59 protein-coding genes, 1 tRNA gene and 1 other annotated feature (2 of these 61 running past the window's edge) are annotated in these 57,671 nt (G+C 47.5%); of the genes, 1 reads left to right on the forward strand and 59 read right to left on the reverse strand.

What is annotated here, in order from left to right; all coding sequences use genetic code 11:
• The 59 genes from BLQ16_RS01225 to zapA all read right to left on the reverse strand — a co-directional run.
• Nucleotides 1-3,118: the 5' portion of a PD-(D/E)XK nuclease family protein gene (locus BLQ16_RS01225; RefSeq protein WP_091790928.1), read on the reverse strand. The gene continues 242 nt to the left of window position 1, outside the view; only the first 3,118 of its 3,360 coding nucleotides appear in the window; the start codon lies at nt 3,116-3,118; its stop codon lies beyond the left edge, outside the window.
• 59 nt (nt 3,119-3,177) lie between these two features.
• Complete coding sequence (gltA, locus tag BLQ16_RS01230; protein WP_091790929.1) at nt 3,178-4,572, reverse strand: NADPH-dependent glutamate synthase; 1,395 nt, start codon at nt 4,570-4,572, stop codon at nt 3,178-3,180.
• Between the two features lie 2 nt (nt 4,573-4,574).
• The gene (locus BLQ16_RS01235) at nt 4,575-5,444 is read right to left on the reverse strand and encodes a sulfide/dihydroorotate dehydrogenase-like FAD/NAD-binding protein (RefSeq protein WP_091790930.1); all 870 of its coding nucleotides are present in this window, start codon (nt 5,442-5,444) and stop codon (nt 4,575-4,577) included.
• Nucleotides 5,445-5,622: 178 nt separating this feature from the next.
• Nucleotides 5,623-6,843 carry a dicarboxylate/amino acid:cation symporter gene (locus tag BLQ16_RS01240; RefSeq protein ID WP_091790931.1) on the reverse strand — a complete coding sequence of 407 codons (1,221 nt, stop codon included), beginning with the start codon at nt 6,841-6,843 and terminating at the stop codon, nt 5,623-5,625.
• Between the two features lie 232 nt (nt 6,844-7,075).
• Nucleotides 7,076-9,052 (reverse strand): ATP-dependent zinc metalloprotease FtsH, encoded by a 1,977-nt coding sequence (gene ftsH / locus BLQ16_RS01245; RefSeq protein ID WP_091790932.1) that lies wholly within the window; start codon nt 9,050-9,052, stop codon nt 7,076-7,078.
• Nucleotides 9,053-9,074: 22 nt separating this feature from the next.
• Nucleotides 9,075-10,466, reverse strand: a complete 1,392-nt coding sequence (tilS, locus tag BLQ16_RS01250; RefSeq protein ID WP_091790933.1) for a tRNA lysidine(34) synthetase TilS — start codon at nt 10,464-10,466, stop codon at nt 9,075-9,077.
• Nucleotides 10,466-11,356, reverse strand: a complete 891-nt coding sequence (locus tag BLQ16_RS01255) for a Ppx/GppA phosphatase family protein (RefSeq protein ID WP_091790934.1) — start codon at nt 11,354-11,356, stop codon at nt 10,466-10,468. The genes tilS and BLQ16_RS01255 overlap by 1 nt, the downstream gene beginning before the upstream one ends.
• 54 nt (nt 11,357-11,410) lie before the next feature.
• Nucleotides 11,411-11,776 (reverse strand): S1 RNA-binding domain-containing protein, encoded by a 366-nt coding sequence (locus tag BLQ16_RS01260; RefSeq protein ID WP_091790935.1) that lies wholly within the window; start codon nt 11,774-11,776, stop codon nt 11,411-11,413.
• A 77-nt stretch (nt 11,777-11,853) separates the two neighbouring features.
• Entirely contained in the window at nt 11,854-12,246 is a 393-nt protein-coding gene (locus tag BLQ16_RS01265) for a septum formation initiator family protein (protein ID WP_091790936.1), read from the reverse strand.
• 15 nt (nt 12,247-12,261) lie between these two features.
• Nucleotides 12,262-12,510, reverse strand: a complete 249-nt coding sequence (locus tag BLQ16_RS01270) for an RNA-binding S4 domain-containing protein (RefSeq protein WP_091790937.1) — start codon at nt 12,508-12,510, stop codon at nt 12,262-12,264.
• A gap of 74 nt (nt 12,511-12,584) precedes the next feature.
• Nucleotides 12,585-12,863, reverse strand: a complete 279-nt coding sequence (locus tag BLQ16_RS01275; protein WP_091790938.1) for an HU family DNA-binding protein — start codon at nt 12,861-12,863, stop codon at nt 12,585-12,587.
• A 151-nt stretch (nt 12,864-13,014) separates the two neighbouring features.
• Nucleotides 13,015-14,604, reverse strand: coding sequence for a putative polysaccharide biosynthesis protein (locus BLQ16_RS01280; protein WP_091790939.1), 1,590 nt, complete (start codon nt 14,602-14,604; stop codon nt 13,015-13,017).
• Between the two features lie 15 nt (nt 14,605-14,619).
• Nucleotides 14,620-15,903, reverse strand: a complete 1,284-nt coding sequence (locus tag BLQ16_RS01285) for an adenylosuccinate synthase (protein ID WP_091790940.1) — start codon at nt 15,901-15,903, stop codon at nt 14,620-14,622.
• A gap of 108 nt (nt 15,904-16,011) precedes the next feature.
• Nucleotides 16,012-16,308, reverse strand: a complete 297-nt coding sequence (locus BLQ16_RS01290; protein ID WP_091790941.1) for a barstar family protein — start codon at nt 16,306-16,308, stop codon at nt 16,012-16,014.
• A complete protein-coding gene (locus BLQ16_RS01295) occupies nt 16,305-16,787 on the reverse strand; it encodes a ribonuclease domain-containing protein (protein WP_091790942.1) in 483 nt (160 codons plus the stop codon). The genes BLQ16_RS01290 and BLQ16_RS01295 overlap by 4 nt, the downstream gene beginning before the upstream one ends.
• A complete protein-coding gene (locus BLQ16_RS01300; RefSeq protein WP_159427930.1) occupies nt 16,784-17,719 on the reverse strand; it encodes an ATP-binding protein in 936 nt (311 codons plus the stop codon). Before BLQ16_RS01300 ends, BLQ16_RS01295 begins: the two co-directional genes overlap by 4 nt.
• Nucleotide 17,720: 1 nt before the next feature.
• Nucleotides 17,721-18,608 (reverse strand): DnaD domain-containing protein, encoded by an 888-nt coding sequence (locus BLQ16_RS01305; RefSeq protein ID WP_144019640.1) that lies wholly within the window; start codon nt 18,606-18,608, stop codon nt 17,721-17,723.
• A gap of 24 nt (nt 18,609-18,632) precedes the next feature.
• The gene (locus BLQ16_RS01310) at nt 18,633-19,442 is read right to left on the reverse strand and encodes an Asp23/Gls24 family envelope stress response protein (protein ID WP_091790945.1); all 810 of its coding nucleotides are present in this window, start codon (nt 19,440-19,442) and stop codon (nt 18,633-18,635) included.
• Entirely contained in the window at nt 19,443-20,144 is a 702-nt protein-coding gene (gene sfsA / locus BLQ16_RS01315) for a DNA/RNA nuclease SfsA (protein ID WP_091790946.1), read from the reverse strand. It lies immediately after the preceding gene.
• A gap of 92 nt (nt 20,145-20,236) precedes the next feature.
• A complete protein-coding gene (locus tag BLQ16_RS09865; protein WP_091790947.1) occupies nt 20,237-21,034 on the reverse strand; it encodes a septal ring lytic transglycosylase RlpA family protein in 798 nt (265 codons plus the stop codon).
• Between the two features lie 337 nt (nt 21,035-21,371).
• Complete coding sequence (locus tag BLQ16_RS01325) at nt 21,372-21,755, reverse strand: type II toxin-antitoxin system PemK/MazF family toxin (RefSeq protein WP_278308558.1); 384 nt, start codon at nt 21,753-21,755, stop codon at nt 21,372-21,374.
• Nucleotides 21,745-23,274 (reverse strand): NAD(P)H-hydrate dehydratase, encoded by a 1,530-nt coding sequence (locus BLQ16_RS01330; RefSeq protein ID WP_091790948.1) that lies wholly within the window; start codon nt 23,272-23,274, stop codon nt 21,745-21,747. The genes BLQ16_RS01325 and BLQ16_RS01330 overlap by 11 nt, the downstream gene beginning before the upstream one ends.
• Nucleotides 23,262-23,642: a holo-ACP synthase gene (locus BLQ16_RS01335; RefSeq protein WP_091790949.1), complete on the reverse strand. Its 381-nt coding sequence runs from the start codon at nt 23,640-23,642 to the stop codon at nt 23,262-23,264. Before BLQ16_RS01335 ends, BLQ16_RS01330 begins: the two co-directional genes overlap by 13 nt.
• Nucleotides 23,642-24,988, reverse strand: a complete 1,347-nt coding sequence (gene glmM / locus BLQ16_RS01340; protein ID WP_091790950.1) for a phosphoglucosamine mutase — start codon at nt 24,986-24,988, stop codon at nt 23,642-23,644. Before glmM ends, BLQ16_RS01335 begins: the two co-directional genes overlap by 1 nt.
• 14 nt (nt 24,989-25,002) lie before the next feature.
• Nucleotides 25,003-26,178, reverse strand: a complete 1,176-nt coding sequence (locus BLQ16_RS01345) for a CdaR family protein (RefSeq protein WP_091790951.1) — start codon at nt 26,176-26,178, stop codon at nt 25,003-25,005.
• Nucleotides 26,175-26,996: a diadenylate cyclase CdaA gene (cdaA, locus tag BLQ16_RS01350; RefSeq protein ID WP_091790952.1), complete on the reverse strand. Its 822-nt coding sequence runs from the start codon at nt 26,994-26,996 to the stop codon at nt 26,175-26,177. Before cdaA ends, BLQ16_RS01345 begins: the two co-directional genes overlap by 4 nt.
• Nucleotides 26,997-27,190: 194 nt before the next feature.
• On the reverse strand, nt 27,191-28,108 hold the full coding sequence (locus BLQ16_RS01355) for a LysR family transcriptional regulator (protein ID WP_159427931.1): 918 nt from the start codon (nt 28,106-28,108) through the stop codon (nt 27,191-27,193).
• 22 nt (nt 28,109-28,130) lie between these two features.
• Nucleotides 28,131-28,676 carry an ECF transporter S component gene (locus BLQ16_RS01360; RefSeq protein ID WP_091790954.1) on the reverse strand — a complete coding sequence of 182 codons (546 nt, stop codon included), beginning with the start codon at nt 28,674-28,676 and terminating at the stop codon, nt 28,131-28,133.
• Nucleotides 28,673-29,968, reverse strand: coding sequence for a nickel pincer cofactor-dependent isomerase, group 22 (locus BLQ16_RS01365; RefSeq protein ID WP_091790955.1), 1,296 nt, complete (start codon nt 29,966-29,968; stop codon nt 28,673-28,675). The genes BLQ16_RS01360 and BLQ16_RS01365 overlap by 4 nt, the downstream gene beginning before the upstream one ends.
• Before the next feature lie 61 nt (nt 29,969-30,029).
• On the reverse strand, nt 30,030-31,184 hold the full coding sequence (locus BLQ16_RS01370; RefSeq protein WP_091790956.1) for a UxaA family hydrolase: 1,155 nt from the start codon (nt 31,182-31,184) through the stop codon (nt 30,030-30,032).
• Nucleotides 31,174-31,470, reverse strand: coding sequence for a UxaA family hydrolase (locus BLQ16_RS01375; protein WP_091790957.1), 297 nt, complete (start codon nt 31,468-31,470; stop codon nt 31,174-31,176). Before BLQ16_RS01375 ends, BLQ16_RS01370 begins: the two co-directional genes overlap by 11 nt.
• Nucleotides 31,471-31,501: 31 nt before the next feature.
• Entirely contained in the window at nt 31,502-31,954 is a 453-nt protein-coding gene (locus BLQ16_RS01380) for a tripartite tricarboxylate transporter TctB family protein (protein ID WP_091790958.1), read from the reverse strand.
• A complete protein-coding gene (locus BLQ16_RS01385) occupies nt 31,955-33,454 on the reverse strand; it encodes a tripartite tricarboxylate transporter permease (RefSeq protein ID WP_091790959.1) in 1,500 nt (499 codons plus the stop codon).
• A 32-nt stretch (nt 33,455-33,486) separates the two neighbouring features.
• Nucleotides 33,487-34,452 (reverse strand): tripartite tricarboxylate transporter substrate binding protein, encoded by a 966-nt coding sequence (locus BLQ16_RS01390; RefSeq protein ID WP_091790960.1) that lies wholly within the window; start codon nt 34,450-34,452, stop codon nt 33,487-33,489.
• 144 nt (nt 34,453-34,596) lie between these two features.
• Nucleotides 34,597-35,157, reverse strand: a complete 561-nt coding sequence (locus tag BLQ16_RS01395; protein ID WP_091790961.1) for a hypothetical protein — start codon at nt 35,155-35,157, stop codon at nt 34,597-34,599.
• 114 nt (nt 35,158-35,271) lie between these two features.
• Nucleotides 35,272-36,477, reverse strand: coding sequence for an LUD domain-containing protein (locus tag BLQ16_RS01400; protein WP_091790962.1), 1,206 nt, complete (start codon nt 36,475-36,477; stop codon nt 35,272-35,274).
• Entirely contained in the window at nt 36,470-37,453 is a 984-nt protein-coding gene (locus tag BLQ16_RS01405; RefSeq protein ID WP_091790963.1) for a heterodisulfide reductase-related iron-sulfur binding cluster, read from the reverse strand. Before BLQ16_RS01405 ends, BLQ16_RS01400 begins: the two co-directional genes overlap by 8 nt.
• A gap of 99 nt (nt 37,454-37,552) precedes the next feature.
• Nucleotides 37,553-37,624 (reverse strand) — tRNA-Asn (locus tag BLQ16_RS01410).
• 112 nt (nt 37,625-37,736) lie between these two features.
• The gene (locus BLQ16_RS01415; protein ID WP_091790964.1) at nt 37,737-38,549 is read right to left on the reverse strand and encodes a 4Fe-4S binding protein; all 813 of its coding nucleotides are present in this window, start codon (nt 38,547-38,549) and stop codon (nt 37,737-37,739) included.
• A gap of 110 nt (nt 38,550-38,659) precedes the next feature.
• Nucleotides 38,660-39,532: a DMT family transporter gene (locus BLQ16_RS01420; RefSeq protein WP_091790965.1), complete on the reverse strand. Its 873-nt coding sequence runs from the start codon at nt 39,530-39,532 to the stop codon at nt 38,660-38,662.
• Between the two features lie 182 nt (nt 39,533-39,714).
• On the reverse strand, nt 39,715-42,519 hold the full coding sequence (ileS, locus tag BLQ16_RS01425; protein ID WP_091790966.1) for an isoleucine--tRNA ligase: 2,805 nt from the start codon (nt 42,517-42,519) through the stop codon (nt 39,715-39,717).
• 37 nt (nt 42,520-42,556) lie between these two features.
• Nucleotides 42,557-42,767 (reverse strand) — a binding site (T-box leader).
• Nucleotides 42,768-42,801: 34 nt separating this feature from the next.
• Entirely contained in the window at nt 42,802-43,545 is a 744-nt protein-coding gene (locus BLQ16_RS01430; protein ID WP_091790967.1) for a YlmH family RNA-binding protein, read from the reverse strand.
• Nucleotides 43,542-43,838: a YggT family protein gene (locus tag BLQ16_RS01435; protein ID WP_091790968.1), complete on the reverse strand. Its 297-nt coding sequence runs from the start codon at nt 43,836-43,838 to the stop codon at nt 43,542-43,544. The genes BLQ16_RS01430 and BLQ16_RS01435 overlap by 4 nt, the downstream gene beginning before the upstream one ends.
• A gap of 15 nt (nt 43,839-43,853) precedes the next feature.
• Nucleotides 43,854-44,642, reverse strand: coding sequence for a pyrroline-5-carboxylate reductase (gene proC, locus BLQ16_RS01440; protein ID WP_091790969.1), 789 nt, complete (start codon nt 44,640-44,642; stop codon nt 43,854-43,856).
• Nucleotides 44,643-44,645: 3 nt separating this feature from the next.
• Nucleotides 44,646-45,176 carry a cell division protein SepF gene (locus BLQ16_RS01445; protein ID WP_091790970.1) on the reverse strand — a complete coding sequence of 177 codons (531 nt, stop codon included), beginning with the start codon at nt 45,174-45,176 and terminating at the stop codon, nt 44,646-44,648.
• A gap of 15 nt (nt 45,177-45,191) precedes the next feature.
• Complete coding sequence (locus tag BLQ16_RS01450; RefSeq protein ID WP_091790971.1) at nt 45,192-45,878, reverse strand: YggS family pyridoxal phosphate-dependent enzyme; 687 nt, start codon at nt 45,876-45,878, stop codon at nt 45,192-45,194.
• A gap of 9 nt (nt 45,879-45,887) precedes the next feature.
• A complete protein-coding gene (locus BLQ16_RS01455) occupies nt 45,888-46,859 on the reverse strand; it encodes an HlyD family efflux transporter periplasmic adaptor subunit (protein WP_091790972.1) in 972 nt (323 codons plus the stop codon).
• A 145-nt stretch (nt 46,860-47,004) separates the two neighbouring features.
• Nucleotides 47,005-47,658, reverse strand: coding sequence for a hypothetical protein (locus BLQ16_RS01460; RefSeq protein WP_091790973.1), 654 nt, complete (start codon nt 47,656-47,658; stop codon nt 47,005-47,007).
• On the reverse strand, nt 47,658-48,644 hold the full coding sequence (gene floA, locus BLQ16_RS01465) for a flotillin-like protein FloA (protein ID WP_091790974.1): 987 nt from the start codon (nt 48,642-48,644) through the stop codon (nt 47,658-47,660). Before floA ends, BLQ16_RS01460 begins: the two co-directional genes overlap by 1 nt.
• A gap of 10 nt (nt 48,645-48,654) precedes the next feature.
• On the reverse strand, nt 48,655-49,143 hold the full coding sequence (locus tag BLQ16_RS01470; RefSeq protein ID WP_091790975.1) for an NfeD family protein: 489 nt from the start codon (nt 49,141-49,143) through the stop codon (nt 48,655-48,657).
• Nucleotides 49,144-49,164: 21 nt separating this feature from the next.
• Nucleotides 49,165-50,991: a glutamine--fructose-6-phosphate transaminase (isomerizing) gene (gene glmS, locus BLQ16_RS01475; protein WP_091790976.1), complete on the reverse strand. Its 1,827-nt coding sequence runs from the start codon at nt 50,989-50,991 to the stop codon at nt 49,165-49,167.
• Between the two features lie 3 nt (nt 50,992-50,994).
• Nucleotides 50,995-51,540 (reverse strand): SMC-Scp complex subunit ScpB, encoded by a 546-nt coding sequence (scpB, locus tag BLQ16_RS01480; protein ID WP_091790977.1) that lies wholly within the window; start codon nt 51,538-51,540, stop codon nt 50,995-50,997.
• Nucleotides 51,530-52,273 (reverse strand): segregation and condensation protein A, encoded by a 744-nt coding sequence (locus BLQ16_RS01485; protein WP_091790978.1) that lies wholly within the window; start codon nt 52,271-52,273, stop codon nt 51,530-51,532. The genes scpB and BLQ16_RS01485 overlap by 11 nt, the downstream gene beginning before the upstream one ends.
• Nucleotides 52,273-52,554 (reverse strand): YkvA family protein, encoded by a 282-nt coding sequence (locus BLQ16_RS01490; protein WP_159427932.1) that lies wholly within the window; start codon nt 52,552-52,554, stop codon nt 52,273-52,275. The genes BLQ16_RS01485 and BLQ16_RS01490 overlap by 1 nt, the downstream gene beginning before the upstream one ends.
• Before the next feature lie 184 nt (nt 52,555-52,738).
• Nucleotides 52,739-53,749, reverse strand: coding sequence for an NAD(P)H-dependent glycerol-3-phosphate dehydrogenase (locus BLQ16_RS01495; protein WP_091790980.1), 1,011 nt, complete (start codon nt 53,747-53,749; stop codon nt 52,739-52,741).
• Between the two features lie 4 nt (nt 53,750-53,753).
• A complete protein-coding gene (gene plsY / locus BLQ16_RS01500; RefSeq protein ID WP_091790981.1) occupies nt 53,754-54,359 on the reverse strand; it encodes a glycerol-3-phosphate 1-O-acyltransferase PlsY in 606 nt (201 codons plus the stop codon).
• 1 nt (nt 54,360) lies between these two features.
• On the reverse strand, nt 54,361-55,677 hold the full coding sequence (gene der, locus BLQ16_RS01505; RefSeq protein ID WP_091790982.1) for a ribosome biogenesis GTPase Der: 1,317 nt from the start codon (nt 55,675-55,677) through the stop codon (nt 54,361-54,363).
• Between the two features lie 20 nt (nt 55,678-55,697).
• A complete protein-coding gene (locus tag BLQ16_RS01510; protein WP_207645059.1) occupies nt 55,698-56,939 on the reverse strand; it encodes a glutamate-cysteine ligase family protein in 1,242 nt (413 codons plus the stop codon).
• 8 nt (nt 56,940-56,947) lie between these two features.
• Nucleotides 56,948-57,217 carry a cell division protein ZapA gene (gene zapA / locus BLQ16_RS01515; RefSeq protein ID WP_159427934.1) on the reverse strand — a complete coding sequence of 90 codons (270 nt, stop codon included), beginning with the start codon at nt 57,215-57,217 and terminating at the stop codon, nt 56,948-56,950.
• A gap of 134 nt (nt 57,218-57,351) precedes the next feature.
• Here zapA and BLQ16_RS01520 point away from each other — a divergent pair, with 134 nt between their 5' ends.
• Nucleotides 57,352-57,671, forward strand: the beginning of a protein-coding gene (locus BLQ16_RS01520; RefSeq protein WP_159427935.1) for an Rqc2 family fibronectin-binding protein. The gene runs 1,459 nt beyond the window's last position; the window shows 320 of its 1,779 coding nt (coding positions 1-320); its start codon is at nt 57,352-57,354; the stop codon falls past the right edge of the window.

Below are 57,671 nucleotides of genomic sequence, written 5' to 3' on the forward strand. Positions count from 1 at the left end.
TAGCCTTGCTGCGTCCGCGCAAGCGCAACACCGTCCCGGCCGACTCGGTGACGCCCGGGTCCATTTTCTCCAAGATGGCCGGGTCATCAATCACCAGGCCATCCAGCATCAGAGCCTGTACAATCGCATTGGCAATATCGCTCGGATCGTCATTTTCATTTGGAATCAGCAGGTCTTTGACGCGCAAATAAAAAATACCGCCGGCTTTATCCCAAGCTCCGGAGGCCAAGGCCGCCCGCAAATACAGCAAGAGCTGCAACTGCAAGCCACCGGCAACCGCATCCGGATCAAAGCTTTTACTACCGGTCTTATAGTCAATAACCCGCACCGCATCATCAGCAGCATCAATCCGGTCAATAATGCCCTCCAAGCGAATGGTCTCAACGCCTGTATCTAAAATAATTTCCGGAAGCGCTTGATTTTTACCAAAGCGCACTTCTTGACCAATCGGCTTAAAATCACCTGCTTCCAATTGTCGAAAAATCTGCAGGGCAGACCGCTCCATATGGCCTTTCAAGCGTTTAGCGAATACTTGGTTGCGTCCGTTCTGCGCACGATTTTTGCCGATTACCTGGTCGGTTTCTCGAGCCACTGCCGCCCGGATCAGCGGAATAACCTCCGCCTCATTTAAGGGGCTATCCGTTTTTAATTTGCTGCTATAGACCTGGGTTAACTCTTTCAAGGCGGCATGAATCAAGGTACCGATCTCACGGTATTGCATTTCCAGGCGATCTTCTTCATGAGGCCGAATCCCATAGCGGATAAAATGCTGGTAGGGGCAGGCGCACATGGATTCCAGCTCAGAAACACTTGCACGCCCACGCGTCAAGGCCGGATAGAGACGTTCGCCTAAGTGGCCTGCCAGGGGTGGCCGACGATTGGTATAGCCCATCCCCGTCTGCAAAAAATAACGACGCGGCCCATTTTCTTGCATGAAATACCGGTAATACGTCCCTAATGTCCGCTTTTCGCTGTCGCTCACCGCGGTACCGTCTGACAGCTTTTGCAGGTTTTTCAAGGTCCAGCGCAGGGCAATCGGTTCACTGTAACTTTTCAACCGCTCCAAGAGGGCGTAGGCCCCAATCACCTGTCCATCCTCCACCGCTTCTTCCACCCGTCGAATAAGCCGTGACCGGTTCATTGTTTGTCCGCCCGCATCCGATCCCGGCCAAGATAAGACCAAGCGTTCAGTGGGGCGGGTAAAGGCCTGGAAGAGCGCCATGGCTTCTTCACCGGCGGTTTCTTCTGCCGTCCGGCCAAGGGCAAGGCCCACCTCCTTCAAAGCAGCTTGATCAAGGGCATCAAAGATCCCCGTTTCAGGTGATTGCGCCGGATACCAGGCATCCGATAAACCCAGAATCAGCTGAACCGGCGCGCGACTGGTCCGTGTGCGCCCTAAGGCCCCAACCAGGACCTGGTCCTGAGCCGGTGGGATAATCCCAATTGAAATTTTTTCAAGCCCCTCTCTCAAGAGACGGGCATATTCTTTAAATGGCATGGTCCGGTCACCCAGCGCCGTCACCAGCTGCTCCAAAAGACCGATTATCGCCTCTACAATTTGTTCGTTTTCCTGTACCAAGGCTTCATCCGGCCAGGCACCAATCTCCGCTTGCAAGTGGTGCCAGCCTTCCGTCCACTCCGGTCGGGTGATGAAGTGGTAAAATGCCGTTGAAAAATGACGCACCGTTTCTACTTTCCGGCAGGAAAGGTAAAAATCTTCCAGTTCGGCCTTCAGAACCCGCGCCCCTTCTTGGGCCAGACGCGCATCTTCACAGGCCATGGCCAGCCCTTCTGCCGAATGAAAACGGGCCTCATCGACCACGTAACTGCTTTCCTTAAAGAATAAATTACCGCGCAATTTTCTGGCCGTAGCATGCCGCTCAAGGCTTTGTAAGGCCTCGCCGTCAATGGCGGATAGACCGCCTTTCAAATAGGCAAAAACATCTTCCGGACGAAACTGGTGCTCCACCATGGCAATGGCGGCAAAAACGGATTGCAGCAAGGGATTTTCAGTAATGTATCGTTTTTGGTCAATAAAGACCGGAATGCCATGGGCTGCAAAAATCCGTCGAATCAAGGGAAAGTAGGCTTCCGGTCGGGTCACGGATACCGTAATATCCCGCCAGCGCAGTCCATCGTCAACAACCCGCTTCCGTAAAAGCGCAGCCACCGCTTCCACTTCAATTTCTGTGCTGGGCGACTGCATGAGCCGCAAGTGCGGGGCAGACGGCAGCGGGGGCGTTTTGACCTGGTTAAAAACCCCTTGCGCCACAGCGGCCAAGTCCGGTAAAACCGCCTCAGCTGCATGTACTTCCCTGATGCGCAAAGAGGCGCCGGCAATTTTTCTAAGTGCGGTTAAAAAAGCCCAACTCCCGGCATAGGCCTCGTGTTCACCAACGGCTGCCGGCATTTCCGTCGCATAAGCGGCCCCATAAGGCAGGGTCACAACCACATGCACGGCAACCCCCAATTGGTTTAAGGCCTCAACTATCGCCAATTCCAATGGCGACATGCTTTGAAAGGCATCAAAATAAAGATGCACCTTGCGCAGATAGGTCGCCTTTGGCACCACTTCTAATAGCGTTTGTAAGCGCGCTTCCACATCCTGGTAGCGATCGCCCAGGAGGGTCTCGTAGCGCTGCTGTATTCGTCCCAGTTCAACACATTTGCGCCGTAATTCAGAGGGCAGGTCTTCCCGATCAGCCAAGGCCGATAGCCCCTCAGCACTAATTCCGGCCGCGTGCAAGGTCGCTACCGAATCGCTAATGGCGGTCAAGACGCCGCTTTGCAAATGCGCATTTTTGTAAATCGCTAAATTCTCATTTTCTTCGGCAATCGCCTGGTAAAAAACAAGTTCTCGGGCAGCACGCCCAACAAAAGTCCGGCTGGCTCCCTCAATCCGTCCCAGCACTTCTCTGGCCAATGACGCAAAGCTTTTGACCTTAATGTCCATCACCGCATTGACCTCCAGGGCTTCCAACAGGTGAATATCGCTTTGCAGGGTAAACTGCTCCGGCACCAGCAAATAAGCCTGTTCCCGGCGTTCATGATGCCCTCGCAAGGCTTCCATCACCGCATCGTGGGCCATTTGTTCATGAGGGGCGACGAATAGCTCCATGGCTTCCTCCTGTCTACAAAAAATGCGGACGCCCTGAGTGCGTCCGCATATCCTGAGGCTTACTCAGCCTTGTTTTTCAAGTACTTATCAATAGCAAATGCTGCCTCTTTCCCGGCACCCATCGCTTTAATAACCGTAGCGGCCCCTGTGACCACATCGCCGCCGGCATAGACATCATCAAGTGAGGTTTGCGCCGTGTCATCGGTAACAATCAAACCCCGTTTGGTCAATTCCAAAGCCGGCGTGTTATCGGTCAAAATCGGATTGGGCCCTTGACCGATGGCCACCACCACCGTATCAATCGGCATTTCGGTGACATCGCCCTCAATCGGCACCGGACGGCGGCGTCCGCTTTCATCCGGTTCGCCCAACTCGTATTTCTGCAGCTTCATGCCCGTTACAACGTCATCTTCATTGCCAAGGTATTCAATAGGCGATGAAAGGAGCACTAGTTCAACGCCTTCTTCCAAGGCGTGTTCCAGTTCTTCCTTGCGCGCCGGCAACTCTTCTTTACTGCGCCGGTAGACAATATAACTCTTTTCCGCCCCCAGACGCAAGGCTGTACGAGCCGCATCCATGGCCACATTCCCGCCACCGATAACGGCCACACGGCGGCCGATTTTAATCGGCGTAGCATGGTTCGGGTAATCGTAAGCCTTCATCAAATTGGACCGGGTTAAAAATTCATTGGCGGCAAAAATACCGTTATAATTTTCGCCTGGCAGATGCATAAAGTGCGGCAAGCCGGCGCCGGTACCGATGAAAAAGGCTTCAAAGCCCATATTATCGCGCAATTCATCAATGCTGTACAACTTGCCGACAATGCTGTTTACTTCAAACTGGACGCCCAGTGAGCGGATATAATCCACTTCCCGCTGTACCACTGCTTTTGGCAGGCGGAACTCGGGAATCCCATACATCAATACCCCGCCAGGCGTATGCAGGGCTTCAAAAACGGTCACTTCATAGCCCATTTTCGCCAAATCACCGGCGCAGGCCAAACCGGCCGGCCCCGCCCCAATAATTGCCACCTTGTGTCCGTTCGTTTGGATGGGCTCAGGTGCCGGCGTCCCTTGGTCCGCCTCCCAATCTGCCACATAGCGTTCCAAACGCCCGATGGCAACCGGGTCACCTTTAATGCCCAGCACACAGACCCCTTCGCACTGATTTTCCTGGGGACAAACACGGCCGCAAACAGCCGGCAAGCTGGTTTTCTTTTTCAACCGCTCAGCCGCCAGTGACAAGTCGTCCTGGGCGACCGCTTCAATAAATCCGGGAATATCCACTGCAACAGGACAACCGGTGACGCAGCGCGGGTTTTTGCAATTTAAGCAACGTTGGGCTTCAGCAACCGCCGTTTCGTGGTCATAGCCCAAGGCCACTTCATTAAAGTTCCGAATGCGAGCCGCCGCATCTTGGGTCGGCATTGCATGTCTTGCTGCTTTAGACGCCACGACTATACCTCCTTCGCTGCTCGGTCATCGTGCTCTAAACCGAGGGTACAGGTATGGTCATGGTAATACTCCCGGCCCTTGGCTTCCATATCTTTCAAGTAAGCAGACCGTTTCATGGCCAAGTCAAAATCGACCAGGTGGCCGTCAAATTCAGGTCCGTCGACACAGGCAAACTTGGTCTCATCACCAACTTGAATGCGGCAACCGCCACACATGCCCGTTCCGTCAATCATCACCGGGTTCATGCTGACAAAGGTTTTAATACCGTAAGGCTTGGTAACCCGGACACAGTTTTTCATCATAATCATCGGTCCCACGGCCCATACGGCAGCAATCTCTTCTTTTTGGCAAATGTCGTCAAGGATGTCTGTGACAAAGCCTTTATGCCCACAGGATCCGTCATCGGTTGCAATGTGGAGTTCATTGGAAACGGCCGCCATCCGGTCTTCCCAAAAGAGCAGGTCTTTATTTTTAGCGCCGATAATGGAAATCACATGGTTCCCGGCTGCCTTAAGGGCTTTGGCAATCGGATAGATGGGCGCAATCCCAACCCCACCACCAACGATAATCACTTTGCCATATTTTTCAATTTCGCTGGCGCGTCCCAGGGGACCGACCACATCAGAAAGGGTATCGCCAACTTTATAGGTCGCCAATTCTTCCGTTGATCGACCGATGGCTTGAAAGACAATAGTAATGGTTCCCTTGTCAGGGTCTGCATCGGCAATGGTCAGCGGAATGCGCTCCCCCTCATCATTCATGCGAATGATTAAAAATTGACCGGCTTGCGCCTTTCTGGCCAATTGTTTTGCCTCAATACTCATTTCATGCGTTAATCCACCTAAATGCTTATAATCAACGATGGTGTACATGTTATTCCTCCTTAAATCCCCCCGCAATTTGCCTTTATTCAGCTGCAAAGACAAAAATCCTCCATTATCAAATTGTACTTATAATTGGATAAAGTGTCAACTCAAGCCCTCTTCCTTAGCAGGCCCACTGGCCAGCAAAAAACCGCCCCTGCTGCTGCAAAGGCGGTCATGCAACCGGTTAAAGCGTTTCCATATTTGATTCCGAATCAGCCGGTGGATTATTGCCACGGCCTGGCACTTTTTTAAAGATACCGGTCACCATCAAGCTGATGGCACCATCACCGGTAACATTGCAGGCCGTCCCGAAACTATCCTGCAAGGCAAATATAGACAGCAAAAGGGCCGTTCCGTTATCGTCAAAGCCCAGTACAGAGATGACCAGCCCTAGGGAGGCCATCACTGTCCCACCGGGCACCCCGGGGGCCGCAATGGCAAAAATACCCAACAGGAAAACAAAAATCAACATGGTTGATGTGGACGGCAATTGCCCATAGAGGATCTGCGAAACCGTCATCACAAAGAAGACTTCCGTTAAGACGGAACCGCACAAATGTGTGTTGGCACAAAGTGGCACCACAAAGTCGCGAATCTGCGGATCCAAAGTTTTAGACTTGCGGGCACAGCGCAATGCCACCGGCAAGGTGGCGGCAGAGCTCATGGTCCCGACAGCAGTCATATAGGCCGGCGGATAATGCCGAAAGACCTCTTTTGGGTTTGTTTTCGAAAGCATCCCGCCGAGGCCATACAAAAGCGTCAACCAAATGAAGTGCCCTATAATGACAATGAAAATCACCTTGATAAATACAGGCAATTCATAAATAATGGCGCCTTCATAAGCCAATCCGGCAAATGTGGCTGCGATATAAATCGGCAAAATATTGATAATTACTTTTTCCACAATCGCCAGAACTATTTGATGGAATTCATCTAGCAAATTTTCCCAGGTTTTAGAGCCGGTCCATAAGACAGCCAGACCGATGAGCACTGCGGTAATCAAGGCGGTCATCACCGGCATAATCGGATCAATGGACAGCTGAAATAAGGATTCAGGAATTTTCCGCGCAGCCGTCGTATCATTGGCGATATTCAAATGAGGAATAATCGCCAGCCCGGCAAGAAAGCTCATGAGTGCAGCCCCTACAGAAGAGGCATAGCAAATGGACAAGGTCACGGTCAAAATCCGCCCCGCACTTTGCTTTAAAGAGACGATTGCCGGTGTAATAAAGCCTAAAACAATCAACGGAACCATATAACCAATCAGGTCCCCAATAATGGCTTTAAGGGTCGAAATCACAACAATGACGGATTCATTCGCAACTGATCCCAGCCCAATCCCGATTAAAATGCCCAACAACAACTTAAACAATAAACTGTGTACAAATGATTTTTTCTCTGCCATACTACCACCTTTCCTAATGCCTGCACCTATCAATCGCCACCTACTATAATGCAAAGCTGAGTAAAATAAAAGTCTTTAGATCTTCTTAACTCTTTTATGCCTTGTGGCGTATATGATTTTTTTCGAAACAATCTACAAGTTCTGAGACTTAGTCAAGCCGGATAACCTCTTCCGCATAAAAAAGCCACCACACAAAAATGCGGTGGCAGAATAACTTGATGGATTCACTGCCTTAATCATTGGACTTGGCTTGATCGGCCGGCCCTTCTGAGCCCTCTTCCTTTTCTTCCGCCGTCCGATTATCGACAATCCCTTTGCGTTGCAGCTCTTTTTTGCGCTCCAATTCCTCACGATGCGCTTCCTGGGCCTCTTCCAGTTCCTCAAGAGACCGTCCTTCCAGTAAGCCGTTAAACTCAAAGTTATTGAGGTTTTCTTTTTCTGTCAAGGCTTTGGCAATGATGTCGAGCTCTTTGCGGTATTGATTCAGCAAGTCATGCGCCTTGGCATGGCATTCATCCATTAACCGCTTGACTTCTTTGTCAATAGAATAGGCAATGGCCTCACTGTAATTCCGCGAATGACCCAAATCACGACCTAAAAAGACCTGTTCCTGGTCTTCGCCAAAGGCAATGGTGCCGAGTTCATCGCTCATACCCCACCGGGTCACCATTTGACGAATGGTTTTGCTGGCACGTTCAATGTCGTTGGAAGCGCCTGTAGAAATCTCACCTAGAACGATTTCTTCTGCCACCCGTCCCCCAAGCATCATGGTGACTTCACTCAGCAAGTGGGTACGGGTCATGTAGTTGCGGTCTTCTTCCGGCAGAGACATGGTGTAGCCGCCAGCATTGCCGCGCGCCACAATAGATACCTTATGAATCGGATCACACTCCGGCAAATAATGCCCGATAATCGCATGACCTGCTTCATGATAGGAGACCAAGCGTTGTTCCTTCTCACTGATCTTGGCCGGATTTTTCTTTTCCGGTCCGGCGATGATGCGTTCAATGGATTGCTCAAACTGTGCATGTCCAATGGTTTTTAAATTTTCCCGGGCCGACAAGAGGGCCGCTTCATTGACTAAGTTGGCCAAATCAGCGCCTGTAAAGCCCACCGTCTGCTTAGCAATGACGCGCAAGTCGACATCGGCTGCCAAGGGCTTGTTGCGCACGTGAACTTTCAAAATTTCTTCACGTCCGCGGACATCAGGACGTCCAACGGTTACCTGACGGTCAAAGCGACCGGGGCGTAAAAGCGCCGGATCCAAAATATCCGGACGGTTAGTGGCTGCCAGAATGATAATGCCTTCATTGTCATCAAAGCCATCCATTTCCACTAAAAGTTGGTTTAAGGTTTGCTCCCGTTCATCATGTCCGCCGCCAACGCCGGCACCTCTTTGACGCCCGACTGCGTCAATTTCATCGATGAAAATGATACAGGGGCTATTTTTCTTAGCTTGTTCAAACAGGTCACGTACACGCGAAGCTCCGACCCCAACAAACATTTCCACAAAATCAGAACCGGAAATGCTGAAAAAAGGTACCCCGGCTTCTCCGGCGACAGCTCTTGCCAGCAAGGTTTTCCCTGTCCCGGGTGGCCCAAACAATAAAACGCCTTTAGGGATTTTCGCCCCAATTTGGGCATATTTACGCGGATCTTTTAAGAAGCCCACCACTTCTGCTAACTCTTCTTTAACCTCGTCAGCGCCGGCCACATCTTTGAATGTGACTTTTTTCTTATCGTCCATTTGCATTTTGGCTTTACTTTTGCCAAATTGGCTCATTTTGGCGCCGCCACCTTGGCTCTGATTCATAAAGAAGAAGAAGAGGCCCACAAGGAGTAGAACAGGTAAAAGCGTCCCCAAAAGGTTTAAAATCGGTGAGGGCTGAGGCGTTGCTTCCTGTTTGATTTTAACGCCGTTTTCCATCATGGTTTTTTCCAGCTGCCCTGCATCTTTCGGGATGTTCATCTTGAAGGTTTTTTTGTTTTTAGTCGTCCCTTCCACTTCCTGATAATTGTCATAGCTGGTGATCGTAATAGACTTGACGTCCCCTTTTTCCGCGCCTTTCATGAGCTCGGAATAGTTTTGGTTATAAATGATTTGTTCTGTTTGCTGGGTTTGACCGCTTGTAAAATATTCCAGCAAAGACAGAAACAACAAAAATATCACAAGATAGATGACAAAACTCTTCCATGCTTTTTTGTTCATGCACGTCCTCCTCTGTCTGTTTTTAGCCCTTGGGTCGATAGGTTTCGTCGTCCAAGAAGGCTTTTATATAAATACCCTTTTTCACGGTATTTTTACCATATTTTTGTAAATCGCTTTTGGCCAATCCGGGCAACCATAAGGGCTGGTCATCCTCATCGCATAAAATTGGCCATCGGGCCCGTAACCGGTTGGGGACACTATAGGTCTGAAAAAGCTTTTTTAGTGGCTGATGCCCAATTCCTCTGCGCCAGATAGAGTCCCCCGGTTGTCGATGGCGCCAGTAGAAGTTTTGTCCATCCTGGACACGATAGGTCCATAAGGACCGTAGGGGCAAGTTGCCGGATAAGACTTCCAGGCGGCCCGGCCAGTCCGGACAGTTCAAACAGCTCCCGACTTCCGGCTGCCAGCGAAAGGGCTCAAATTTTTTAGGCCGCAACCGCTCATCTGCTAAAATAATGTGTGCCTTTTCAATATACACCTTAAAACGACCGGCGTCTATTATTTTATCATTTTGTTGGGAATTTAAAAGATCAATATATGTTTTAAGCTGACCCTCGCCAAACTGACCCCCGCCAGCTGCCAAGGATTGCCGTAATAAAGTCAAGATTTCTTTTTGCACATAAGGCGCTTGTTGGCGGAGCAATTCTCGCGGAAAACTGATTTCACCGGCAAGAATAGGTCCTGAAGCCTCCAGTAAGGGCAGAATGACCGTCTCCGCCATGGCAGACCGAATTTCTTCTAAATGCCCCGCCATCTCGTTAATATGGTCTACAGCCCCGGTATTAATCTCCGTCAGCACAGGGATGACGTCCTTCCGAATCCGATTACGAGCATAACGCACGTCTGCATTAGATTCATCCACAGTATATAGAAGATTCGCTTGCGCACAATAAGCGAGGATATCTTCTTTGTGCGCAAACAGCAGGGGCCGGATAATCTGATGGCTGCGCGCAGGCATGGCAGCCATTCCTCTTGCACCGGCGCCGCGAATCATATTCAATAAAATGGTCTCAGCACGGTCATCGGCGTGATGGCCCAAGGCCAAAGTCTGTAACCGATAGCGATCCATGCTTTCCCGATAAAGGTTTTGCCTGGCCAGGCGCCCGGCAGCTTCTTCGCCCAGGCCTTTTTCTAGAGCCAAATGCGCAACATTAATCTTGGCGCTGATCAGCGGAATATGCTGGGCGCGGCAATAGCCGGCAACCGTCTGCGCTTCAGCATCTGCAGAAGGCCGTAAACTGTGATTTAAATGGGCCGCCATCAAAAACAGCCCCCAACTTTCACGCATCCGGCAAAGCAAATCGCAGAGGGCCATTGAATCCGGCCCGCCCGATAAGCCGATCAATACCCGGTCGCCATGGGCCAGCAAGCCCTGCTCTTGAATAAAGTCAACAAAGGCTTTCTGAAACATCATCACTGCTCACTTCCAGCATAGAGGTTACTGAGCAAGATGCCATCAAGGCCGTCGGTTACGCTAGCTGTATACCCTTCCAGCTGGAAGCTGCTGCAAATCACATCTAAAATAAGCAGTCCAGGTAAAATGGTATCCCGTCTTTCTGCCGCCAATCCGGGGATGTGCGCCCGTTCAGAAGGCGTCATCGCTGCATATGACTGCATAAAGCTAAGCCAGTCGGAGCGATTAATCCTACTCTTGTGAATCGCCTCCGGGTCATATGTATCCAAGCCTAAAAGGATGGCCGCCAAGGTCGTCAAGGTTCCCCCAATGCCAATCAAGCGTTTTTCCTTTAAAATGGACGCGGACAAGCTTTCTCCTAGGTCTGCTCGAAAGTGTCCAAGGCGGTCCGGATGATCTTTTAAAACCAAGCAGCCATAGGGAAAACTTTTAGATGACCAGCGGTCTTTATGAAAATAGCTGAGTTCTGTGGAACCGCCGCCGATATCAAGTACAAGCGCCTCAGCTGCGGCGGCATCACTGCCGGCCAGGGCCCCGGTAAAACCGTAGTAGGCTTCTTCCTGGGGAGATAAGAGCCGTACCGGCACCCCGCACAGCTCTTCAAGCCGGTCCATCAGAAAGCGGCGGTTAGGGGCTTGACGAAGCGCTGCCGTCGCCGTAACCAGCAAATGCTCCGAACACCGTGGAAGCCTCCCCAGATGGGGCATCAATGATTGCACAGCTTGAAAGGTTCTTAGCATGGCCGGCTCCGTCAAACTGCCATCAGCAGCCCGCCCTTCCGCCAACCGGCTAAAGGCCAAATACGTCTGCTGGTTGACCAGCTTACCATTTTTAACATCTGCCACAGCCAGACGAACACTGTTGCTGCCAACATCAAAAACTGCCCGCATATTCTCCTCCTATATAAAAACCACCCTTATCCCACTAGATAAAGGTGGTTGATCTTAATAGCGATTTCCGCTGCGACGTTTGGCGTTCATATTTTTGTTCAGGGATGCCAGTTTCTCATCGCTGTCTTTCATAAAGCGCGAGATTTTATCCTCAAAGCTGAGCGACGGACGTTGTGGCTTTTTCTTTTCTTTTGCGCGTTTGATGGATAAGCTAATTTTCCCCTTATCATCTGTACTGACGACAAAAACTTTGACAGGATCGTCAACTTTCAAAAAATCATTGACATCTTTAACAAAAGTATCTGCGACTTCAGAAATGTGAACCAGTCCGGTTTCACCACTCTCCAGCTTCACAAATGCGCCAAAATTGGTAATGCCCGTTACGGTACCCTTAATAATCTGCCCTTTAGCGATGGACATAGATGGTGCAAGCCTCCCCTTAGTTTAAATTATATGCTTTAATTCATTATAATGATCCAAAATGAACCTGTCAATACTTAGCCAGTAGGCGCATTGTCTTTTTGGGTAATCAAAACTTCTCCGGGCTTGACCATGCCCAGTTCTTCCCGCGCCACTTCTTCTACAGCTTCATCCGTTTTCATATACAAGACATTTTCTTTAATATTTTTTTGTTCTTTTAACGCTTCCACGCGGGTTTCAATCAACTGATTTTCTTGCGCTTTTAAATCAACAATTAAATAACATCCGGTCACAAAAGAAATACTTAAATAAAGAACCAGAAAGGCAAAAACGACATTACGCCATCTGAGCCGTTCAAATGCCGTCTTATATGGAGACGCTTCTTTTGCCTGAAAGAAAAAGCGGCGCAATACTTCTATTAAATGTCGATTGAACAACAGATTTTCTTGCGGCTTGTCAGCATGGCGCACCTTATTGCCCTCCCTTCAGGATTGATGAATGACCTGATACAATTCATCTGCCTCATTGGCACGAACGGTTTCACGTAAATCAAGCACTTTAACAGAAAGTGTTTTTTCACCGAAAGAGATTTCCAATCGATCACCGACGGCAACTTCTGTCCCGGCTTTTGCAACCCGATCGTTCACACGCACTTTACCGGCGGTACAAATGTCCTTGGCCACCGTGCGGCGTTTGATCAGGCGTGAAACTTTTAAAAACTTATCTAATCGCATTCTGCCGCCTTTCCAGCAATTACACTACTTATTTAAAAAGACCTGTCAGTCGTGGACAGGTCCGTCTTTCTCATTTATTTGCCAACAACCGCTTCTTTTAAGGATTTACCAGCTTTGAATGCCGGCACTTTGGTAGCCGGAATAACAATCGGCTCTTTGGTTTGCGGATTTTGGCCTTGGCGCTCCTTACGATCACGTACTTCAAAAGTACCGAACCCGACCAACTGGACTTTTTCACCATCAACAAGTGTTTCCGTGATGGCTTCAAATACGGCGGCCACTGATTTTTCTGCGTCTTTTTTTGTCAGACCCGATTTCTCAGCGACTTTTGCGACTAATTCGGATTTGTTCAAGTATAATCCCTCCTCGGATCGGTTACAGGTATTGCAACAATGATTCCATAGCTTGCTTGCATTTTACCACATTATATTTGCAAAATAAAGCGGAAAAACAGGGAAAATGCCAATTTAAAGCGGTTTTTCGCCATAAAAGCCCCGTATAAAATCATCTTCTTCCCGCCAAACGCTTTTGCAACTTTGGCCCCAGCTTCGGAATCAAGAATAAGGTCTCCGCATCAATCCCCTTAATGATAAACAAGCAAAGGAAATACCCTAGGCCACCCACCACAATGGCCAGCAAGGTGGTGATCGAAAGGGATATGTGGGGTGTCAATAAATGCTCCACCGCAAGGCAAAGACCACCCATGGCTGCGCTGGCCAGGGCAGGCTTAATGAAAATTAACTGCGGATTACACCAGTGCCAACCGACAAAACCGAAGAGCCTGAAGACATTGAGGCAGGCGGCAAATCCAAAGGAGAAAACGGTGGCATAAGCGGCCCCTCTTGCGCCAAGTTGCACGTTTGCGGCTAAAATCCAGGTTAAAACAAATTTTAAAACCAAGCCGATCATCAGGTGATACATGGGGATTAAAACTTTTCCTAAGCCCTGTAAGATACTGGCCGAGCATTGGTACAAGCCAACGACAAGAATGGTAAATGCCAAGGCTTCTAAAACAGGGCCGGCCTCTGCATCGTTGTATAAAAGCTTCGAAATCCCGGTCGACAGGACCGCCAACCCGGTGGATGCCGGCAGCACAAGGACCATGGTCAAACGAATGCCTTGACCGATGTTGTGATACAAGGCTTTTTTATCGTCTCTGGCCAGGGCATCTGCCACTGCCGGCACCAAACTGGCGGCAATCGCAGTGGTGACAATAAAGGGTAAGTTAATGATGGGCATGGCATAGTTGGACAAATAGCCCAATTGCGCAATAGCGTCCCCATGAAGCATTCCGCCGGCTTCCAAGCGTCTTGCCACAAGGGATGAGTCAATAAAGCCGGTCATCGGCAAAAGAAGGGCACCGATGGAAATGGGCACCGCATAATAGAGCAACTGCTTCAAAACCAGCCGATCTTTATCGGAATCCCGCTTTGGCAAATGCCCCTGTCCAGCAGGCTGGCCATGCAAAAATCGGGCAAAGACAACCGCTAAAAAGAGGAAACCGCAGACACCGCCAACCATTGACCCAAAACTGGCCCCGGCGACAACAAACTCCACCGGTTTTTGGATCAGTAGAAAGAGCGCCAATAAAATTGTTCCCACGCGAAAAAATTGCTCCAAGATTTGCGATACCGCAGTCGGTACCATATTCTGCTGTCCTTGGAAAAAGCCGCGAAAAACAGCCATCAAGCAACTGAAAAGCATTGCCGGCGCTAAGGCACGCAATGACCAAGTGGCACGTGGTTCGTTAAAGTAAGCGCTGGCAATCCAGGGGGCTGCAAGGTAAAAGAAAATCGCTGCAGCAGCTCCGATGACTGTCAAAAGGACAAGCGCCACCCGGACAATCCGTAGGCTTTCGCCCTTCTCGGCTCTTTCTTCGCTCATGGCCACCAGTTTGGAAACGGCCAAGGGAATACCGGCCGTTGACAAGGCAAAAATAATGGAGTAGATGGAGTAGCTCATGCTGTAAATGCCGGCGCCTTCGGCGCCTACCATGCGATTAAAGGGGACACGGTAGGCGGCCGATAAAAATTTACCCAGGACGCCGGCCAAGGTTAAAATCATCGCACCGCGAAAAAATGTTTTTTTAGCCATAGTTTTCCGTTTCGTTTAAAAAATAGCCTCACGCACAATCGTTTCTTCGCGTCCGGGTCCAACTGCAACAATTTTTACCGGAATGCCGGCCAAGTCTTCAATGCGTTTCACATACGCTTGAGCGGCTTGTGGCAGTTCGGCGAAGGTCCTGCACTTGGAGGTATCTTCTTGCCAACCGGGCATGCTTTCATAAATAGGTTCAACCCGCTGCAAATCATCAAGTGAGGCAGGGAAATGCTGAATTTCCTTGCCATCCAGCCGGTAGCCGGTAGCAATTTTAACGGTTTCACAGGTGTCCAAGACATCCAGCTTCATGAGGGCAAGGGCCGTCATCCCCGACAAGCGAACGGCATATTTCACCACGCTCATATCCAGCCAACCGCAGCGACGGGTCCGGCCGGTCACAGTACCAAATTCATGGCCACGCGACTGCAGTAAATGACCCACTTCATCTTCCAGTTCTGTTGGGAAGGGGCCGGCACCAACACGTGTTGTATAGGCTTTGACAATGCCTAAGACATTTTGAATGCGCCAAGGGGCAACCCCGGCGCCAACAGCTGCACCGCCGGATATGGGGTTTGAAGACGTTACAAAGGGGTAGGTCCCATGGTCCAAATCCAATAGGGTTCCCTGGGCGCCTTCAAACATGACTTTTTTACCGGCTTCCAGCGCTTCATGTAAAAGCCAGGAGGTATCACAGACCATACCGTCTAAAAAGGCCGTATCTTCGGTCATTTGCGCCATAACATCTTCAATGTCAAAGGCTTCTTCACCATAAAGGCGGGTCAGCAAATTATTTTTAATGGGCAGGACTTCCTCGAGCCGGCTTCTAAACCGGTCGCGGTCCAAAAGATCCCCTATACGCAAGCCGATGCGGGCACATTTATCCATATAGCAGGGGCCAATGCCGTTTTTCGTGGTGCCAATTTTTAAATTGCCTTTTGCCTTTTCTTCACATTCGTCCTGACGAATATGATAGGGCATAATTAAATGGCAGCGATCGCTGATCCGCAACCGCGAAACGTCAATATGACGCGCCTTCAGGTATTCCATTTCACGACGCAGCACCTGAATATCAACCACGACACCGTTGCCGATAACGCAAGTGGCATTTCCGTTGATAATTCCGGAGGGGATCAAGCGCAGCTTAAATTCTTCCCCCTTGACCACTACTGTATGTCCGGCATTATTGCCGCCTTGGTAGCGCACAACCAAATCAGCTTCTTCCGCCAAGTAATCCGTTACCTTACCTTTTCCTTCATCGCCCCATTGAGCGCCCAGTAATACCAGTCCCGGCATACCCTTCACCTCATTTATTTGATCATAAGTTCCTGTAAACACAAAAAACTCAAACAGTAGACATTTGATGTGAACTGTTTGAGTAGCGGTTTCCCGTTACACCTTATTCTAACAAGTTTTCCGCGCAGGGTCAATTGATGAGGGCAGCTCGTACATCAGATTCACTGTCGGGTTTTCTTGGACCAGCTCGCGGAAAAGCGATAGTAAGGCATTCCCGTAAGGGCCCAAGGCGTCAACCGCTTCATCCGCATGCAGAAATACGATGGTTAACTGGTCGCGAGCACTCAATTCATCCCATAAAGCGTCCAAATTCTCTCCATAAAACTCAGATAGGTGAAATTGTTTTTTCAAATAGCGGTGTAATTCCTGTCGATTGAGCATCTCATTGCCGTCCAAAATAATCATGCAGGCCCCTCCTCACTAATGTCTGTAAAATGTCGGTAATGATCCTTTGTGTAGTAAATCCTTCCCTCACGATTGTAGACCAGCCGCTCTGCATTGCGCGGTCCACCCTCATAATTTACGTCGCACTCCCAATAGCTGTCCTTGGGCAAAATTCCTTCTCGATTATAAAAACGGTCACCACCAATGGTGGCCATCGGGGCAAGGTCGCGCAAATTACCTGCTTCAGCCTGCCAGCCTTGGGCACGTGCTGCCTGTTTCGTCATATAATTTGCCGGCAACTTGTGATAGGCGCGCAGATAGGCAGCTACCGAAGGGGCATCCGAATAAAGGCCGTCTTCTGCAACCGTTCCGGTGGTGCTGGATGCTATAGCCGCCGTACTGGTATCCGTCGGTGCATTTGCTTGCGGCGCGCAGGCGCTTAAAAGAAAGGCCAGAACCAGGCACAAGACCCCTGTCAATCGGCCAGCGTATTTGATCATATCAGTTCAACCTCATTGACTGCTTTTAGCCGGCGAATACTGCCCTTGCTTTCCAAAAAGAAAAAGGTCGCTTTTTCAAATATTCGATCACTTAGGCGCGCGCCATACCTATCGGCAATTTCATTGCCTTTTAAGTTGGTGTTGATCATCCAGCTGCGGCAACTGTTGTTGCGGTCTTCGATCAAATCTGTTAATTGAGCGATGACAAACTCGCTGATTGATTCTCGCCCCAAGTCATCAATGATGAGAAGATCACAGTGTTTTGCCCGCCACATTTCCCGGCCGGCACCATCCTTATCGTATAAGTCGCTCCGCAAATTTTCCATGAATTGATCGGCCCGCACATAGCGGACGCTTAGCCCTTCAGCCAAGGCCGCAGAGGCCGTTGCCACCGCCAAGTGGGTCTTGCCGCGCCCCACATCTGCCCGCAGGACCACATTGCCCAAAGGCTTGCCCTGGGCCAATTTATGAGCGAAGTCTTCCAGCCGCTTAACCTTGTCGGCAGCCTCGCTTTCCGGTGTATACAAGTTGACGTCAAAATTCTCAAAACGCATCGTAGCGTAATTTTCCGGCAAGCCGGCCTCCCCTAAACGGCGAATCCGTCTTTCATCTGCCCGGCAGACGCAAGGCTCACCATTTTTCCTAAAGCCGCGATCTTCACAAAGGGGGCAGTCCCAGTCTGGCGTATAGGCCTGCGGATCAATGCCATAGCGGTCAAGCAAGTCTTCTTTTTGCGCCGCTAAGGCCTTGTAGCGCTCATCCAATTCGGTCGTCAATCCCGGCGCCGTCACCGCTTCACGCAGCAAGCGAGCGACCAGCGCATTCTGTGCCTGGTCAAGGGCGGCCAAATCCGGATGAGCTGCATGAATTCGGGCCACACGGGCATCGCGCGCCCACTGCTTTTTTAAGCGCTTATTATTGATATCTGCCATCTCATTCCTCCAGGCTGTCGTAGTCTTCCGGCGTATGTGCTTGGAAATCCCGGTTGCCAATCTGCTTGCGGTTCCCGCGAATACGCTCTTTGCTGGCAGCGTCACGCTCTTGACGGCGTTGATAAACGGCTTGAGGGGTCTTAAGGTTGTCCTTGTGCCAACTTTCCAAAACCCGATCAATATAGCCAATGGATGGATTATCGGCATTAATGGTTTCATCGGCCGCCAAAAGAATCATCTCATGGCTGAAAGACCAGTCCTGCTGCCACTTCATATAATAGTTTTTCTGCGCTTCCGTCGGTTGATTGTACTTACCGATCCGCTGAAGGACTTCTCGCACTTTTTTAACGCCATAATCCAATTGTTCGCAAAAGGTTTGAAAATCTGCAACGGTTTCAACACCGGCCTGACCAGCCATATGGCAAAAGGCCGAAAAAGTATAGTATTTGCGCCGGTAATTGTCCGCATAAGCCAAAAAGGCCTGATAAACAAGTTCTTCCGGCCAACCGTACTTTTGCAAAACCTGAAGCAAGTCACGTTTATCCCGTTCAGATAAAAATCGACCGCTCGCCTGTTCATACCGTTTTACCAGGCGGGCATAAACCGCCGGCAAAGGCATTCGCTTAGGCCTTTCTGCCGTTGCATCGCCCTGGGCCAGTTGCAACATCGGTTCAAATGATAAACCATTCTCACCTTGCAGCACAAACCCGCGCTCTTCCAGCAAATGCACCGCTCTTTCCGCTCTCGCATCGCCCGGTTTTACGCAACCTTCAATATACAAAAGGTAGGTCAAGGCCCCCCATTCTTCTAAGGTTAAATCCATACCGTCCAAATACGCCAGCAAGCGGCGCGGAACGGCAACGGCGCCCCCTTGAAGTAACCAGCTCAACAACTGTGCCAGTGTCCTCACCCTCTATTCTTTATAAATACCGGTCACACGCACATCAATGGAACGAACGCTTAAACCGGTGATATTTTCCACCATTTGAATGCTTTCTTCCTGAAAATACTGCACTGCCTGCTGAATCGGCGTGCCGAAGCGCACATTTGCTTCACATTGAATGCGCACACCCCAGTCATTAATATCTACACTCGTTTTTATCGACCGCCCCAGTCGCTCATGTTCCTTGGCCAAATGGTTCACCAGCTGAATGACCACCTGTTCTGAAATGCTGACCTTCCCAAATTGAGAGAACTTTGGCCGCACAATGGACTTTTCCAAGGGCCGTTCATTGCCCTTTTTACGCATAAACAGCTCTTTAATGGGGCGAATCCAAATACCTGGGAAATTTTTCCGCACTTCTACGGCCGAAAGCGGGATGACATGCTTCCCTTCCCGGCGCATTTCCTGCGCCAAAGCCATCTCTTCAGCTGACACCACATCATGTATAAATATGGTCTGCTTGAGCGCTGGCAAGGCCAAGGCCTGGCCAATGCGGTCAATCATATGTTCACTGGTCCCTAAAAGCAAAAGCCGTTTCGGGGCTTCTTTTTGCAGGGTATGGCGCATATCCGCTGCACATTTCGGATCCATAAAAATAGCCGTCTTAACAGCTGCGACCATGGTGGGCTCAGCCTTGGCCGATTGCCCGGCGATTTTTTTGCCCATGTGAATCAAAAGACCGTCATCAATAATATAGTCAATGTCATATTGCTGCGCCACTTCCGTAGCATGATGGCTTTTACCGGTCCCGCTCGGCCCAATCAATGCAAATACATCCATTTAGCTCCGCCCCCAATCAATTGGCAGGAAGCCGTCAAAAAACGCTTCCGTCTCTGTAAAACGGGATTTCATAACGATAATATCAAGTCCTGCTGCTTTTGCTTGCGCCATGGCATCGGCTAAAGGGGCATCGTTTTGCCGGTTAAAAATCAGCTCATCAACTGCTTGTCCCATGGTGATCATCAGCAGGACACATCGATAGCCGGCTGCAGACAGTTCCAACATGCTTTCCACATGTTGACGCCCCCGCACTGTAGGGGCGTCCGGAAAAAGAGCGGTATGACCCTTCTTGAAATTGGCCGATTTCACCTCTAAAATGGTTGGCTTTTCCCCTGCTTCCAGGAAAAAATCAAACCGGTGACGGCCAATTTTCATTTCCCGCCGCCAAGAACCCTTTAACCCATACGGCGCAAGCAAGCCCGATGCCAACCACCGGTCTGCCAACTCATTGGCATAGGCCGCCCGCAGGCAAACCCAGGCGCCATCTTGATCAATCAGAAAAAGATCGTACTTGGTCTTGCGCGCCGGATTATGTGCCGGTGCTATTTTCACAGCCCGCCCCGGAATCAACAATTCTCGCATCCGGCCCGTATTGGCCAAATGCGCGTCAACCGCTTGACCATCAGGCAGCTCTACTTGCGCAATAAAACGGTTGCGTCGCTGTATAAATGTAGCGTCAGTCAGTTCAGGTAATTTAATCATTGCCCCTCCTCCCTTTTATTATACTGAAATCCCGAATCAATTGCCACGCCAATAAAAAAAGACACAGAACGAATTCTGTGTCTCCCTATCTTTTAGCCGACAATTTCAAGATTTACAGCAGCGACACCGCTGGAAATCATATTCAATTGCTGAGCTGCCGCCATGGACAGGTCAATGACGCGTCCCGGGGCAAAGGGGCCGCGATCTGTAATGCGGACGACCACGGACAAGCCGTTATTTAAATTGGTCACCTTAACCCGGGTCCCGAAGGGCAGGGTTTTATGGGCAGCGGTTAAATCATACATATTAAAGGGTTCGCCACTAGCAGTGTAATTGCCGTGTAAGGCGGCGCCATACCAAGTGGCTTGTCCGGATTGATAATAGGTGCAGGTTTCCGCTGGTGCCGCAGGTGCTTGCGGTTTCGGTTCGGCGACATAGGCTTCCAAATGGCGAAGGCCTACCTTACCGTCCTGGTTAACTGGTGTAATGGCCAAGGCCCCTGTCGTGCGATTGGTGCTGACACTTGCTTGGTCTAGGACGTCCATAAAGAAGTGCAGCGGTAGCATGAGGGAACCGTTGACATTTTGGTAGCCAAAGGTTTGGTCCCCTGATGTTAAGGTCTGGTTGTCTGCATGAAGAATCAATTGATGGCTTTGACCGCCGGCTTCCAGTACCAACTTGGTGCGTGCCTCATTACCAACCCATTTGATGGTAACCCCTGTCTGTTCCAATACACTCCGGAGCGGATAGTAGGTCAAATCACCGGAAGTCTTAATCATATCTACTTGATTCCACAAAATAGGTTCAGCGGCTTGTGCCATCCCTACGCTGGTCAATAAAAAGGCCCCCAAAGCAAAAGATGCAAGGGCAGATTTAATGGTCTTAGTCATAAAAATATTTGTCCTCCTCTAATAAAATCTAACACGCATGAAATTTTACTGGAGAAGTAACCATTATGCAAGGTCAAGCCATCTGCAAGCAAAAAAGCCGCTCAGCTTAAAAATTTTTCTAAATAGCGCTGCTGACTACAAAAAGAAAAACCGCACCACCATCGCGTTCATACGCAAGAGAAGGTGCGGCCGTTCAATTGTTTTTGCTAATCCTAGGAGAGGGTTAAAAAGAGGTCATTCTTATTAGATAAGATTATTGTTCAAATTATTATTTCTTATAAAATACAAGCTGGTTACAGTTCGCCATATTTTACCGGGCTTGTAAAAAAGTTACAATTCATTTACCGGCAGTCAAGCCTAAGCTGACTTTCAGCGCCTGGTCTACTTGCTTAATCAAGTCCCCATCAAGGTGACATATTTTTTTATGCAGACGGCTTTTATCAATCGTACGAATTTGTTCCGCTAAGATAATGCTCCCGGCTTCAATGGCTTTTTCATCGGCGGGAATGGGAATATGTGTCGGAATGTGCCCATGCTCACTTTTGGTGGTAATCGGCAAAATAATCGTCGTTGGACTATGATAATTGCCGACATCATTCTGGACAATAAGAACCGGCCGGAAGCCATCCTGCTCGCAACCCACAACAGGGCTTAAATCTGCATAATAAACATCGCCACGAAGCAGATCGCGCTTATTTTTTCGATATTTTTCATTCTCCACGGCGCAACTCCTCAGCAATTACGTCAATCAAATCCCCTGCCAAGGTGGCATTTTCACCAAACCGTTCAGCACACCGTTGGCCACATTGCCCATGGAGGGCCACGGCCAATCCGGCGGCTTCATAGCAGGGTCTGTCTTGTCCCACAAAAGCAGCGACCAGACCTGCCAGGACATCTCCTGAACCGGCGGTGGCCAAGGCCGGTGTATTGATGCCATTTACGGCACTCCGTCCGTCTGCTGCTGCTACAACCGTTTGGAAGCCCTTGAGCACCAGGGTCACACCATTTTCTGCAGCATAGGCTTTGGCCATCAGCAAGCGTGAGCGGTCATCCCCCTCTTCTTTGGGGTTTAGCCGGCGAAATTCACCGGGATGCGGTGTCAGAATAACCTCACCTGTATGCTCCGCCAAGACGGTCTGCGGTTGCCGCGCCAAGAGGGTAAGCCCATCGGCGTCAATCACCAGGGGAATATCTGCATGATCCAGCAAATAGCGCAGGGTTTCTTCCTTGGCCTCATCAAGGCCAAGGCCGGGACCGATTAAAACAACGTCCGCCCGTTCCAGCAACCAATCTACAGCCGAACTACTCGGCCATTGCACCGGACGCACCATGGCTTCCGGCAAAACCGTTGCCACTTCATGATAGACGCGTTTGTCCACCAAGACGCTGACCAATCCGGCGCCTGCGCGTAAGGCAGCCTTAGCCGCTAAAACAGCAGCGCCACTCATGCCAAGAGAGCCGGCAATAATGCCCACATGGCCGAATTGATGTTTATGGCAATCCTTAGGCCGTTTTGGAAAGGCCTTTTTCAAATTTTCCTGGGTCAAAACGGTGGTCTGGATGTCCATGGAGGCCACAACCTCTTCAGGAATACCAATGTCAAGAACCTGCAATTCACCACAAACTTCGCGACCAAGGCCGCAAAAGAAGCCCATTTTCGGCACCGACAAGGTGAATGTATGCTGACACTGCAAGACCGCCCCTTCCGCTTGTCCATTGTCGCAGTTCAAACCGGATGGACAATCAATCGCCACCACCGGCACTTCGCGCTCATTCACGATGGTGATGACCTCGCGCACCAGAGGTGAAACCGGCCGATTCAGGCCCACGCCGAACATGGCATCTATGAGCAAATCACTGTGGTTGATATTGGCCTTTAATAAGCGCAGCTGGGCTTCTCGCTGGATGTCAAAGACCCGCACAGACAAATGATCGATGATTTTCCGGTTAACGGCATGATCTTGGCTGGTTTTCTTATCGCTTGCTTCATTGATTATGTATACGGCAACTTTGGCGCCTTTTAGGTGGAGCATGCGGGCTACTGCCAGACCGTCGCCGCCGTTATTGCCCGGGCCGCACAAAAACATAATGCGGCGGTCTAGAAGATCCGGATAGGTGTTAAATAAAGCTTCTGTGACGCTGCGCGCTGCGTTTTCCATTAAAATCAGGGATGGGAAATGCCATTGATTGATGGCGCGCGCATCTAATTCCTTCATCTCCTGACGATTCAGCAAGTACAAACTTTTCCCTCCAGTATAACAACAGCGATGGCCATTTCTCGTTCATGGCTGAGGCTCACCTGCCAGCGCTCAATGCCCATCTCACCTGCTATGGCCAGCGCTTTTTCACTTAATATCAGCTGCGGTCGGCCCTTATCGTCATGCAAAACTTCAACATCGTGCCAGCCCAAGGGCCCTAAGCCAAGGCCAAAAGCCTTAAAGGCCGCTTCCTTGGCGGCAAAGCGAGCGGCCAACCGCTCTGCAGACCTGCCGATGTATGCCCTTTCTTCCGCCGTACAAATGCGGGCACAGAATTGCTCATGACGTGACCACGCCTCACGAATCCGTGCAACGGAGCATAAATCTGTGCCGATGCCAACGACCGCCATTATATGCCTAAGACCGCATCGATTTCATCGGCAATCTCATGGGCCAATTGATCGATTTCTGCTTTGTTTTCGCCCTCAACCATCACCCGCAACAGGGGCTCCGTTCCTGAAGCCCGCACCAGGACGCGACCCGTCTCACCGAGTGCAGCTTCCACCCTGGCAATAACCGCTGAGATCCGTTCATCATCTGCCCAGGCATTTTTATCCCGTACTTTAACGTTAACCAAAATTTGCGGCATACGCTGCATGGAGGCCGCCAATTCTTTCAAAGACAGGCCCTGCCGCACCATAATATTGAGCAGCATCAAGGCCGAGAGCAGCCCATCACCGGTGCTGTTAATCCGTCTAAAAATAATATGTCCTGACTGTTCACCGCCGAGCACACCATCATGCGCCGTCAAGGCTTCATTAACATATCGATCACCAACCTGGGTTTCTACAAGATCAACCCCACTTTTTTTCATGGCCAATTTCAGCCCCAGGTTGCTCATAACGGTTACAACCAAAAGATTCGGATCCAGTTCACCACGTGCCTGCAAATCATGCGCATAAATAGACATCAGCTGGTCACCATCAATAACGCTTCCGTCAGCAGCCACCGCCAAGAACCGATCGGCATCCCCGTCAAAAGCCAGCCCAATGTCTGCTCCTTCAGCCAGGACAGCCTCAATGAGCCCATCCATATGCGTCGACCCGCAGTCGGCGTTAATGTTAACCCCATCCGGATGGTTGGCCCGCATAATAACTTTTAAGCCCAAGTCGGAAAATAATTTTTCCGCAATGGGGCTGGCTGAACCATTGGCACAATCAACGACAGCTTTTAACGAGCAAGCTTTAAACTGCGCTTGTTGGAGGAGAAAATCCTTATACCGTTCAACGGCTTCCCCATCGTACATCACTTGGCCGATGGCATCTTCCGCTGCGTAGGGAAGTTCAGCCGTCTTTTCCACTAAACGAGCAATCTCATCTTCTTTGTCATCACTTAATTTCAATCCGGCTTGGTTAAAGAACTTAATCCCGTTATCCCAATAGGGATTGTGAGAAGCGGAAATCACCACACCGGCCACCGCATGATAAGTACGGACAAGCCAGGCCACCGCCGGCGTGGGAATAAGTCCGCAGCTGATGACATCCATGCCGGTGGCGGTCAATCCGGCAGTCAGGGCCGCTTCCAACATTTGACCGGATAAGCGGCTGTCGCGGCCGATGACAACGGTGCGGTGGTCTCCTTGGGCATCAGCGGCCAAAACAGTGCCCGCTGCCCGTCCCAGGCGATATGCCAATTCAGGCGTCAAGGTCTGGCCGACTCTTCCGCGCACGCCATCTGTTCCAAATAAATTATTCATTCTTATCTCCTATATTAAGTAATCGTCACTGTTACTTGTTGTGGCACCACTTGCTCCACAACCGATCCGTCACTGGTATAAGCATTGACATCCACCCGGTGTTGACCAACACCTAAACCTGATGCATCAACAACGGCATAGACTTGGGTAGACCCACCGATTGGCACATACCTGACCCGTACCATCGACTGATTAAGTTCAGCATTTAAACCGGTGCTCAGCTGTTGTATCTCGATGGGGATCTCCGCTTCAAGAGACGCTTCTTTTTTCTTTGCAAACGACAGATTTACCCGAATATCCCCTTTACCTGCGGCGCGTACCCCTTGAGGCAGTTTCAAGGACACAGTGACTTGGCGATTATTTTGCATATTGGTAATGTCAATCGTCTCTGTTGTGACTTGATCAACATCCGCCAGAATATCTGCCGGACCGCTAACCGTGATGGTCTCAGGTTCCGCCTTGGCAGCGGTCAACACATAGCCGTCCGCAGCTTTCCCGTTCACTGTAGGAACCACAGCAACCGTCTTCTCTCTTGCATCCTTGTTCAGGGTAATCGTCAAATTAACACTTTTTGGTTTCACGACGACCCCCGTCAAGTGCAAGACCTGACCTTTCGCGTCTAAAAGCACCACCGGCAAGTCCAATACACCTGACTCGTAAATATCTCCTAATTGAACCTGGACAACTGCTTTAGCAACGTTTTTAAGCACACCGGGGTCACCGGCAACAAAAACGTCGCCCGGTTGGGCCTGGTAAGATTTGACCTTTTCACCATTCGGCAAGGCACCGATTTCCTGAACTTGCACCGGGAACCTTTTCCCGTCCAACCGCTCTGCCGTTACAACGATTTCACCTGGAGACACCTTCGTCACCTGTACATGCCCCGGCGATTTGACATTAACCGGCACCGTGTTATCGCCGACACGCACCTTGCTCAAGTCCACCGATGCCGTAAAATCACCGGCTGTAAGGGATTCAAACTGGTTGGTCCGTGCCCGCACCGTAATAGAAACCTGTTTCGTCGGACTGTTAACGGACATTTCTTCATCTAAATGCTCATAGGTCACCGGCACTTGAAAATACCGTGTTTCAAACGGGTTCTTTTCAATGCCCACGTAAAACCACAGCAAAACAGCCAGGCCCAAAGCCAATATTTTCAGACCTGGATTTTTTATTTCCGGTTTTTTCATTGAAACACCTGCCACTTCTTCCAAAAGGGAAGCTGCCCTTCATGCTGCACCAAGGCTTCCTGTAAAAATTGGTTGGTCTCCTTAAAAGACAAGTCATAGGACAGTTTCCCATCGCAAGCAATGGAAATGCTGCCCGTTTCTTCAGAAACAATACAGACCACCGCATCGCTGACTTCCGTTAAGCCAATTCCAGCCCGATGGCGCGTGCCAAGAGCCTTTGAAATATTGCGGTTATCGGACAAGGGCAAGTAACAGCTGGCCGCTACAATACGATCGCCATCAATAATCACCGCCCCATCATGAAGTGGCGTATTAATGACAAAAATATTATTCAGCAAGGCCGTTGAGACCAAAGCATCCAATTGGATGCCCGTGGCCGTATACTCTTCCAACCGACTCTCACGTGCAATAACAATTAAGACCCCTGTTTTCGTACCGGCAGAGGCCTGCAAGCAGCCCATAATCCGGTCAATACGGCGCGTAACCGCATCTTCCGCTTCACTAACCCGTCGACGGCGCCAGACCTTCCCCTTACCGAGTTTTTCAAGCGCCCGCCGCATCTCCGGCGCAAAAATAACAGGAATCGCCACAATCAACATCCGCTGAACTTGCACCAAAACCCAATTAATCGTCGACAGGCCAATCAATTCACTAAAGGCACTGAAGGCAATAAGGATCAAAATCCCCTTTGCCAACTGCTCGGCCCGGGTGCCGGAAATCATTTCAATAATTTTATAAATAACAAAAGCGATGATTAAAATATCCAAAATGTTGATTGGATAAACAATCGCCGGTAAACCCTGCATAAAGCTCTGCATAACATCACCTTTCCGTTACGTGATGCGTACTCCATCTTATGTATTCTTCCTCTAGTGTACAACAATTGGGCTGTTTTTTCATCTGTAAATAAATAAAATGAGTATCGCTTTTGCTCTTTTCAGCTAAAAGCCGCAAGAAACAAAAGTGATACTCAGACGATATGATTTTCATTTCTATATCCTATATTTTAAAATTACTCTACTCCGTTCTCTGAAATCATTCGAAATACATTTTTTATATATTCTAAAAGATCTTTTAGGTAAGGCTTCTTTTTTTCTTTATAAGCTAGGTAATAAATAATTTCATGAGTCTCATCTTCAATATCAACAGGAAGCAACTTTCCTGATTTAATATAAAAATCGTCATAAGCTAATAATTTTGGAAAGTAAGCAACAATATTACCATCATGAGATTCCGCAATGAGTTTTTTTATTACTTCTTGGTTGCTAAATGATAGTTGAAATCGTTCATCTATATTATTAATATAATAGAATTTCTTTTTATCAAATTGGCGATGATTGATGCTTACAGCAGTTAACTTGCTTAAATCCGAATGACAGACTTTATTTTTTTTTAACAAAGAGCTGTATTGGTTTACATACAGGCACATAAAATCTTTATAAACCGGTTCCCAGATAATATCATTTTTATTCGCTAAATATGTAATTCTTTCCACTTCATCACTCTCAATAAAGGAAAGTCCTATATCACAATTATAATTTTGAATTCTTTCTAAAACCTCATGAGGTTCAACTTCATATGAAGAAATAACGACATCATGATGCTCTTGTTGAAATTGGGAAATTGCTTTTAATAAGATATTATTGGAAAGTGTTGCAATGGATGCAATATTATATTGAATCACAGGATGATAATTACATTTTAAATCAAGCATTTTTTGATAAGTCATAAGAATCTGTTTTGCTAATGTTAAATATGCTTGCCCAAATTCTGTCATTTTAGCTCCTTGATGAGAGCGAATAAATATTTTTTCTCCAATTTCATTTTCTAATTGCGTCAAAGCCGTGCTCAAAGCCGAATGTGTCATATATAATCGCTCTGCAGCCTTGGAAAGAGAGCCAGCTTCTTCTATTGCTAGTAAGTATTCCAATACCTCAATCCTCATAAAGCAATCATTCCTTTCGAGAAAAAAGCGTACTTCCATTACTCTTTTTTAAAATCACTGTTGCTAAAAAGGGGATTATAATAATTTGAATTATAATTCCGGGGAGAGCTTTTATAAACATGGTAGATAAAAAAATAGACCACGTATATACTTCCCCATGGAATTGAAAAAATATAAAATAAAAAACACCTGAAAGTAATCGTCCTGCAAGCATTGCTGATATGAGTGCGACCATTGAAGAAAGATATACTCCAATATGCAGAAGTAAGCGTTGCATTAACAAACCAATGACAAACCCATAAGCAGAAAGTTCTATACACATAGATATTCCTACAGGATAAAGAGGAGGCATAGCCATTATAATAAAAGATGCTATTGGTAAAATTATACCACACATAAACCCTTCTTTTGGGCCGGAAAAAAGCCCACATAAAAGAGGTGCAAAATGCATTGGAAGTACTATGTTTCCTAATCCTACAGCATGAAATACAGGCGGTAAAATAATTCCTATAGCAATAAATACTCCTACTTGCGTAATAGATTTTGTATTCATAAGCCTCTCCTATTTTTAAAAAGCATTTTCTCAGGCCCAGTGATTATTTCTATATTATCTTTCTCAGCTGCTTCTCTTAGTAATGCTCTAGAGATTTCCATAGTTTCTAATTCTAATGTATTTTTTATTCTAATCAATTTTAGCTGTTCAAGATTTGTTTGGTGTGAAAATTTTATCGCTGCTTTAATCGCTAATTCTTCATCTGGCATAATCATTGGAATCTTTGCATTCTCAGATAGCGTGCTGGTAAGTGTATTGGTATATCCAGCTACTAAATCCATTTGACTAACTAAATTTTGAGTGACAACATCTGCAACACCAAGCCCGTTGGCATTTCCATGACTTTCATATGATAAATTTAAAAATGCTAGAGAAGTAGTTTGAAATCCCGTTGAATGAATTCCACTTGCAAATCGACCTGTTACGTTCGGATCTGCACCAGGCCCGCTATAATTTTTTCCAATTTCATTAACAATTAAGACATCAGCGTTCTCAAAAGGAATTTGAGGTATATTCTTTTTTGCAAGCTTCAGTAGTTGGGGCTCAACAGTAGGTATATTTTCCGGAAAAATGAAGTGAATTGATTGTGTTTCATCAAATGCATTTTCTAAAATTGCAACGCCGAACAAAATATTTCCTTGATTAAAAATATAGCGTCCTATTTTTTCGATCCTATCACCTAAAGTCTTAAAACCTGCTTTATGTATAGCTGCAGCTCCTGTCTGGTTGCCAAGACCAATAGAAGCAATTTTAAATAACCCACTTTCAACATTGTGCCTAAAAGACGTATGCGGTTTCACCCTATTAATTAACACAACAGCATCTAAAGAGGCAGCCATCTTATCCCAATAAACAGCCTCTCCATCAACGTTTGTCAATATAACGGTATCCATATTTTTTATAATAGGGACGCCCATCTTTTCTTCCGTAATCCCATATTCTGCTAAAATATCTTTTTGGCCATCTGCTGTTGCTCCCCCATGACTGCCCATCGCTGGAATGATGATAACATCGATATTTTTAAACTGTATTAAACAATCGACAAGAGATTTAACAATTTTATCTAGATTAGCAATTCCTCTACTACCAACAGCAATACCTATTTTTCTTTTATCTTTTATTCTACTGATTAACTCACTATAAAACTCATTTTTATAAAACTGATAATTTATTTCTTCAGAAATATTATCAATTTTTTCTTGTTTTAGTTTTTGTTTGATTTGATATGTCTCAGGTATAGTTATATTTTCCAAAAGCTTCTTTATTTTTTCTTTTTCATTTTTTTTATACATAATAAACTCCTAAAAAGATAAGGGAACAATTGGAATATTGTTCCCTTATAATTACTATAGTTTATGCACTCAAGAAAAGACGCGTTAAAACAAACTCCTTGTGATTCAATACTTCAGCACTAGTGAAACGTCCTTTAGCCGTTTGGAGAATAAAGTCAATAACTTCATCTGCAGATTCTTCTAACGTTTTCTCCAAGGTTAAAACGCCACTGCAATCTACGTCAATATGCTCTGCCATTACATCGCATGTATGTGGATTTGCGGAAATCTTAACAACTGGTTCAATGGGATTGCCAATAATATTGCCTTGTCCAGTAATAAAAAGATGTATTGCAGCACCAGCAGCCATCATCATGGTTACACATTCCGCCGCAGCTGAAGAAGTATTCATAAAGAATTTTCCTTTTGAAGGAGGAGCTTCACAATAATCTAAAACACCTTTCATTGGTGTTTTTCCTGCTTTCTGGATATTTCCCATAGCCTTCTCTTCAATGGTTGTTAATCCACCAGCAATATTACCTTGTGTTGGCTGGGAACCAAGTAAATCTGCACCCTGAGCATCAATCAAATCCATATATTTCTTATGCATTGCCAAATATTCTTGAGCGACTTCATCAGAAATAAAATGTTTAGCTAATACATGTTCACCCCCCGTTGTTTCAGGGGTCTCACCTATAATAACCGTTCCTCCATTTTCAACTAATTTATCTCCAACTACACCAGCAACAGGGTTACCAGCTAAACCTGACGTTGTATCAGATTCGCCACATTTAAAGCTAATGATAAGTTCACTTAGATCGCACTCAACTTTTTCTAGAGATGTTGCATAATGAACAAATTCTTTAGCTTTTTGAGAAGCCATTCTTATGGTTTCCAAATCACCATGATTTTCAATACCGAAATATGCCACAGGCTTGCCAGTTGCACTTATTCCTTTTGCAATATGTTCTGCCCAAATAGGTTCAATTCCAATAACAACAACTGCTGCTACATTAGGATTGGAACCTGCACCAATCAATGTCTTAAAATGCAGTTCCAAATCTTCCCCAAATTGTAATCGACCGTAAGGATGGGGCAGAGCCATTGTTCCAGCAATATTATTTGCTACAGCCTTACACGCTGCATTAGATAGATCATCTACTGGAAGAATAATAACATGGTTGCGTACCCCAACCATTCCATTGTCACGTCTGTAACCTTTAAATTTATGCACCATAATTCCACCTCTTTGTTCTCATATTATGCGTATGCACCCAATTACCCGTACGGAAATCTTGTGTTACCTCTCCTACGATCTCGCTGTATTTTATTAAATCCTCGCCTACTTTTTTGTCTTTCAAGGCAATTTTATGCCCTAAAGGGATGTCATTTAAGGCTTCAATTGTCATTCGATTATTTGTAGATAAATCTACGCCTATAACTTTTTCACCTTTTTTGATATCCTCAATTGCAACGCCAACATCGTCACCTTCAGCATGAATTAAAAACTTATGCTTTTCCATATAAACCTCCTATTGTCATAGATAAATTTATTTAAATCAGAACTCCTACAGGGGTAGGCACTGATAAAAATACATTGAAAGTTACATAGACAATTCCATCAACAACAAGACCTAGAACAATAGCCGAAACAACAGAGTGCTTACTTATGTTTTCTTCTAAATACAAGGTTCCAAACAAGATAAAAAGAAATGTTGAAACATAAAAGCCCAAAAATTGCATTCCTAAAATAAAAATCCCAGTCAAAACGATAACAACAAGCACTTGAATTAAACGTGCATTTTCAAATGGTTTTTCAAAAAATAGAGCAGACTTTCCTTGTATGGTTCGTAATAACATTATTAAGGTTAACCCTGCAGTTATTATAAGAAGGGCACGCGGGTAAATCTCTGCTGGAGGAGTTATTGTATTGGTCTGGAACCATGCTAAAAAACACAACAGCAAGATTATTCCGCCCATAATGTAGGTGGCTTTTTTCATGTTCATTTATCTATCACCTACTTTATTAAATTTCTTTTCCATTAATGGTGGTAAAAAAGCGGAGACAATGCAGCATACGATAAGCACCAATGAAATGGGTCGTAAGAAAAAGGTTTGAATAATCCCTTCAGAATTTGAAATTAAAAGCGACTGGCTAAATCCTTTTTCAATAATTGGCCCCAGTATAACCCCTAAAATTAAAGAGCCTGAGGATAATCCAATTTTAAAAACAAAATAGCCAATACTTCCGGAAATAAACATTACCATAACATCTAGCATACTATTACGGATAGCATAGCTTCCAATAACAGCAAGAACGGTAACCACTATAGCTATATAATGGCTGCGAACATTTAACACGCGTACAAAGATTCGCATACCAACTATGCCTACAGGAATTAGAAGTAAGTTTGCCAAAAACATACCTAATATAAAAGTATAAGCAACATCCGCATGCATTGAGAAAAGTTTAGGCCCTGGCGTAATACCATGCGCTAAAAGCCCTCCCATTAAAACTGCAGCAACGGGACTACCTGGAATACCTAATGCAAATAGTGGAATCAACGATGAACTGCAAACAGCATTATTGGATGATTCACTACTTGCAATACCAGCCATGGCTCCTTTACCAAATGCTTCCGGCTCTTTTGAAGCATTTTTAGAAACATCATAAGCAACAAATGCTGCAATATTTCCTCCTGCACCCGGCATAATTCCAACTATTGTGCCAATTAATGAAGATCGCAACAATAATAATTTGAATTTACTTATCAATTCTTTAGCCGTTTCCAAAACAACACCTGGCTGTGGAGTCGTCTTTGCAATATAGCTTTCATTTTCATCCACAAGTATCAATACTTGAGAAAAAGCAAATATACCAATCATAATGGCAATGCTATTTATTCCAGATGTTAAGGCATTGATGCCAAAGGTAAAACGTTCATGACCTGTCATCAAATCAATGCCAATAGTTGCAATTAGTAGACCTAACGATCCGGAGAGAATACCTTTTATAAAATTCTCTCTAGATAGAGATGAAATAATCGTTAGACCAAATATTGCTAACCAAAAATATTCCGGAGGCCCGAATCGTAAAGAAAATTTTGCAAGAGGTTCAGTAGCAGTGAATAAGAAAATATTACCGATGATTCCACCAAACGCAGAAGCTAGTAAAGCAATCGACAGCGCTTTAAGAGGTTTTCCCATTTTTGTCATTGGAAAACCATCAAAGGTAGTACATATAGCTGAAGGCGTCCCTGGAGTGTTTATTAAAATAGCCGAGTTGGAACCTCCGTATATAGCTCCTACATACATCCCACCCAGCATTAGAAGTCCTAATGCTGGGTCCATTCCAAATGTTAGCGGAACTAGTAATGCGACCCCCATCGTTGCTGATAGTCCTGGTAGAGTTCCAACAACAACGCCACCTGATAAAGACGCAATCATAATCAAAATACTAATTGGATGAAAAACATTTATTAATCCTGAAACTATATCTGTCATCATAATACATCCCTCAACTTATTATCCTTATGTCATTATTTTTTTAATAAATCAAAGGATTCTAGAAGTTCTTTATAACGAGTATTTTCCTTTTCAATGTTTTTTTCTAACTCTTCCCCTCCAACCCAGCATTCAGGCTGTCCAATGTTTTTCATTTCTTTTAAGTATTCCGGATTAGACGCAATGTTAGCAAAACCTTTGCGCAAAATTTCAAGTTTTTTCGGGTCTATACCTTTTGGGGTAGCAAATAATCTTGTTATTTCACTCTGGACATCATAGCCTTGCTCTTTAAACGTTTTGACGTCTGGCAACATTTCATGAGGTTTTTCGGTAGAAATGGCCAACATTTTATATTGTTCTTTATCTCGGGCCAAATCATTTAGATTTCCCATAATGACATCTACATGCCCACCTTGTAATGCAATGACTTGGTCAGCTGAACCTTCAAAAGGTACAATTTCAAATTCTACATTAGCTTTTTTCATTAAATCTAAAGCAGCCATGTAATTTCCTGTTAAAGTACCTACAGTACCAATGGTTAATTTTTTCTTCTTTGTTGCTTCTAAAACATCCTGTAAGGTGTTATATTCACTATCAGACTTAACTGCCAAAATTTGGGGGTCTTTAACCATTTCACCAATATAATCAAAATCTTTATAGGTAAATTGTGTTTCTCTGCCTAATGGCTGTAAAACAATATGTGGCATATTAATTGTTCCAATGGTATATCCATCATTGGGGGCTTGAGCCAACTCTGTAAAACCTTTTTCTCCTCCAGCACCTTCTTTATATTGAAAAATTAATCCTACACCGAATTCCTTTTTAAAATATTTCTCTACAATGCGCGCCTGTACATCGCTAGCCCCACCTGCTGTAAATGGTACAATCAGTGTAATATCCTTCTTAGGATATTCTTCATCTGACTTTCCTTCCGTTCCGCTAGAACACCCAACAAGAAATAGCAAAGTGACTATAAGTCCTGCTGATATTAATTTCTTCATAAATCTTCCTCCTCTTTGTAATATACGCTTCCATATCAACATTTCTTATTTTTATTATATCAGGTTTCATTTTATTCTCTATTTTCAAACTTCTACATAGCCTGTCAATGTTCTTAACATCACTTTTTATTTAATTTATATAATTTACGATTTTAAGACTAAATCCATACGGTTAATTATGTCCGTTTCTAAAAAATACTTGCTTTCACGAGGGAGCCAAATTTCTTCAAAATTTTTGAAGTTATTTTCTCCTTCTCTTTTTAATAATCGTCGTTTTTGTTGAATAGTTGATGTGATTAGTAATAATTCAAGATCATAATATATTTCAAAGATAGGCAAGCAAGAATAACTTCCTTCAATAATACTAATCGGTTTATATTTTAAATATATATCATTTTCATACCTTTGTTCTTTGCAGTTAAAGGGAGTGTAGTGAATATCTTTTTTTAAATAGATGGGTTTGAGTATTTCATTTAAAATCCTGGTTTTATTAATGTGAGGCGCTAAGCCATTATTTAAAGAGTTAACTATCCAAGGCTGATAAAAATCATCTATTGATATAACATTCGCTTTAATCCCATAATATTTTTTCAATTCTTTTGACAATGTCGTTTTCCCCGCGCCTGCCATACCATCAATTGCAACTACACAAAAATCTTGTTTCTTTACTTTATCATCAACTAATGAAATTATTTTTTTTAACACCGTATCCTACTCCTATTGACTCCTTTAGCAAAAAAGAACTTTTTAACACTTATGTAAATATATAAAGCTGCTCACCGAATTAGGTCAATGACCTTTGCCGGTGAACAGCTCTTTTTATTCATACTCCTTCATCACATCTTCCCGCAATTGAGCGGTCATGCTTGGAACATCAATTTTCATCGGGCAGCGCTCAATGCAGCGTCCGCACCGCAGGCAGTTGTATAAAACCGGCGTTGCTTCTTCCTTCTTGTCTTCCACGAAAGCGGTCCAAATGCCACCGATGCCACCCATATAGGTATGCCCGAAATGGCCTGCTGTCAATGCAAAAACCGGACATTCATACATACATCCGCCACAGCGCAAGCACAAAGCCGCTTCACGATACCGCGGGTCTGCAATCATCTCAGACCGGCCATTGTCCACAAAGATGACGTGGAATTCACGGGGTCCGTGCGCACCGTAGGTGGTTACTTTTTCAATGTCACCGGTCTTGCTTGGCCCGCTGATGACATTTAAGTACCCCGGTGCCCCATATTGACCATACCGCCAATTGACTTCACAAACCTTCATCGCATCCATAAAGGTCGGCACCAGCTTTTCAATGCCAACGACAGCTATGTGAACGGGTGGCACGCCTGTGCACAGACGAACATTGCCCTCATTTTCTATAATGGCAATTTGCCCGGTCTCGGCAGCCACAGCATTGGCCCCTGAAATGCCCACATCTGCGGTAAAGTATTTTTCACGCAAAAAGTCACGCACGGCAGCCACTTCTTCGGCAACGTCCGGCGCAATGTCACGTCCAAAGAACTTTGAAAAGATCTCCGCCACCTGTTCGCGCGGCATATGGATGGCCGGGGACATAATATGCATCGGGCGTTCATCTTTTAGCTGTAAAATGAATTCACCCAGATCGGTTTCCCAAACGTCATGACCCAACTTGGCCAATTCTTGCCGTAAATGGATTTCTTCACCGAGCATGCTCTTGCCTTTTACAATTTCACGGCGCGGACCGATGATCTCATGAATTTTAGCGATACAGTCGGCGCCATCTTTCGCAAAATGCGCTTGGCCGTGGTTGCGGCGAATGGCTTCAGAAGCCTCTTCCATGAGTTCCGGCCAGCGGGCTAAGGCGTCAAGCTTTATTTGCTTGACTTCTTCCGCCATTTTAACGGTATGCGGGTAGCGCTCCAGGGCATCCTCGACATTTTTTCGATAGGAAGCAATTGCGCGGCTTAAAGCCTTCTGGATATTTTCATCATTTGAAGCTTTTGTGATGTCCTCTGCATAGTCCGCTATTTGTTTTTTCATATTAGGCATCGCCATACCCCCTTGCCACAACCTCCACAAAGTCCTCCACCATTAAAAAGGGTTTATGCTTTTTAAGCGTCAATGCCGACAGGCAAAAGGGGCAGCTTACGATGGCATGCGTCGCTCCCGTCGTCGCCAATTCCTCTACCCGGCCCAAACCCAGTTTATGAGATAAGTCCGGATAAGTCATTTTGATGGGCCCGCCGCAGCAAGTCGTCCAGGCGCCACGTCTTTCCGGCTCAACATAAGAAATCTGCATGGCGTCTAAAATATCGCGCAATTCCTGGGAAACGCCCAGTTCTCTCGCCATTCGACAGGAATCGTGGAGGGCATAGACGGTATCGCTCTCACATACCGGCAATTGGTCCCGCTTGGCCCATACCATTTCAGGAAAAGTTTTGACGGTCAAGGCCGGAAAGTCTTTGTACTTGGGGTAAACCAGCTTAAATACTTCGGCCGCATGAGGCGACAGGCAAACAACCGTCTTGGCCTGGGTGCGGCGGAGATAGTCGCCAACCGTCCGGCTATAAGCGCCAAGTGCATCTTCAAAGCCCATCTCATGCAAGAGGGCCCCGCTATAAATTTCATTCGCCCCATCGTAGGCCAGATCATAGCCTAAATTCAACAAAATTTTAGCTGCTTTCCGGTTAATACCAAAGTAGCGTTCTTTATCCTGGGCAAAGACAGAGGCAAAAATTTTTTCCGGTGCCGGGCCAACCTTATGGACCAAGTCCCGTAAATTCATCATCCAGGAAAAAGCCGCACCACCTGGCTTGACCAGATCCATCACCGCCATTAAAGAGTCCAAAAAGGGCAACAGCTGATACTCCCCACCTGTATAAAACAGGATATCGCCTGTTTTCGGTAAATTTAAATCATCGGCCCAGGCCGCATTTTCTTTTGCGGAAACGGCCAGCGGATTTTTATAGGCCATGATATTGTCCCGCACCAGGGTCATTGTCTCAGGCAAATCCTTCTTTGACATTGTCAGCACCTCCATGCCTACCATTATAGAAAATAAATTTATAAATGAATAGGGTTCCAACGGCATAAAAAAAGACTTTGGACAAAAATCCAAAGTCAGCTCCCCGAGCTGGGCTCGAACCAGCAACCCTTCGGTTAACAGCCGAATGCTCTACCATTGAGCTATCGAGGAATAAGCAACCCAACCGCCGTAGCTTTATTGGCTGCTTATATAAAATACCACGCTCATGAAAAATTGTCAACTGCTTTACAGAGCATTTATCAGTTGCTGCGGGCCGACCCGGTCAAAGATAATAAACCGGTTCACAGCGATGGTCGGCATATAAATATTCCAGTTCTGATTTGTGATAGAGGAAGCCGGGGTCATCAAAATATTTGGCCCCTGTGGGACACTTTTTGATGCAGCCACAGCATTTCATACACTTGCCGGTCACTTCTGCCACCTGGTCCCAATCAATGGAGCCTAATGGGCAGACTTCCGCACAGCGCTTGCAGTCTGTACACAGATCCTGGTGGGTTTTCGGCTTGATGGCAATAAAGTTGATCTTGACGTCGTTTCGGTCGCGGGGGGTGTAGTAGGGTCTGTAGGGCACCTGCCCCGGCATCTCCGGCTCGCTAAAATCACCGGCGGCTACCTTTTCTGCCACCGCCTTGGCAAAGGCCGTCACCTGGGCCATGTCCGCTGCATCCGGCCGGTTGGCCGCCAACCGGGTGGAAAATGAGTGTTCGCCAACAAAGGCCCCACCTGCAATGACCTGCAAATCGCCTTTTTTCAGTAAATCGCGATGTTCCAGTAAGCAATCATCCACATTTCGATTGCCATACATGGAAATGCAGATGCTCCGCGCACCCTTGCCCTCAATTCGGTTCAAGTACGGCAGTAAAAGATTCGGTACCCGTCCGGCAATGGTCGGCAAACCGGATACGACAATATCCGTCGCTTCAAAACAAGGCCTTGCCTGACGCACCGCAGGTCGTGAATAATTGTAATCCACCAGCTCTCCAACACCCAAGTCTTGGGCCAGAACATCCGCAAAAAGATCAACCGTTTTTTTCGTTGTATCGGTGCCTGTAAAATAAAACTTCACAATCCGCATTGACCATGGCCTCCTTCTCCTGCCGCTCCATCTTCGATAAGGTCAGTATACTACAAACCGCTTGCTTTGGCTTAAATGGGTCCCGTTAAATAAGACGTCAGCAGCTGAAACTATGACGTCTGACGACGCCCACCGATGACCTCTGCCACAAAGGCCCCGCCTAAAATAAAAACCGCACCGGGAATTTGAAGGGCGTATAATTTTTCACCCAAGAGAAGCGCAGACAAGAAAAGGGCGGTCAAGGGTTCCAAGTATCCCAGTACAGCAATCGACTGCGCCGGCAGGCGGTTGATTGCCGAAAAGTATAAGAGGCAGGCAAAGCCGGTGCTGATTACACCCAAGAAGAAAATCCAGGGCCAATCTGACGGCGCAATGGAAAAATCGAAAGCACTCCGCACCGCCATAAAGGTGCAGACAGTGACCAAGCCTGCCAACAGCTGTACTTGCGTGTTGGCCAGTCCCGACAGGTCCTTGGCCTGCTTGTTGGCAATCACCATCAGCGCATAAGTGACCGCCGACAAAAGGCCGCAAGCCACGCCCCACCAATCGCCGCCAAAATTCAATTCGGTGCCGTTGATCAAGCAAACGCCCAAAAAGACAACTGCAAAAGCGGAGCACTTCAACCGCGTCAGGTGTTCCTTAAAAATCAAGGGCGATAGTGCCATCACCAGCACCGGGCCACAGGCATAAAGCAAGGAGGCAATGCCCACGCCTACACGGTCAAAGGCCTCGTATAGAAACAACCAGCTGACACCCATGGCCATCCCGGACAGGGTGACGTATAGAAGGTCTTTTGGGTACCGTATGAGTTCCCGTCCCTGGCGCCTTAAGAAGATAATCGTTAACAGGAAAAGGCTCCCCAAAGATAAACGGAAAAACACAATGGTAATGCTCGATTGCGCGATATGACTGGCGATAATGCCATTGCAACCAAACATAATAACAGAAAGCAAGTATAGAAAATAAGCTCGCCGCAGGTTCATCCTACCACCTCTTTCACTTCCCCTTTTTGCTGATCCTCCACAAAACCCTTGACCTCTACCAAGTCCACATCCTTTGTCTAAAAAAGCACGCTTATCAAATTCATCACATCGAATTTAACAAGCGTGCAAAGATAGGCTTAGCAAAAGCCGGTTTATCTCTTAAAAGCAATCGACGCAGTCAATTAGGCCTCTTCGTTTGTCAACACGTCAGCGCAACGATCGCAAAGGTCCGGGTGGTGATGGCCGACCGTCGTGCTGTACTTCCAACAGCGGGGACATTTTTCCCCTTCAGCAGGAAGAACCTGTAGGGTCAGGCCGGGAAGGAGATCGCTTGTCCACACGTCCCCGTTAACCGCTTCGACCATCTCAGCCTGGCTAACCAGGAGAAAATCTGCCAAATCATCGCCTAAAGCAGCAACATCTTGACGATAAACCGCCGTTTCACCGGTGAGGGCAAAAACAACTTTGGCGTCTAATGAATTGCCGATGGTTTTGTTTTGACGGGCCTCTTCCAAAGCTTTGGTGATTTCATTTCGGAAAGCAATGAGACGTTCCCAGTGCGAGGCAAAATCCTCGGAAACCGCCGGTGCCTGAACTTGCGGCCAGTCCATCAACTGAACGCTTTGCGGTTTATCCGCAACCGGCAAATAGCGGAAGACCTCTTCTGCCGTAAACGACAAAATGGGAGACAGGATGACATCCAAGGCCAGGGTGATATCGTATAAAACGGTCTGAGCGCTGCGACGATTTTTGCCATCCGTTTCATTAGCATACAGCCGGTCCTTGATGATGTTCAGATAAAAGGCCGATAAATCAATGGTGCAGAAATTATGCACCGCGCGATAAACTTGATGGAATTCATAATCCTCATAAGCCTTCTGCGCGTCCGCAATAATATCTTGCAGGCGCAGCATGGCCCATTTGTCCAAATTCGTCAGGTCATCCACGGCAACGCGATGCACCGACGGATCAAAGTCAGACAGGCTGCCCAACATAAACCGGAAGGTGTTCCGGATTTTCCGGTAGGCTTCACTGATCTGTTGCAGGATACCCTTGGAAACGGAGACATCGCCACGGTAATCTGCTGAAGCCACCCAAAGGCGTAAAATATCCGCCCCTTGCTGGTTGATGACTTCCAAAGGATCAACCCCATTGCCCAGAGACTTACTCATTTTCCGCCCTTGCTCGTCAACCAAAAAGCCGTGGGTCAACAATTGACGATAGGGTGCTTTGCCATTAACGGCAACCGAGGTACACAGGGAGGAGTTAAACCAACCCCGGTGCTGGTCGCTGCCTTCCAAATACAGGTCGGCCGGCCAGGACAATTCAGGACGCCGACGCAGCACCCCTTGATGGGTACTGCCTGAGTCAAACCAAACATCCATGATGTCCGTTTCTTTTGTAAAATGCCTACCGCCGCAAGCCGGGCAGGTGTAATTTTCCGGCAATAAGTCCTTCGCCTCATGGTTGAACCAAACATTCGCCCCATCTGCACGGAACAAGTCTTGCAAGTGGCTAATGGTCTCGTCATTGATAATGATTTCACCACAATCATCACAATAGAAGGCCGGGATGGGAACGCCCCAAATGCGTTGGCGGGAAATACACCAGTCGCCGCGGTCGCGAATCATATTATAAATGCGTTCTTTACCCCAGGCCGGCGTAAAGCGAATATCATGCTCAATGGCATCCAATGCATCTTGACGGAAGCCGTCAATGGAGGCGAACCACTGGGGGGTGGTGCGGAAAAAGGTCGGCGTTTTGCAGCGCCAACAGAGCGGATACTGGTGGCTGATGGTATTTTGATAAACCAGCATATCCCGGTCGACCAAATCCTTTAAAATCGCTTTGTTAGCGGTTTTCAAGTCCATGCCTTCAAAAGCACCGGCTTCAGCGGTCATGTAGCCCTCATCATCCACCGGGGATAAAATGGTCAAGCCATATTTCTGGCCAATGCCAAAGTCTTCCATCCCATGCCCGGGTGCCGTATGAACACAGCCGGTACCGGCATCGGTCGTGACGTGGGTCCCCAGGGCAACGATCCCTTCATCACCGCCGTAAGGGGTCATATACTGCATGTACTCCAGTTCGCTGCCCTTAAAGGTCTTCAAAATCTCCGGCTTTTCAGCGCTTTCAATGGTCTTGAGGACATCCTCTAAAAGGTCTTTTCCAATCAAATATTTCCGCTTGCCCAGCTGGACCAAATGGTAGTCCAAATCCGGATGCAAGGTCACGGCACGGTTGGCCGGCAGGGTCCAGGGGGTTGTTGTCCAGATTAAAATGTAGGCATCCGTTTTATCAAAATGGCCTTTGGCATCGGTAATTTTAAAGGCAACATAAATTGACGGCGACGTTTGCTCGCCATATTCAATTTCAGCTTCAGCCAAGGCGGTGTGGTCATGGGGGCACCAGTGAACCGGCTTGCTGCCCTTATAAATATAGCCTTTCTTTGCCATTTCACCGAAAACACCGATTTCTTCGGCCTCAAAATCCGGCGACAGGGTCAGATAAGGGTGGTCCCAATCACCACGCACGCCCAAACGTTTGAATTCATCCCGTTGAATGTCCACAAATTTAAGCGCGTAATCACGGCAGGCATCACGGAAGGCAACCGGGTCGCTGTTTTTCGCATCCAAGCCGACGTTCTCAATGGCTTTCAATTCAATCGGAAGGCCATGGGTATCCCAGCCAGGCACATAGGGGGGCAAATAGCCTTGAAGGCTCTTTGACTTGTTGATCATATCCTTTAAGACCTTATTCATCGTATGGCCTAAATGCAAATGGCCATTGGCATAGGGCGGGCCATCGTGAATGATAAACTTCTCATGTCCGGCATTTTTGGCCATCACCAACTTATTCAAATCAATGTCTTCCCAAAACTTTAGGGTATCCGGCTCTCTTTTGGCCAAATTGCCTCGCATGGGGAAGTCTGTTTTCGGCAAATTCAAGGTATTGCCGTAAGCTTTTTCTTTTTCACTCTTCGCCATATGAACACCTCTTCCATAAAATAAAAAATCGCCCCTCAAAAGGGACGATTTAACTCGCGGTACCACCCTCATACCGTTTAATCAACGGCACTCGACTATTGTATAACGCCAATAAAACGGCTTCCCTACTCAATCGTTCAGGTCGCAGCTCAAGGAGGATAAGCAAGCAGGTCGGCTCTCTGCCTTCCACCACCGCAGAGTCGCTGTAGCCGATAAACTCTTACTCCTGTTCCCATCAATGCTTTGTTCTATAATAGTCAATTGATATGCGCTTGTCAACACTTATAAGTACAGTTCAATGAGAAGTTTTCGGTTGTCCTTTTTAGTGACACCGGTAATCTCTCCAATGCGAATCCGCCCCTGGCCCCGCACGGCCAATAAATCGCCCGGCTGCAGCAGCTGATGGCTACGCCATTCCACATCATGATTGATGCGGACGCGGCCCGCTTCAATCAATTCATTGCACTGGCGGCGCGACAAGTGAAAGGCCTTGGCCATAACCGCGTCCAGACGCATACCGGGGACAATAATTTCCACCGTTTCCGTCTTTACCTCCGGCGCAAGCCAGGTTGAAAGATCGCGCGGTTTAATTTGTACCGGGACATGGCGTACCCGCAAATCTGCCAGGGCTAAATAAGAAGTCAGGTCTGCATCAATAAAAAATTCGCATCCCCCGTCACGCACCAAAATATCCCCCATTTTATCCCGGGTAAATCCCAGCGATAAAATGGCGCCCAGGTAGTCGCGATGATCTGCTTTTAAATATTTTACCGGACCGTCTAGAGCCATGAGCTGAATGTTAAAATCCTCATCTGTAATATCTTCCAGCATAGAAAAAGCCAAGCGAACCCGCTCGGCTCCTTCCCAGCCTCCCCAAAGGCGGGTGTATAGATCTGTTTGGCGCAGCATCGGTAAAAAATCTTCTGCCTGTTCACGTGGCATAAAATCGGTAATAACCGGCTGCCAGGTTTTTTGCGCCTGATGCATCAGATCCTGTAGTCGGCGCAGCTTGACTTCATCACTCATAAGGACGACACCCCGTAAATCAGCTGCAAAAGAATTTGATTCACTGCAATGCGCGCAAAAGCGACCAGCATATAAGCAATCAATGGCGTAAAGTTCAAGGGCGCCAAGAAGGCAGCCGGCATAAAACGCTCAATCAAGCGAAAGAAGGGGTCTGTCAAATCACCGATAAAGGTTACAATACGGCTGCTTTGATCAATCGGCAACCAGGTCATAAAGGCACGAATAACAATCATAATCTGGTAAAGACGAAAGGCCAAGTTTACCGCATCATAAAATATAGTTCCAAAAGTCAATTTTTCACCGCTTCTCTATTGAGATATTTTCAAGGTTTGAGCATAGCTTGCCATCACCGCATCAATCAAACCACTACGTACACCGGCTTTCTCCATGGCGCAAATACCGGCAATGGTCGTGCCGCCGGGAGAGGTCACCTTATCCTTCAGACAGGCCGGGTGAGCCCCGTCTTGAAGGGCCAATTCGGCAGATCCTTTCATGGTTTGGGCAGCAATTTCATAACTGACGGCCCGAGGTATCCCAAGCGCTACCAGCGCATCTGAGCAGGCTTCCAAAATTTGAAAGAAAAAGGCCGGCCCACAGCCATTAACCGTCCCGGCCTTGTCCAGGCTCGCTTCATCCAGGATAACCGTCCGGCCGATGGTCGTCAAAAAACCTTCTGCCCACTTGATGTCCCCGTCGTCAAGACCCGGATTGGGCGCCATAATGCTCATGGAGGCGCCTACGGATGCAGCCACATTAGGCATGACCCGGATCAAGCGGTCATGTCTCACCAGCTCAGCTAAACGCGCCAGCGGTGTCCCGGCCAAAATGGACAGCACCAAGGGGGTGGCGTGCGAACTGCGCAAATCTGCCGCTACAGCCTCCAACTGTTGAGGCTTGACAGCCAGTACGACGGCATCGCTGGTCTCATACAAAGCGGCATTATCCGGCATAAAGGTCAGGCCCCATTCTTCTGCAAAAGCGCGCCCATGTGATTCATTGCGTTGGGAAAAAGCGATGGCATAATCCGCTCCATCGCTTAAAACGGCTTTAATCATGGCTTGTGCCATAGCGCCGCAGCCTATAAATCCAAGCTTCATAATTTAAAAATCACCCTTGCCCCGCTGATGATTGACCCATTCGGCAATGGTCGGTCCATAATCTCCGTCATTTAAACTGCCGCGCAATTCGTTTTCCAGGCTTACTGATGGCGGAACCGCTACAAAAATAGCCCCTCGGTCATTGATTTTTTGGATGGACCCGTTCAAGGCAAAAATAGCCCCACTGACGAAGTTAACAATATTGACCGCTTCCTCCACCTGGCATTCATGCAAATCGAAAACAACAACACGATTGTCCAAAAGGTAGCGCGTAATCGTCTGCGCTTCTTCAAACCGCATCGGCTGCAACAATACAATTTTCATATCATCACCACCGCTGTAAGAGGCCTCTTCCGTTGCAATGGGAAAGCTCTCCCGGAAGCGGCTGACCGGCGAAAAGCGACGTTCTTCTGTCTGGACCGGCGCATCATACGATTCGTAATAGTCGTTATGATAATCGTCTTCCAATTGTGCGTTTTCATCTTCTGCGTCTACAAAACCCACAAGATCCAATAATTTTTTACCTATAGCCATGCTCTGACCCCCAAGTTATTTCTTTCCGAAAATAGCGCTTCCGATGCGTACCATCGTAGCTCCTTCTTCAATAGCAACGTCATAATCACCACTCATCCCCATGGACAAATGGGTCATTGATACATTTGGTATTTCTAAAGTTTGATACTCTTTAAACATCTCATAAAGTCCTTTAAAATAAGGACGCAACTCATTTTTATCCTCTAAATTTGGCGCAATGAACATCAAACCTTCACAACGCAAATGAGGAAACTCAGCAAATCTTTCCAGAAATGCCTTCACTTCTTCCGGTGGCATACCGTATTTTTGCTCTTCTCCGGCCATATTCACCTGAACCAGCACCGATACGGTAACATCTTTGGCGGCAGCTCTTTTTTCAATTTCCTGCGCCAATCGTTCACTGTCTAAGGATTGAATCATCGCCACCCGGCCAACAATTTGCCGAACCTTATTGGTCTGTAAATGACCGATGACATGAAAAGGTACCTGTTCATCTTCCAGCGCATCCAGTTTGGGCAGCAATTCTTGGATCCTGTTTTCACCAAAGACCCTTGCACCGGCCGCCTGGGCTTCACGAATTTCATCTACGCTGTGAAACTTACTAACGGCCACAAGCGTCACTGGTAAATCAGGATGAGGACTCTTAGCGCGCGCCGCCTCAATTTTTTCTTGAATCCTTGCAATATTTTCTTGAATAGACAATATCAACCCTCACTTTAATATTTCACCTTCACGCACGCGTTCAGGCGTAGTGATAATGGTCGTTCCTTTTGGCAGAATATCACAGGTCACCTTATTTTTTGTCTTATGGATGACATGAACGCGCTGCCATTTGACCATCCCGTTATCCAGGGTATAAATGCCCGGTATTTTTCGACCTGACTGACCCGTTTTCATCATCAGGGTCGCTTGGTCAAGTTTGAGAACGCCTTGTTCTCGCTTATAAGCCTCCGCCTGAACGACACGTTCCAATAAAAACATATCACTCATAGGGCCTAAGTTAAGCCTTGCCCAACTTTTTCCATTTTTATCTTTATCCACGCTAAGCACATAGGCCCGGACATCATCTCCTGTATCCGGAAAGCGAATTCGGATAACTTCATCAGCTTTTTTAATCACATGGTTGTTTTTATCTGAAAACGAAAAATACAAGACCACCGGTTTCAAATTATCAATAACGGCTGCGCAAACGGTACCGCGGGTGACATCCCGTTTACCGAAGCTTTCTTTAGCCTTGCTTTTGTCGTCTTCATAAATGCTTTTTAAATCTAAGCCCTCAATCGTGTCCGGGTCATCAACGCTTTCATAACCGTCAATGGCATAATTGACAATGCCGGCGATCGGCGCCAGATACTCTTTTTTGTATTTCTTTTCGTTTTTATCAGATGTATACAATAAATCCGCGATAAGTTGCTTTTTAGCAACACGTTCGCCCTGTTCAGCACGCGGCTCATATGTCCCGTCATGCTGAACTTTTATAAGCTCTGTTTCAGCATATATATAACCATACCCCTGAACTTTTAAATCTCGGGTTTCACTGTCTATCACAACTGTTTCCACCAGAGAATGGTTAATTTTTGTATAGATGGCGCTGCCGGCCACCCAGATGAGAAGGATGGCCATAATAATCACCACAACGCGATGCACCGGATGCCAATTGGCAAGGGGCAATTGCCGTTTCATCAATAGACTGACCCTCCCATTCTAAAGCAAATTTCACCATTCATTATATAACAAATGGACCCTCAATGTATACCATTTATCGTCCAGATGCTGATTTTCGACAACATAAAAAATGCCTCAGTGGCAACCTGAGACATTTTTTAAATTATAAACGTCGAGCGCCAGGCCCCTGGCAAGGCCGGGTTAAAATATTTTGCCAAACGATGCCCTTGGCAATTTCTTCCGGCTTCATAACAAGATGAACCTGAGCCGACAAGGGCGAGGCTTGATCTAAATTTTCCACCTGAACATTAATGGCCCGGTCGGCATACCGACTGCGCAACCTGGTTTTTCGACGTCCCGGAGCTTCAACCGACGCCTGGTCACCTGACTGCCTTTTCAAATCATTTTTCGGCAAAGATCCTTTCGCCGGCTTTTGGTCGCTTGAGATGGTCTTCAAGGGCGCGACTGCTTTTGCCGTCACTTCACGTGCCTTCCGTTCAGCAGCTTTACTGCTGGCCGGAGAAAGGGGCCTTGGTGGTAGGGGCAAGGATTTGTTCGGTGTTTTTTTTGCCGATGATTTTTTCCCGCTTGACCGCTTATGAGGATGTTTATTCGCCGTTACCGGCTTATTTTTAGCCGGACTGGTCAGTGAGGAGCCCTGTTTCGCCTGCTTTTTCTTTTTATTCTTGTTAAACTCATCTATGACCGGCTTAAACATAACAAAAAGAATGAACAAGAAAAGCAAATCCCCAATCCCAGCAAAAATAAGCCCTCCAGCCTGGTCAAAGGGCAAGAAAAGATTGACCCCGGCATCCATTAGAGATTGCCCTGTCCGTCATCGTTTGCCTGACCGATTTGACGCCGCATACCGGTGTCCGCTTGAACGTTCATCATATTGTAGTAGTCCATGACCCCAAGATGACCACTACGGAAGGCTTCCGCCATGGCTTGTGGCACCTCAGCTTCAGCTTCAACCACCTTGGCCTTCATTTCTTGGACCTTGGCTTTCATTTCCTGCTCAGTTGCGACGGCCATAGCGCGACGTTCTTCCGCCTTGGCCTGGGCAATATTTTTATCCGCTTCCGCCTGATCCATCTGCAGTTCAGCACCAATGTTGCGCCCAACATCAACATCGGCGATATCAATGGACAGGATTTCAAAAGCCGTCCCGGCATCCAAGCCTTTGGCCAATACGGTTTTCGAAATGCTGTCCGGATTTTCCAAAACCTGGTTGTGGTTTTCCGAGCTCCCGACGGTGGAGACAATCCCTTCGCCAACGCGGGCAATAATGGTCTCTTCGCCGGCGCCACCGACCAAGCGGTCAATATTGGCCCGCACCGTAACACGGGCGGTCACGACCACTTGAATGCCGTTTTTCGCCATGGCAGCAATGGGATCTGTTGTAATAACCTTTGGGGTAACGGAAATGATCACCGCTTCCCGCACATCACGACCGGCCAGATCAATGGCAGCCGCTCTGGAGAAATCAATGTCAATACCGGCACGTTCTGCAGCAATCAAGGCATCCACCACCCGGTCCACATCACCGCCGGCCAAAAAATGCGCTTCCAGCTTTGAAATATCAATGCCCAGGCCGGCCTTGGTCGCCTTAATCAAAGGCAAGACAATCGTCTGTGGCCGCACACGGCGCAACCGCATCCCAATCAGATTGGCCAAGCTGACCTTGACATTGGCCGCCATGGCCGAAATCCATAAACCGACTGGAATAAAATATACAAACAAAGAAAATACAACGAGAACGACAAAGGCTAGAAATAAAACCAGGGCAAATCCGGCTGTCATACCTTCCTCCTTAATTGTCTTCTGATATCATGCGTACAATGAGCCAAGTCCCATCCCGTGCAACCACTTCAACGGGACTGCCTTTAGAAATGAAATCACCGCGCGTGGTCACATCTACACGTTCATCATCTGCAGTAACCATCGTACCGGCCGGTCTGAGGTCGGTCAGCGCGTGACCCTTTAAACCGATATAGGCTTGCAAGGCTTTTCCGGTAGACACAAACCCTTCTTCTGTGCTCAAGGATTGTCGGAGATTAAATTTTTCCATTTTGCGGCTTCGCTTCGCCACTTTCACAACCAAGGGAATAATGATTGCCATGACGACAACCGTCACCGCCATCTTTGGTAAGGCATCTGCCAGGTTGTCTTCACTCAGGTAGACCCCAATGAGGATGCATAAGGCTCCGGTAATACCGAAGACGCCAAACCCGGGCACAAAGACTTCCACTAAGATTAGCACTAATCCCAAAACGAAAAAAGCAATCGGCAAAAAATCCATCTGCCCCTCCTCCCGTCTTGTTTATTCCACGGTAACACTTTTAGCCAAGTTGCGCGGCTGATCAATATCGCAACCACGAGCATCGGCGGTATAGTAGGCCAGCAATTGGAGCGGAATGGCCGCTAAAATCGGCGACATCAAATCCAAGCAAGCCGGAATCAAAAAGCGCTGATCCAGGTCATCAGAAATAGGCGCATGATTTTCTTTCAAAAGGCATAAAATACGGCCGTTGCGGGCTTTTATTTCATTCACGTTAGACATGGTCTTTTCAAATGTTTTTTCCTGCAAGGCAATGGCCACAAAGGGGGTGTCTTCTGTTACCAAGGCTAGGGTGCCATGCTTGAGCTCCCCGGCTGCGTAAGCCTCAGCATGAATGTAAGAAATCTCTTTGATTTTTAAGGCGCCTTCTTGCGCCACAGCCCAGTCAGCGCCGCGACCAATGTAAAACAAATGCTCCGTATCCACCAAGGTGCGGCTCAGGGCTTGAACCTCTGCCTTTTTGTCATCGGTTAAAAGCCTTTCAGCCTGTTCCGGCAATTTTTCCAGGGCACGCAGGAGGTCTTGATGGGCACTCATTTGGAAACGCCCTGCCTTGTCTCCCAAGTAAAAGGCCAGCAAGTACAAGGCAATCAACATGGCCGTATAAGCCTTCGTAGAGGCCACAGAGATTTCCGGACCGGCCCACAGGTACAAGACCTGATCGGCTTCTCGGCTGATAGCACTGCCGACAACATTGGTAATGGCAATGGTTGTGGCGCCACGTTTTTTTGCTTCACGCAGTGCTTCCAGAGTGTCGGCTGTTTCGCCAGATTGACTGATTAAAATCACCAAGCTGTGCTCATCAAGCATGGGGTTGCGGTAGCGGAATTCCGATGCAACTTCTACGTTGACCGGAATTTGGAGGGTCATTTCAAGAAGGTCTTTGCCGACCAGACCGCTATGATAGGCCGTACCACAAGCTATAATGTCCACATGATGCCAATTTCGAATTTGCTCCGCCGTCAGGGTAAATTCTTTAAAAGTAACTGCGTCTTGGCCAATCCGTCCGGTCATCACACGCCGAAACGTTTCCGGCTGCTCATGAATTTCTTTGAGCATATAATGGGCATAGCCCTCTTTTTCAGCAGACTGTTCTTCCCATTCAATATGAACCTTCTCCCGCGTGCAGGGTTTGCCATCAGCATCCAGAATGGTATATTCTGTACCGGTTAAAGTGGCGATATCGCCGTTTTCCAGGTAAATGCAGTCACGTGTATGCTTCAATAAGGCCGGTACCCCGGAGGCCACCATCATTTCACCGTCGCCGATGCCGAGCACCAGCGGGCTGTTCATGCGACAAACCACCATCGTTTCCGGCTCATCTGCGCAAATAATGGCCAAGGCATAAGAACCACGCACCTCTGCTAGGGCTTGACGAACGGCCTCAGTTAAATTGCCCTTGTAAAAATGAGCGATCAAGTGGGCGATGACCTCACTGTCTGTATCGCTTTTGAAGGTTTCACCTTTCAAATACCGGTCCTTTAACGCCTCATAGTTTTCAATAATCCCGTTATGGACCAAGGCAATTTTCCCATCAGCGCTTTGGTGGGGATGGGCATTATCACGTGTCGGACGCCCATGCGTTGCCCAGCGGGTATGGCCAATGGCCATATCGGAAACGATTGGTTCGGCGGCCAAGGCTGCCTCCAAGGCACTTAATTTACCCGGTTCTTTAACAACATGCATAACGCCATTCATCACACCGGCAATCCCGGACGAGTCATAGCCGCGATATTCCAAACTGTGCAAGCCGTCGACAACAACGTCTTGCGCTCCATCATGACCGATGTATCCAACTATTCCACACATAAGTTATTCCTCCTGTAGTGTCTCATCTGCAGCTGCACATGTTTCCGGAAGAGGGGGTAAATCTTCCAAGCAATCCAATCCGAATGTGCGCAAGAAGAGTCCCGTGGTCCCATATAAAATCGGTCGACCCGGTGCTTCTTTGCGGCCGCGTTCTTCCAAAAGGCCCCGCTCTAAGAGCGACCGAATCGGCCCGTCTGAACTGACGCCCCGCACACCTTCAATGTCAGCCCGTGTCACCGGTTCCCGGTAAGCCACAATGGCGGCTGTTTCTAAAGCTGCTTGAGACAATTGCGGTTGTTTTAGCGAAAAAAAAGCCTGCATATAATCCGCTATTTCCGCACCGACATAAAATTGATAGCCACCGGCAATGGCCCGTAAGTAAAAGCCGTGACGGCCGGGGGCGTATGTTTCACATAAATCGTTTAAAATGCTCTGCACCTCAAAATCTGCAACCCCGACGGTTTTCGCCAATTCATCAGATGAAAGGGGCACATCGGAAATAAACAGCAAGCCTTCGATAATGCGGTGCAAAGAATAATCAATACTCATAGTTTCCTTCCAATTGAGGATGTAACCAAATTTCACCAAAACGCTCCGTTTGAATCAATTGAATCGTATTTCTGTGTAAACACTCCAAAAGCGCCAGAAAATACCCGATCACATCGTACTTATTGTGTAACGTCCTACACAAATCGCTAAAGGTTAGTTTCCCACGTTCATTCACCCGATCAAGTAGGTCTACTGCGTAATCTTCAATGGAGATTTCCGCTCTTGTCAAATGGACTGCCGGTTCAGGGGCCTTCATGGCTTTTATAACCGCTTCATAAGCCGAGAGAAGGGCCTCCATTGGGACCTCTTTTAGTGGCAATTCCGCCTGGTACTGCTTGGCCAAGTCTGCTGTATCCACCAGCCGCGGCATTTGATGCTCTTCCTCTGCATAGCGTTGTTTCAAAAAATCCGCTGTTTCGCGGATCAAGCGGTACTCCAAAATCTGCGCCACCAGCTCTCGACGCGGATCGTTTTCTTCGTCAACTTTTAAGCGGGGCATTAACATCCGCACCTTAATCCGCACCAGATTGGCCGCCATCAGGACAAAACCGGAAGCGATTTCCAAATTCATGCTTTCGGCTTCCCGCAAATATGCCAAATACTGATCTGTCAGCTGGGCAATGGGAATATCCGAGATATCAATTTTGTTTTTTTCCAGCAGATGCATGAGCAAGTCCATCGGGCCTTCAAAATCATTCAATTTAAAAGCCAAGGCCGAATAATCTGCATTCATTAGTGTTTAATATCTTTCCAGCCGTGTTCTTGACGAATATCCTCCGGAACCTTCGACATAAACCAGCCATATAAAATCAGAAAAACAGCCATGTCATCCAACTGACCAATCAAGGGAATATCAATGATTAAATCATTCGGCCAAAGCAAATAGCCACCGGCCAAGCCAATAAAAGCAGCTTTTTGAAGTGTTGATATCCGCGAATCCCCAATCATCCGAAAAGAAGCCAAAACATTATTGGGTAAATGCCTGATTCTTTTTAGGTTGTTAATCAATGCCATTTTATCCCTCATTTCTTTCATCATAAAGTCAATATAGCATAAATGGGTATCCTTGACAATTTCTAGTTCTGTAAAAGAAGTGTAGCCACAAGATCTTTGCATTCTTTTTACTTGAATATAAAAAGCGCAACCAAAATCAGCACATTTTTGGTTGCGCTTACGGTTTCACGCCGTGCGCAAAACATCAGTTTAAATAATCTTCCTGTTCACTTTTCCCGCTGCGGGTCATTAAATCAAAGGCCGCTTCTTTGACGTCAGCCTTATCAAAAAGCACGGCATGCATGTGCTCCACAATCGGCATGGAAATCCCGGATGCCTGTGCCCGTTCATAGGCTGCTTTGGTGGTCGGGACCCCTTCCACCACCATGCCCATATGGGCCAGTACATCTTCCAAGGTCCGCCCTTCGCCCAACTGAACACCAGCGGTTCTGTTGCGGCTGTGGGAACTGGTGCAGGTAACAATCAAGTCGCCAACGCCGGTCAAGCCCAAAAAGGTCAAGGGATTGGCGCCATTTTTGACCCCCAGCCGGGAAATCTCCGCCAAGCCGCGTGTCATCAATGCAGCCCGCGCATTATCACCGTAGCCCAAGCCAATGGTCATCCCGATGGCCAGCGCAATAATATTTTTTAAGGCCCCGCCCAATTCTACACCGGTAACATCATCTGTGGTATAAAGGCGCAGGTTCTCATTCATCAAGTCTTTTTGCACCTGAGCCGCTAGTCCTTCATCTTTTGCGGCAGCCACCAAGGCCGTAGGCATATTGCGACCTACTTCCTCTGCATGGCTGGGCCCGTAAAGCACCACATAACGACCTTCAACATCGCCTAAGACTTCTGTATAAATGGTTGACAGCCGTTTACCGCTGTCAGCTTCCAGGCCTTTGGCCACATTGATGAGTGGCTCGCAACCGGAAAAACGCGCTTTATTGGCTTCTAAAAATGCCCGCTGTGCCTGAGTGGGCACGGCAATCAATGAATAATCCGCTCCGGCCGTTTGCTCAATGTCCGTTAGAAATTGAATGTTCTCATGTAAGTGAATCCCGGACAGGTAATGGGCATTCAGGCGGGTTGCCTGCATGGCATCCACTTGCTTGCTGTTCCGCGCCCAGAGCATCACCTGATGGCCATAGCTGGCAAAGCTCTGGGCCAAGGCCGTTCCCCAGCTTCCGGCACCAAAAATTGCAATGGTCGACATGGTCTCACCCCTTCTTACCCGGTCTGATTTTATTTTCTGTTCCATTTCTCAAGCGGCGAATATTACCGCGATGTTTCCAAATAACAAAGAGAGCGCAGCATGTAAACACCCCAATGACCAAGGGCTGCTCATGGGTTAGGATCAACATCAGCGGACAGAGAATTGCCGCAGCAATACTGCCGATGGACATATATCCGGTGGTGTAGGCCAAAAGGGCCAGCGTTGTCCCGCAAGCCAAAAAAGACAGGGGGGAGACATACAACAAAACACCGGCGCCGGTGGCCACCCCTTTGCCGCCGCGAAAATGGACAAAAACGCTCAGGGTATGTGCAATAACCGCAATGGCCGATGCCAAAAGCATCCCCATCTCATCCCCCAGGGCGTCACCAATACCGGCGGCCAAAGTGCCCTTGAGAATATCGCCAACTAAGACGACGGCGGCAGCTCGACCACCCAATACACGCAAAACATTAGTAAAGCCGGCATTCCCACTGCCGACTTTAAAAATATCCACTCCACGTGCTCGACTGACCAGCTGAGCAAAGGGAATCGCCCCTAAAAAATAGGCAATGACAGCGATAAGTGCAAAAGACAAGAATCCACTCACCATATCAATCCTCTTTTCGGTTTCTCAACTGCAATCTTAGCGTAGTCCCCTCAAATACGAAATAATCTCGAATCCGGTTTTCCAAATACCGCAGATAAGAGAAGTGCATGATCTCCTGGTCGTTCACAAAAAGGGCAAAAGTCGGCGGTGCCACACCGATTTGCGTGGCGTAATAGATCTTCAGGCGCTTGCCCTTGTCCGTCGGTGGCGGATTTTTTAAAACCGCTTCGCGGATGATATCGTTCAAAACGCCGGTTGGCACACGCATAAGGCGATTTTCCACCACCGCATGAACGGTCTCCATAATTTGACCGACCCGTTGCCCGGTCACTGCTGAAACAAAGATCATTGGTGCATAAGCCAGGAAAAGCAGCTCCCCCTTGAACTTATCCTCCATCTCTTTTTGCGTCTTATGGTCCTTTTCCACCAAGTCCCACTTGTTGACCACCAAGACAATGCCCTTGCCCTGCTCATGCGCATAGCCGACAATACGCTTATCCTGGTCGGTCAAGCCTTGCGACCCGTCTATAACCATCAAGACCACATCCGACCGGTCAACTGCATGGAGCGACCGCACCACACTGTATTTTTCCGTGGCCAATTCAACTTTCTTGCGCCGACGCATGCCGGCTGTATCCACCAGAATATAATTTTCGCCATTATACCGAAATGGCGTATCAATGGCATCTCGCGTCGTCCCGGGCACATCGCTGACAATGGAGCGTTCTTCGCCTAAAAGACGATTGCACAAAGACGATTTACCGACATTCGGCCGTCCCACAACAGCAATGGAAGACGCATCCACACCTGCAGTCACCGGCGGAGCATCCGGCAGAAGGCTGACCATTAAATCCAGCAAATCCCCTGTATTCCGCCCGCCCACGGCAGCAATCGGCACCAGGTGCTCAAAGCCCAGGCTATAAAATTCATAGACCGGCATCAAATCCTCAAAATCTTTCACTTTATTGGCAACCAAAATCACGGTTTTATCACTTTTCCGCAAGATTTGGGCCACTGTCTCATCTTCCTGGGTAACGCCGACAGAAGCATCGACCATAAAAAGAATTAAGTCCGATTCTTCAATGGCAATTTCCGCCTGTAACCGTACATTTTTTAAAATATGGTCCTTATCGACGGTATCAATGCCACCCGTATCAATGAGGGTAAACTGCCGCCCGTTCCATTCACCGTCTTCATAGAGACGGTCCCGGGTGACACCTGCCACGTCTTCAATGATGGCTTTCCGTGTCTGCGTTAGGCGGTTAAATAATGTTGACTTGCCCACGTTCGGACGGCCAACGATGGCTATAATCGGTTTCATGTAACCTCCCGATAGACCGCTTATTTCCGTCCTGTCATAGCGGCAAATTGACGTGCTCCCACATCTTTGGTCCGCACATTTTTAAACAACAGGCTGTTCAGCGGTTGTAAATAGTGTTGTTCCAAGGGCTCTACTGTCAACGAGACCATAAAGTACAGGTCTTTGACCAAATCAAAAACCGTACCATCGCCAAAGGAGGCGTCCAAGCCCTTGTCAAGGATGTCCCGCTGCATGGCTTCAATTTGGTCGATTTTATATTGTTCAATCATTTTTTCGAGTGCCGTAATATGGTCCGGGTTGTACAAAAGGCTCTTCACCAGGAGCACATAAGCCATATTCAGCGGGTAAGGCACGCTATCAATGTTAGCCAGGGTCAATCCATGGCGACTCACCGTTAAAGAGGGGTGAATCATGCGGTAAACACGCTGTAGGTCTTCGTCCGTCATCTCACGATCGGCAAAGACATCACCGACGCTGCGATCGTCTGCAACGACAAGGCCCTGCGCATTCCGGACAGAAACAGCCGGCGCAGACCAAACAAAGTTAGCATAGTCCTGATATTTAAACGGATCGTTCAAGACCCCCGGAATCGCATAAGACCTTTCGTCCGCCGTCAGCAGGCGGCGCAGGTTGTATAAAAGTTCCGTGTTCTTTTCACCATTCACCCAGGAAGCATTGTCAAAAAAAGCCGCCAAGGCCGGCTGGACAAGCGCTGCAGATTGGATGCGTTTTTGGAAATTATCCACATGCGCATATTGGAGACCGATAGTGGTTTCCGCTCCGGTTGCCAGCGCTTCTAAAAGGTCTCCCTGGCCTGCAGCCCATTGGGCCAGTGCCTGATATTCCGGGGTGGGGACGATTTCAATGTCCCCGGTAGAACTGACCGGTTGATGACCGGTCGCCAGGAGAATTTGACCGCGACGTTTCAGTTCTTCAAACAGGCCTTCAATAAAAGCTAAGTAGGCCCGTTCCAAGTCCTGCACCTGGCTAAATTCCTTAAAGCGCCAATTGACCTGTCCGCCTAACCCAAGCACCACACTTTCGGCGCCATTTTCAGCCCCAACCAGGACATCATCTTCCGTGATGCCCTTCCAGCCATTGTGAATCAGGCGTTCTAAAAGGCTTTTACTACCATTTTCATCTGAATAATTAACGGCCGTCAAGTCCTTGCTGTTGACCAACAAGTGGCCGAATGATACCCCCAGGGTAAATTCATCATGGGGGCGTTCAAATGATTTAAGGTTATTTATAATTGTTTGCATTGACATCATCACGTCTCCGTTTCTGTATCCTTATCTGAAAAAGCGTCATCATCCAAAATGTCCGCCAGTTGACGATACTCAGCTTCAAGTGCCAGAAGGTCTTCCGTCATATTTAATGCGGCCAACAGCAGTACTTCTTCATAAGCCGAGCGACGATCCTGACCGACCGATTCCATTTCTGTATTTAAGCGCTTCACCACAGCATCCACCCGGTCACTAGTCAAGTCGGATTTTAAGCGGATGCTTTTTCCATAAATTGTTTGTGTGGTCTCTTGCATGCCATTCATCCTTTCATAAAAGGCCGCATATAAACTCAGTATACCACAGCTTGGTTTTAGCGTCATCTTTTTCATAATCATAGGCGATTATGGGTATCTGTGGTATAATGTCTCATCAGCAAGGGAGGGATTATGTGTCCTTAGACGGAATGGCGCTTCGCGCCTTAAGCCAAGAATTACACAGCCGTTTAGCCGGCGGCCGTGTCGATAAAATTACACAACCGGGCGAACGTGATCTGGTCATCTACATTCGCGTAGCCGGCAAAACAGAGCGGGTCTTGTTTTCCATCAATCCACAGAATGCCCGATTGACCTTATCCCAAAAAACAGACCCAGGTTTGCGCGAAGCAACGCTCTTTTGCATGGTATTACGAAAGCACTTGATGAATGCCCAACTGCTTGCTGTTGCTCAGCAGGGCTACGAACGCATGGTGCACCTGGATTTTACCGGCCG

This window comes from Peptococcus niger (genome assembly GCF_900101835.1).
GTDB classification, from domain to species: domain Bacteria; phylum Bacillota; class Peptococcia; order Peptococcales; family Peptococcaceae; genus Peptococcus; species Peptococcus niger.

Bases quoted from the DNA above. Each gene is read 5' to 3' on its own strand.
- plsY (WP_091790981.1), bottom strand. From the start codon at position 54,359: ATGGTGAGTGGATTCTTGTCTTTTGCACTTATCGCTGTCATTGCCTAT.
- BLQ16_RS01380 (WP_091790958.1), bottom strand. From the start codon at position 31,954: ATGAACATGAAAAAAGCCACCTACATTATGGGCGGAATAATCTTGCTG.
- BLQ16_RS01490 (WP_159427932.1), bottom strand. From the start codon at position 52,554: ATGGCATTGATTAACAACCTAAAAAGAATCAGGCATTTACCCAATAAT.
- ileS (WP_091790966.1), bottom strand. From the start codon at position 42,519: ATGGCGAAGAGTGAAAAAGAAAAAGCTTACGGCAATACCTTGAATTTG.
- BLQ16_RS01345 (WP_091790951.1), bottom strand. From the start codon at position 26,178: ATGAAAAAACCGGAAATAAAAAATCCAGGTCTGAAAATATTGGCTTTG.
- BLQ16_RS01390 (WP_091790960.1), bottom strand. From the start codon at position 34,452: ATGAAGAAATTAATATCAGCAGGACTTATAGTCACTTTGCTATTTCTT.
- BLQ16_RS01385 (WP_091790959.1), bottom strand. From the start codon at position 33,454: ATGATGACAGATATAGTTTCAGGATTAATAAATGTTTTTCATCCAATT.
- BLQ16_RS01295 (WP_091790942.1), bottom strand. From the start codon at position 16,787: ATGATCAAATACGCTGGCCGATTGACAGGGGTCTTGTGCCTGGTTCTG.
- BLQ16_RS09865 (WP_091790947.1), bottom strand. From the start codon at position 21,034: ATGACTAAGACCATTAAATCTGCCCTTGCATCTTTTGCTTTGGGGGCC.
- BLQ16_RS01405 (WP_091790963.1), bottom strand. From the start codon at position 37,453: ATGTCAAAGAAGGATTTGCCTGAGACAATGACCCTGGTGCGGGACAAT.
- proC (WP_091790969.1), bottom strand. From the start codon at position 44,642: ATGAAGCTTGGATTTATAGGCTGCGGCGCTATGGCACAAGCCATGATT.
- BLQ16_RS01300 (WP_159427930.1), bottom strand. From the start codon at position 17,719: ATGGCAGATATCAATAATAAGCGCTTAAAAAAGCAGTGGGCGCGCGAT.
- cdaA (WP_091790952.1), bottom strand. From the start codon at position 26,996: ATGCAGAGCTTTATGCAGGGTTTACCGGCGATTGTTTATCCAATCAAC.
- BLQ16_RS01240 (WP_091790931.1), bottom strand. From the start codon at position 6,843: ATGGCAGAGAAAAAATCATTTGTACACAGTTTATTGTTTAAGTTGTTG.
- floA (WP_091790974.1), bottom strand. From the start codon at position 48,644: ATGACAGCCGGATTTGCCCTGGTTTTATTTCTAGCCTTTGTCGTTCTC.
- BLQ16_RS01270 (WP_091790937.1), bottom strand. From the start codon at position 12,510: ATGCGATTAGATAAGTTTTTAAAAGTTTCACGCCTGATCAAACGCCGC.
- BLQ16_RS01495 (WP_091790980.1), bottom strand. From the start codon at position 53,749: ATGTCGACCATTGCAATTTTTGGTGCCGGAAGCTGGGGAACGGCCTTG.
- zapA (WP_159427934.1), bottom strand. From the start codon at position 57,217: ATGCAAGAGACCACACAAACAATTTATGGAAAAAGCATCCGCTTAAAA.
- BLQ16_RS01375 (WP_091790957.1), bottom strand. From the start codon at position 31,470: ATGGAAAAGCATAAGTTTTTAATTCATGCTGAAGGTGACGATGTTGGC.
- BLQ16_RS01365 (WP_091790955.1), bottom strand. From the start codon at position 29,968: ATGTATAAAAAAAATGAAAAAGAAAAAATAAAGAAGCTTTTGGAAAAT.
- BLQ16_RS01255 (WP_091790934.1), bottom strand. From the start codon at position 11,356: ATGCGGGCAGTTTTTGATGTTGGCAGCAACAGTGTTCGTCTGGCTGTG.
- tilS (WP_091790933.1), bottom strand. From the start codon at position 10,466: ATGATGTTTCAGAAAGCCTTTGTTGACTTTATTCAAGAGCAGGGCTTG.
- BLQ16_RS01335 (WP_091790949.1), bottom strand. From the start codon at position 23,642: ATGGCGGTCGTTGGCATCGGCACAGATTTATGCTCCGTTGCACGGATT.
- BLQ16_RS01285 (WP_091790940.1), bottom strand. From the start codon at position 15,903: ATGCCGGGACTGGTATTACTGGGCGCTCAATGGGGCGATGAAGGAAAA.
- BLQ16_RS01400 (WP_091790962.1), bottom strand. From the start codon at position 36,477: ATGCCTAATATGAAAAAACAAATAGCGGACTATGCAGAGGACATCACA.
- glmM (WP_091790950.1), bottom strand. From the start codon at position 24,988: ATGAATAATTTATTTGGAACAGATGGCGTGCGCGGAAGAGTCGGCCAG.
- BLQ16_RS01415 (WP_091790964.1), bottom strand. From the start codon at position 38,549: ATGCGGATTGTGAAGTTTTATTTTACAGGCACCGATACAACGAAAAAA.
- BLQ16_RS01280 (WP_091790939.1), bottom strand. From the start codon at position 14,604: ATGGCTAAAAAAACATTTTTTCGCGGTGCGATGATTTTAACCTTGGCC.
- BLQ16_RS01485 (WP_091790978.1), bottom strand. From the start codon at position 52,273: ATGAATGCAGATTATTCGGCCTTGGCTTTTAAATTGAATGATTTTGAA.
- BLQ16_RS01370 (WP_091790956.1), bottom strand. From the start codon at position 31,184: ATGGTGCATAAATTTAAAGGTTACAGACGTGACAATGGAATGGTTGGG.
- BLQ16_RS01235 (WP_091790930.1), bottom strand. From the start codon at position 5,444: ATGTACACCATCGTTGATTATAAGCATTTAGGTGGATTAACGCATGAA.
- BLQ16_RS01290 (WP_091790941.1), bottom strand. From the start codon at position 16,308: ATGATTATTTTGGACGGCAATGAGATGCTCAATCGACAGGAATTACAC.
- BLQ16_RS01445 (WP_091790970.1), bottom strand. From the start codon at position 45,176: ATGGCTATAGGTAAAAAATTATTGGATCTTGTGGGTTTTGTAGACGCA.
- der (WP_091790982.1), bottom strand. From the start codon at position 55,677: ATGAAACCGATTATAGCCATCGTTGGCCGTCCGAACGTGGGCAAGTCA.
- BLQ16_RS01260 (WP_091790935.1), bottom strand. From the start codon at position 11,776: ATGTCCATCGCTAAAGGGCAGATTATTAAGGGTACCGTAACGGGCATT.
- BLQ16_RS01470 (WP_091790975.1), bottom strand. From the start codon at position 49,143: ATGGATTTTTTGCCGATTGCTTTTTTCGTTTTGGGATTAGTGCTAATC.
- BLQ16_RS01430 (WP_091790967.1), bottom strand. From the start codon at position 43,545: ATGAGTGATGAAGTCAAGCTGCGCCGACTACAGGATCTGATGCATCAG.
- scpB (WP_091790977.1), bottom strand. From the start codon at position 51,540: ATGAGTATTGATTATTCTTTGCACCGCATTATCGAAGGCTTGCTGTTT.
- BLQ16_RS01420 (WP_091790965.1), bottom strand. From the start codon at position 39,532: ATGAACCTGCGGCGAGCTTATTTTCTATACTTGCTTTCTGTTATTATG.
- ftsH (WP_091790932.1), bottom strand. From the start codon at position 9,052: ATGAACAAAAAAGCATGGAAGAGTTTTGTCATCTATCTTGTGATATTT.
- glmS (WP_091790976.1), bottom strand. From the start codon at position 50,991: ATGTGTGGAATAGTTGGATACATCGGTCATGATGGAGCGCAAGACGTT.
- BLQ16_RS01510 (WP_207645059.1), bottom strand. From the start codon at position 56,939: ATGCAAACAATTATAAATAACCTTAAATCATTTGAACGCCCCCATGAT.
- BLQ16_RS01360 (WP_091790954.1), bottom strand. From the start codon at position 28,676: ATGAATACAAAATCTATTACGCAAGTAGGAGTATTTATTGCTATAGGA.
- sfsA (WP_091790946.1), bottom strand. From the start codon at position 20,144: ATGATTAAATTACCTGAACTGACTGACGCTACATTTATACAGCGACGC.
- BLQ16_RS01455 (WP_091790972.1), bottom strand. From the start codon at position 46,859: ATGAAACGGCAATTGCCCCTTGCCAATTGGCATCCGGTGCATCGCGTT.
- BLQ16_RS01460 (WP_091790973.1), bottom strand. From the start codon at position 47,658: ATGGATGCCGGGGTCAATCTTTTCTTGCCCTTTGACCAGGCTGGAGGG.
- BLQ16_RS01310 (WP_091790945.1), bottom strand. From the start codon at position 19,442: ATGGATGTATTTGCATTGATTGGGCCGAGCGGGACCGGTAAAAGCCAT.